The sequence below is a fragment of the Anaerosolibacter carboniphilus genome, assembly GCF_014205875.1.
Classification (GTDB): Bacteria; Bacillota; Clostridia; order Peptostreptococcales; family Thermotaleaceae; genus Anaerosolibacter; species Anaerosolibacter carboniphilus.
The window spans coordinates 1-57,671 of the sequence record NZ_JACHEN010000005.1; the positions used below are offsets into that span (position 1 = coordinate 1).

The following is a 57,671-nucleotide window of genomic DNA, read 5'->3' on the forward strand; positions in this document are numbered from 1 at the left end:
ACCTCACTTTATATATTCTACATTAACTTCGTAATCCCTTTTTGACACATAAAAAATATCCACCCTTTCGGGTGGACTTTGTCAACAGTCTCAAGAAGGTAGACCGAAAGGTCTACCTTCTTTTACTTACATCATACCCATTCCACCACCGCCGCTACCGCCCATCGGCATGCTTCCACCGCCACTGCTTGGCTGCATACTTCCGTTCTGCATTTGCATCTGTTGCTGCATCATGTATAATTGTTGCTGCATTTGATTTAGTTGCTGTTGTAACATCATATAGTTATAATCGGCTGGTGCATTCATTGAATTCATACCACTCTGCATTTGCATGTTGCCATTCATATTTCCTTGCATCTGCATATTTCCCATAGGCAACCCTACGTTCATGCCTCCCTGCATTTGCATATTGCCGTTCATTCCATTCATCCCTGCCATAGCATTTTGATTCTGTTGTAATCCCTGTTGCTGATGTTGTAAGTGAATATTGCTATCTGCCATATTGTTGTTTGTAGAAACAAGTCCTAATACAGCGATACTTACAAGAATTCCTACGAATGAAAATATAGCTAACTTAAACCATCCATTGTTTTGCATTTTGATTCCCCCTATTTTTGTTTTTACTCGATCTTGGCTATCCATGCGGCTTCCTTGTTCTACTTCCTTCTTTTTCTGTGGCGCGCCTAGCTTATCTTTCTTGTTATTCGTTGAAGAATTTATTACTGCCCATACACCCAATCCTGACCCAAGAAACAAAAGAGCCAGTAGAACGAGCATATAAAGTTGCCCTAATGAGCCTAATATATTCAACAATATCACCTCTTTACTTTATCCATACGATTGCTAATATAATTGACCCACCGATTATAAAGGGTAGCAACAGAAATATTAGACTTGTGGTAAGAAAACTAAGATTATATATGACAGGCGCTTGACCTTGATGATGGCTGTGCATCTCTGCCATCTGTTCATTTCCCTCTCCTTCACTGAAAAGATCATATAACGTTATATTGGAAACATGCATGTTCTGCATCATATTCCCCATGCTGGTATTCATCATCTCAGCCTTTTTTGTTTCAGGAGCACTCCAGAGAAAAAACAACGTAATGATAATCATTGCACCAAATATAAATGTCAATCTCCAAAAGTGAAGTTTTTTACTATTTAACATGGTCATTCCTCCACTGCATATATCTTATGGCAAATCCTGCTACCATACTTATGAAAATAAGTGGAATCATTAATTTTGTTGATACTACCATCACTTCTTGAAGTGCACCATTGTGTTCAATATTCATTGCGACACCCATCATGGAGTTGTCCATCGCGGCCATCATACCCATCATAAATTGCATAACTTCACTTTCAGTTGGTCCCGGTTTAAGCATCGAAATAATAACCCCAGATGCAAGGAAGAAGAAAAACGTTGCCATAAACCAAATAAATATTTTAATCCACGGTTTTTGCAACATCAGACTTTCCTCCTTTACCTTTTTCCTCTGCTTTAGAACTCACTTTTTTAGGCCAAATCAAGGCATGACACTTTACATAGATGTGCCAAATCACCCCTGCTAAGGCAATATAGGATACGTATTCATGCATGAATAACGCAAAACCCATGCCTGCCATACCAATTCCATTATGCACCCATATCAAAACACCAGTTATGATCAGAATAAGCGTCGTAATGAACGTGAACAGCTGATAACCGCTTTTCCCGATAATAAACCAGGCTAGATGTTTCGTATCATTCTTGATATTTCGATATACTTCATAAACGATGGAGATAAAGGTTATCAATACAAATACTGCAGCTGATAAGCGATGTACATAGTCAGCCGTTGCATAATCAAAATTAAGCAACCATCCATACTTAGCACCAACCATCGCAAAACCGCTTATACCTAGCAAAGCCCATACGATTGCATAGACCCAATGCATGATGAAGTCGAAACGGATATTCATGGACCTTTACTCCTTTACTCTATTTCTGCTTTTTCTGTTTTTTTTCATCGATTTCTTGATGTTTGCTGTTGCTTTCTGCTAATACGGATGTCTCTGTTTTGTCAGATATATCGCTTGCAACATCTTTTGCCTCTATCATTTCTATCAAAGAACTACTTTCCTCTGTGTTTTCATCAACTTTTTCTATAGTTGCTGCGCTTATTTCACTTTCTGTTGTATTTACTTCTGTTCCACAATTGGGGCAACATTTCCACGCATCTTTCAATACCGTTTTACAGTGAGCACATTCTTGAATTCTCTGTTTTCCGCAGGAAGGACAAAACTTGTATTCCTGATCTGCTGCAAAGTTACATACTTCGCACTTAACTGTTGTATTGCTACTGCTCTTAACCGGAATCAGTTTCTTCACATCTACCGAAATATTTCCCTGTCTCGCGTAAGCAACGAAGCTAACAATCAGTCCAATAACGGATACAGAAAGCAGTAATTTAGCGATAATCAATGCAGTATTTCCCATAGGGGAAATATATCCATTTGTCATCATGCCATAATAATTTCTACCCATGGCACCATAGCCATTATATGGTGAAAAAACAGCGTTAAAGATTATTATCATTAATCCCAGTACAAGTACTGTTCCAACTGCAATCAATCCAGTCTTAAGCACAGGATCTTTTTTTATTTCCTCAAACTTATTGGATTCAAACATTTTGAGTTCATTCCTCTCTATTAGATACCTCTTTACAAGCATGATCAACAGAATGATCGCTGCAATGACAAGTCCTATGAATAGAAGTTTTACGGAAATCGCTAGAATATACGAAAGTGTATTTACTAAAGAATATCCTCCACCCATATCCATGCCACCTTCCATGCCTCCAGTGTTTCGCCCAAACATAATGTTAAAGGCTAATCCGAAGCTCAATACCCCTAACACAAGAATTGTAATACTTTTTAAAACAGGATCATTTTTAATTGCCTCCCACATGAAATTTCCCCTCCTTTATCATTTCTTACGAGACCCTAATTTGCCGAAGCTTCCTTGCGGTCTTTTTGAGTAGAGGGCTTTAGCAAGTTAAAGATTGAACCTAATATTCCTAGAATAAATGCAATTGCAAATAATACTAACGTTGCATTTACAACTGTAGGGATACTGATATTATTGAATATTCCTCCAAACAAGCTTGGTGTTGAAGATGTACCATGATTCATCTGTGATAAATTAGGGTTATTCATATAATTTTGCATCATATTCGCCATATAAACAGCCTGCTTTGTAAAGTCATCCCCTAACTTATTTAACTCACCCACTCCTTGAGCTAACTTAAATACACTTTGATGGATCTGCTGCATCTTATCCTTATCAAACACCAATCCATTGGCTGATACATAAGGATTAATATTCACGAGATTTGCTGCTTCATTTACATAATTTAGTGCCTGATTTAGCTTGTTCTTGTTTTGCAGTGTCATGTTGTATTGATTTGAATAGTATTGTACCAGATTTTGTGTATTTTGATTTGCCTGCTCAGCTTGAGATACGAGTTCATTGTTTAGCTGCTCCAGCAATTGCATACCTACAGATAACTTATATAAACCCGTATGAAGCTGTTCCATTTTATTTGCATCATACGTAATACCCATATCTCCCATCTGCGTAGAAGCGTTCATCTGCGTATTGCTGGAAGTATCCGCTGGCGGATAAACATTAATCGTTGTATTCCCTTGACTATTAGCTTCTGCTGTATTATTAGGCTGAGTATTATCTACAATAGGATTATAATTGGTTTGAGGTTGCATGTTCCCCATATTCATCTCCACTTTTTCTTTCGGAGCATATGGATCTAAGGTCATGAGACGAATTGATTCATTAATAAGATAAGTTGCCTTATTTAGACTGTCTTTGTTCTGAAGCGCTAAGGTCATCTCTCCCGTGGCACCTCGTATGCCCGTAGCGCTTTGTCCATTATTTTGTTGCGTAGTTTGGTTATTCATGGCACCATGTTGCATGTTCTGCTGTCCATTGGCACTGGAACTATTATTTGTACTTGTAGAATCATTTGCCTGCTGATTTTCTGTGCCTGGCAAATTCATAGAACCGTGATTCATATACAAATAGTTATATCCGATATATCCCACTCCACCAACAATAACAACTAACAGAAATACCGTTAGCAGACCATTGAGAAACTTTTTCATTCTTGTTATTCCTCCTTTTTGGCAGGCATCCTATATGAAGAAGGTTCTTTCTTCATATAGGATGCCTTAAAGTAAGTTTTTACATTGCCGTTGGATTAAGCATATGATGAATTCCATAAGCAGCTGCGGCAACCACTACAACGATTGCTACAATAAGTAATATTTTTGTTGTTTTATTCATGAAGTCTCCCCCTTTCTATCTACTGTTCATAATCATCATCTTTAGCTTTTATGAATACATTATAATAAATAGATATGGAGATTTTATGGAGGTTCGGCACATTTTGCTATTTTTTATTTCACAGTGTGTCATCCTTCTCTTTATGCTGCCATTTATCTACAGAATTCTTCAAATTTTTATTGTTCATTTCATTCATCAATCCTTAAATTACGACTTTCTTCAAATACCTCAAAAATAAGCGAAAAGCAGGCAATCTTTTAAGATTGTCTGCTTTTCGGTATTGTTACAATAAATTCAGTACCTCTACCCAATTCACTAGATACACGAATCATTCCTTTATGGGCCTCTACAATTGCTTTGGTTATGGTGAGTCCAATACCTGCACCACCGGTAAGTCTATTTCTCGACTTTTCAACCCGATAAAACCGTTCAAATATATAGGGGAGGTTCTCTTCTGAAATACCTACTCCCGTATCTTTAACCTGTAATTCTATATTTTCCTTATTTCCTAGAATATGGATATATGCTTTCCCACCTGCTGGTGTATATTTTAGTGCATTGGAGAGCAAATTCACGATGACTTGACTTATTTTATCCTTGTCAGCGAAAATCGTTTCCGATTCTCCTTTAAATTTAATTTCTATTCCCTTTTGCATAAAATCGTTCTCAAAGTTGCGTACAATACGCTCTACAAGGGATGTGATATCGAACGCTGTATTGTTTAGAATTAGATTTTCGCTTTCAAATTCAGCCAGTCTCTCGAGATCGCCAACCAAACCATTCAGCCTAATAATTTCATCATGGCAGCTTTTTAATCGCTCTATATCTAACTTCCATATACCATCAATCATAGCCTCCATATGACTCTGCACTGTTGCTAATGGCGTCCGCAATTCATGGGCTACATCTTCTGTTAGCCTCATCCTAAGGTTTTCTTGTCTTTCCAAGGTCGCAGCAAGATCATTAATGGTACTCGTTAATTGAGTTATTTCTGTAGTGCTGGACTTTTCATAACTCCTTCCACCAAAGTTTCCCTTGGATATCATCCTTGCAGTCTCGATTACCCTTGAGATTGGCTTCGTTAGTCTATCTGACATCACAACACCACATACGAATGCAAAAAACATTGAGAATATCCCTATGCTCATGAAAACCTTATTCAAATCATTGATAAACATGATATCATGCTCGCTAAAATAAAAGGGACCATAGTGTCCGATTTCAACATATCCAACTTCTATTTCGTCATGTAAGATCGGGAACTTCTTCTCAATATACTTTCCTTCTAGGTTTGGATAATACTCTGACATCCTTTTGGATATATTTGCAATAATCTGCTCACACTCACCATTGTTGTACGTTCTCGCATCCCATACAACCTGCTCATCAATATTCTCCACGCGAATAATCAGGCCTTGTTCTAGGGCACTCATCCCTATGTTTTTAATACCTTCCTGTCTCCACGATTTGTTCTGTTCTTCATACTGTCGACTTATGGAAGCAATAATTTCCTTATATCTTTGCTCCTGATTCTGAATGACGTACTCTTTAAAATGTTCTTCAAAAGATATATTAGCAAATATACTTATCAGAGATATACACAGTAATACTACAGCAACATAAGATAGAGATAACTTTGTTTTGAGGCTAATTCTCACGCATTTCACCACCGAACTTATATCCAATACCATGCACAGTTACAATGTATACAGGACATTTGGGATTTGTCTCAATCTTTTGCCTCAAGTTCTTGATATGTGAATCAATTGTTCTATCGAACCCGTCAAAGTTCCCCTCTAATGCAACCGTTATAAGCTCTTCTCTCGTAAAGGCCTTATGAGGATATTTGATCATTGTGAAAAGGATCTTATATTCATTTGGCGTTAAGCTAAGGATTGTTCCCTGCTTTTTAACCTCATGTCTAGAATGATTAACTACTAAATCATCATTGTTAAAAGAGAAAATATCAGAATCGAAACTTTTTGTATTCCCTGACCTTCTCAGTAGAGCAATTACTCTGGCCACCAGCTGTCTTGGACTAAATGGCTTTGTAATATAATCGTCGGCACCAATACCTAAGCCCCTTAAAATGTCCTCTTCTTTTACTTTTGCAGTAAGCATAATGATCGGTACCTTTGACTTCTTTCTCAACATTTTGCAAACCTCTTCCCCCATGATATCAGGAAGCATTAAATCCAGAATAATCAGGGATGGGTTTATTTTTATTGCTAGCTGCAGCGCTTCTTGACCAGTGGACGCTTCATACACAGTATACCCTTCATTTTCAAGATAGGATTTTACTACTTCTACTAGCTTTAGCTCATCATCAACTACAAGTATTTTAATGTTGGAATTCTCTTTCAAGAGATCACCTCATTCCCTCATCGAAGCTTTAACTTTTTTACCCACGCTGTTTTCATCTTCAACGCTTCTGTTTACATTATCATAGCATACTTCTTATTCTGCTGATAAGTAATACTTCATATCAGGACTTGTTTTTTTCCACTGCTTTTTTGTGTATAATATCCTATACGCTTTATTCCCGATTTTTCTAGATAGCTCGTCCACGATGTGTGTTACTTCCTCTGCATTCTGTCCGTGAATCATGGTGTAAAGATTATATGGCCAATTCTCTCTTCTCTCTCTCTCATAAACATGGCTTATATTCTCATTGCTTTTCGCCAACTTCTCAATCATCTGTCTCTCGTTGTCTTCAATATCCCAGACGACCATTGCATTTGCAACATATCCCGCATTATAATGCTTAATTACCGGTGAAATCCTTTTGAGAATGCCTTCATTTTGCATTCTAGTCAACCGGTTTAATAGCTCATCCTTAGATATTCCTACCCTCCCACTGATTTCTCCGAATATGTCTTCGTGTATATTTAGATCATCAGAAATCTCTAATAATATCCTTCTGTCAATCATATCTATCATAGCTTAATCCTCTCACTTTATTTAAATCTAAAAAACACATTGGTCTTATGTTTATAGGTAGCAGGAAGCGATAAGATTTCTTCTACTTCCGTTTTTCTCTTTATCTCCCCTATTTTTTCCTCTAATTCTTCCTGAGATCTTTCCATTAAAGTAAACCATAGATTATACGCATCATCTCGCTCATAGTTATGGGTAACGCCCTTATATTCACTGATGATCGAAGCTACTCGATCAAGGTCATTTTCATCTACTTTCATAGCGACAAGTGTACTTTTGATTCCCAATTTGTTTACATCCACAATACCACCAAATCTCCGAATATAATCTTTCGATTTCAATGAATCTATGGTATCTATTACTTCCGCTTCACTTATTCCTAATCTTTCTCCTATCACTAAAAATGGTTGTTCCACCAAAGGAATACCCTTTTGAATTTCATTTAATACTTGTCTTTCTAATGTCGTCATTAAACTCGCTCCCCACTGTTCGTGTAACAATAATCAGCTGCTGGGTCCTCTTCCAGAAAATCCCCTGTTTTCTTATAGGCTCTTGCTCTGCATCCTCCACATATTGAAATGTTTGCGCATGTACCACATTTCCCCTTATATTTATCAAAGTTCCTTAAATCATTAAATATCTCACTGTCTCTCCAAATTTGATCAAAAGAAGATTCTCTAACGTTTCCTACTTTTATAGGTAAATAAGGGCATATGTGAACATCTCCATTCGGAAGAATGCAGCAATATCCAATACCAGCAATACATCCCCGGGTAAATCTCATTTTCATGTCTCTTTGCTTTGCAAAGGACATGAACTGAGGTGCACACGTAGGCTTAAGTTCAAGTTCTGTATCCAGCTGTTTATCTAAAACTTCATGGATCAATTTGATGTATTCTTTATGCTCTAATGACAGGTGTCCTAGATTGTCACCCCGGCCAACTTCTACTAAAAAGAATGGATGATGGGCTGAAGCCCCTACACTTTTGGCTAAATCAGTTATCTGCAATATGCTTTCTTTATTTGCTTTTGTAACTGTAGAATTGATTTGAACGCGAATTCCTGCTTTGATACAATGATCGATTCCCGTGAGAGCCTTCTCAAAACACCCTAGTGTGTTTCTAAAAATGTCATGCTTTTCTCCGCATAGATCATCAATACTGATGGCAACAGCCTCAATTCCAGATTCCTTCATGGTTCTTGCCATCTCTGCAGTTATTAAAGTTCCATTTGTTCCTACTACCGGCCTTAATCCAACTGATTTCGCATAACTTGCAAATTCAAATATATCCTTCCTTATAAGCGGTTCTCCGCCACTCAGTACCAGTATCCTAAATCCTGCTTGGGCAATTTCTTTAATCAGCCTTTTTCCTTCTTCAGTTGTTAGTTCACCTTCATATTGCCTCTGTTCAGAATCACGATAACAATGTTCACAGTATAGATTGCACTGTTTTGTAATATTCCAGGATATAATCATATTTCATCATCCTCCAAGTAACATGCCGGATCAGAAGCCCACATATCGTTATGAATATAATAGGCCCTGGCTCTTAAGTTGCCATTACAAATGCTTAGCCACTTACAGCTTGTACATCTGCCCTTGATTAGGTTTTTTCTATTCCGCAATTCGCCTAAAATGGCTTCACTGTTATTCCATATATCCGAAAAGGATTTTTCCTTTAAGTTTCCAATAGGCAAAAACCTGGTAAACTGATCTGGATAAACATTTCCTTTCCAATCAACATTGGCAATCGCACTCCCGGACCTATTTCCTCTATTTCTTGCTAAAAACTCAAACATTTTATCTGCCAATTCAGGATCTTCTTTTCTAGTTTTTAGATAAATATAGGGTCCATCCGCATGGTTGGCAACCGTTAATATTTCTTTCTTACCTTTTCCCTCGACGATGGCTTTCTTGGCGTATTCATATAAGTAGTCAATAACTTCTTTTGTTTCTTCATTTGATAACATCTGATCCATAATTTCTTTGCCTCTGCCAGAGGGGACTAAATGATAGAAACAAATTCTATCAACTTTCATTTCCTCCATCAGATTTAGTATGGTAGGTACATCTTTATAGTTATTCTTTTGCAGCGTGAACCTGAGCCCTACTTTTTGACCCACACGATGACAATTTTCTATAGCCCGCAATGCGTTATCAAAAGCGCCAGTGGTTCCTCTGAAATCATCATTTTTTTCTCTTGTTCCATCGATGCTTATTCCTACATAGCTGATGCCCATATCTTTTAAGTTATCAGCGGTAGATTGATCTATTAAGCTTCCATTGGTGGAAAGACTTGTTCTGATATTTTTAGTTTTAATATATTTCATAATGTCGAATATATCCTCTCTGATCAGGGGTTCCCCACCAGAAAGAAGGATTACCGGCACATGATTGGCTGCAAATTCATCAACGATTCTATAGATTTCCTTTAAATCTAAAGTATCCGCATCGTCCCCATAAATGGCATTAGAGTAACAATGTTTACAGGAATAGTTACATTTACGCGTGATATTCCAAGCGATAACAGGTCCTGAACCTTTCTTCACACCTGTTTCCGTTTTGCTGCAATCTCGTGAATACCTTATCGAATGACGATCCTCTAAACCCGATAATATTTTAGTAATATCTAACATTCGCATTCTCCCATCTGCTCTTCAACATTATTTATTATTTTTTCTGTGAAGCTTCATTCACCGTTGTTATAAAAAATATTACATTCCAAGGATTCTTTCTCATTATTTCTCATAGAGTATGCCCAAAATACGAATAAATCTATAATAACAAAATTATATGGAGAATTTATGGAGGATCTTCCATATATCAAATTGTTTCTTAGCATTATCCTTTGTTTTGCATAGATAAGCATTCCCTTTATATTCTACATTGAACAGCTCAATTATATTTTTTCTTTTAAAAAAAATAGATAGTCCTAGCAATCCACTGCTAAGTCTATCTATTTTTGCTTATATGATTTACATCATGCCGCCCATCATACCCATACCGCCACCACCACTTGGCTGCATACTGTTCATATTGTTCATCATTGGCATCATGCTCATGCCACCGTTCATGTTCATGCCACCCTGCATATTCATGCCGTTCATATTCATCATCGGCATCATGTTCATACCGCCTTGCATATTCATATTACCTTGCATGTTCATGCCATTCATGTTGTTCATTGGCATCATATTCGTGCCACCCTGCATATTCACATTCCCCTGCATGTACATACCATTCATATTGTTCATGTTATATCCGTTACCCATATTCATGTAATTACCATAACCAGTGTTCATGCTGCTATATCTAGTAAATTCATTGACGCCCCATAATACACCAAAGCTAATCACTATACCTGCTAGAGATATTACTGCTAGTTTAAACCATGGATTTTTCATAAAGTTTCTCCTTCCTACACATTTTTTATTTCTTTTTCCTTACCACAATGAGGGCAAACTTTCCATTCTGCATTTAGTTCTTTTCCACAAATTGTACAACTTTCTTTACTGACAATTGCTTTGTTTCCTGAAAATGTGTTTTTTATTGTTTCCACATCTTCTGTTGTGAATAGATTGTTTTTAATCCATACGATGATCCCTGCTACTAGACCAATCACAAACACAACAAACAGTACTTTAATCATAAGTAACAGTAAATAGGATATTGATCCACCATATCCAAAACCATACCCAGTACCCATATACATATGTTCACCTCCATAATTTCCTCTCATTGTAAATCCTAGACCAAACCCAGAACCAAATACTAAGCTCTGTAGCAGACTCAACCCAATAATACCTAAAAGGGCGACCATCATCATCTTAACAAAAGGATTATTCTTCATGTGCTTCACCTCCTTCATCACTTTTTCGTTGTCGATATTATACAATCGCAATAAGCGTGCCAACTTTTTTCTATATGAAATTTCTTTCTTGAAAATATCAGTGCGCTTTCTGAGTCGGCTCGTACGCTGCTTTATATATTGATTTTATGTGCTCAGCTGTATAGGAACCTTTCATCTAACGCTGTAAATCATAAATTACTTTCCTCATATCCCTAATCTTATCAATATAAAAGGGTGTGTAAAAATACACACCGTACTGTATAAAATTGAACATATTGAAATATGAATCATATATAATAAAAAAAGCAGTCCCTAAAGACCACTTTTATTATGTGTTTGGAGATTGAACTTTTCCATTCTGTAAATAAGGGCATGCCTTGATATCCCTAGCAGCTTTGCTGCTTGTGTCTGATTCCATTCTACCATTTCTAACGCCTGACGAACTAAGCTCTTTTCTACCTCTTCAAGTACGATCCCCGCTTCTGGAAGAACAAATATATCATCATAGTCAGAGTAAGCACCTCTGATTACCTCCTTCGGTAATAAAGAAGCTTTAATATAACCATCATTTGCAAGAATGACAGTTCTTTCAATAATATTCTCAAGCTCCCGTATATTTCCAGGATAATCATAGTTCATCAATATTTCCAATGCGTCATTTTCAACGATTAAGCTGCCCTTATTCAGTTCCTTCCCATATTTTGCTGCAAATGATTCAACCAATAGCGAAATATCTTCTTTTCTTTGTCTTAAAGGGGGGATATGGATAGGGATCACCTTTAATCGATAAAGCAGATCCTCACGAAAATTGCCTTCTTCAACCATTTTTTCAAGACTTCTATTTGTAGCTGCAACAATCCTAACATCAGCCTTAATACTTTCTGTTCCTCCCACTCTTTCAAATTCTTTTTCTTGAAGAACCCTAAGTAATTTGACCTGTAGCGAAAGACCTAACTCTCCAATTTCGTCTAAAAAAAGAGTTCCTCCTTGGGCTCTATCAAATCTTCCTGGTTTTCTATTCTGAGCTCCAGTAAAGGCGCCCTTTTCATAACCAAACAACTCACTCTCTAGTAAATTTTCAGGAATCGCACCACAATTAACCCGGATATAAGGTTTATTTTTTCGGCTGCTTTGGCTATGAATAGCACTCGCAATTAACTCCTTACCTGTACCACTCTCTCCTGTAATGAGTATTGTAGCATTTGTATCTGCAACTTTCTCGATCAGCTCAAATATTTCGCACATTTTTTTGCTTTTGCCAACAATCTTATGATTTTTTGTTTCTGAGATAGCACTCCTGAGATAGTCTACTTCTTTGTTTAGCTCATCAACATGTAAAGCCTTATTTATTTTAAGCATTAATTCATCAATATCAAACGGTTTTGAAAGGTAGTCTAATGCGCCCAACTTCATAGCTTCCACAGCTGCATCCGTATTTCCATGGGCAGTTATCATGATAACAGGTATCTTCTCATGAATGGTACGTATTCTTTTTAATACCTCCATACCGTTAATTTTAGGCATTCTATAATCAAGAACCACTAGATCTGGTTCTTTATCTAGAAAAAGTTCAAAGGTCTCTTGACCATCCTTTGCTTCAATAACACTAAAATTACATTCTTTCAGTTTCTTTTCTAATATCCATCGCATATTTTTTTCGTCATCGGCAATCAATACTTTTTTCATAAATTGATGGATACCTCCTTGTCAATTGGAAGAAGTAATTCAAATCTGGTACCTTCCCCTATTTTACTAAAGACATCAATTACACCGTTATGCTCTTCAACAATCCTATGAACAATGGAAAGACCTAAGCCCGTTCCTTCTTCCTTTGTCGTAAAGAATGGGTTAAATACCTTTTTTATATTACTTTCTTCTATGCCTATACCCGTATCCTGGAAAATGATTTGAATCCATTGGTGATCTAACACTTTCACTGCAATGGTAAGTTCTCCCCCATCAGGCATTGCATCCGTTGCATTAAATATCAAATTAATAAATGCCTGCTTTAACAGTTCTTTGCTTGCAACAATTTCAGGGGTTTTCTCAACACAACAATTTATAGTAACTTCACTTTGTTTAATATATTTACTCGTAATTGCAATTACATCTTGTACGATTGTATCAACAGAACATACCGCCATTTCATTCTTATTTGGCTTTGCAAAATCCATAAGACTCTTTACGATTCGGTTGGCTCTTTCTACTTCCTCATCGATTATTTCTAATTCTCGTATAGCCTCGGTATTTTTCTCTGCTTCCCCTTTCATTGTCTGTGCCACAGCTTTTATAATAGCCAATGGGTTTCTTATCTCGTGGGCTATTCCAGTAGAAAGTTCTCCAAGAGCCACTAGCTTATCATTTCTTTGTACGTGTTTCTGAAGTTTATTTAATTCAGTTATGTCATCAAAGATCATTACTAAACCTTTATTCATATTTTCTAAATTTAGAGGATAAATATTGACTCTAATATTTGTTTCCTTATTGGCTATCTTTACCTCTATTTCGATATTCTCAATGATTTTATTTTGTCTTATAGACTCTATTGCTTTTATTTTCACCTGTTCACAGCACACAATTGTCTCAAGAAAGCTTTGTCCAATACAAGTCTCATCTATTCCAAGAATATCCGTTGCTCCTTGATTGATAATGGTAATAAACATATCATTGTTTACTGCAACAACACCACTTTTGATACTCTCAATGATACCATTCGTATATTTTTCTAGAAGTATATATCTAGCTAAACTGCCTTTTATATCTTCTAACTCCCTATTTTTTCGTTCAAATAAGATCCCTGTTACCATTCCGATAGAAAAGAAGAAGAATACATCTATTAATTCATTTATAGTAGGAGAGCTTAAATTGACAGCTAGTAAGATATGGGGGGAATATACTAATCCTACTATTAAAGCGACTAGAACGCTCCCTCTAAATCCATATTTGTAAGCTCCCATGATGATAGGCACCGTATATAATAGTCTATAGACACTATGATAAGGCACATCTTTATATCCATATAGGTAGTGGATAATACTAATGCCTGCAATAAATAAAAAAATTACAATTTCATATTTATATTTTAAAACGACTCTCTTCATTTGATCACATCTTTATCTATAGGTTTTTCACAGTACGGACAAAAGCGCCAATGAACATCGATTTTTTCTCCGCAATTTGTGCAATACTTTTTTAACGTTTCTTTGCAAATTGGACACACATTGAAATCTTTTTCAACAATGTTATCACAGTTTGGACATCTACTTATTGGAGATGTCACCGATTGACTTGCATTGTTGGCTTTATATATAAAAAGGTAATATACACACAAAGCAATAATTAACAATATAAAAAGTGTCACTTACTATCATCCTTTCCTGTTTATGTGGGCTCCGCACATTGGACAAATCTTCCACCGCTCACTCTCCACATCAAATCCACACCTTCTGCACTTCTTAGCACTATTTTGAGCCTGCAGCATATCCAAAAGTATAAAACCTCCGATGGCAATTGCTACGAATATGATGATCCAAAAGTTCATGCTGTAGTTATAATTATTGTACATGCGCATTTTCGAATGCATACCCATGCCCATCCCCATCTGCCAATTCTGCTGGAAGAACATAGGGGCAAAGATAAAATTATAGATAAAGATAACACCTATGACAATTAAGAGCATGTACAAGATTGTTCTTCGATTCTGCATAACGATTCCTCCCTAAGATGTTTACATTATAAAACAATGCAAGAAAAGTGCCAATTCAATGTAAAACTACTCATAAACAAAGCATGTTATCTAATATTCGTTTCAAATTATCTTGTATATCGCTTTATATATTTTATATGATATCAAAAACTCTGAATATTTTCCAAATTATATATAATCCCCATATCCTTTTAGTAAGTAGCGAAAGAATTTTCATGTAATTGTCAAGTTCTCAATTTACGATATGTTTAGATAATAAGAAACTCTGGTCTTCGCCAGAGTTCCTTATTATCTACCGTAAAGCTTTATTTATTTCAAGCTTTCGCAGCAATTTCAAAGTATCCATCTATCTTTATTAAAGCTTACTCAGGTTTATTGTACGTGTCTTGTGGGTTAGGCGCATAGTTTGGTACAAAATCCTCGTATTCAATACCCTGCATCATACCAGACGCAGCATGATGTAGTTCATGGCAATGCTGCACCCATCGGCCAGGATTATCAGCCTCAAAGGCCACCACATATTTTTCACCAGGTTTCACTAGCAATGTATCCTTCATAATGGCTGCCCCAGAAACTGGAATCCCATTCTTTGATAGTATCTGGAAGAAATGCCCATGCAAGTGCATTGGGTGATCTACTTTACTGTTGTTAAAGTAAGTAAATTTCACCGTATTTCCTGTTCTTAATTTGAATAGCGGCAGCTCATTAAAAATCTTACCATTGATTGTATATCTCAAACCCTTGTCGTCTCCTAAAGCCTCTAATTGAACCATATAATCAATATCATAGGATTGGTTTAATGTAAATTTCCCCGTTCCAGGTGCACCATAGTTCTCGAAGCTAAACAAAGGATACCCCATTATTTCTTCTGTCCTTGTCTTTCCATTTCCATCAGAAACAATTACAGGTATCTGTAATTGATCATTATATGCGTTATCATCATGGGCATCAATGGTAAAGTTTTCGTCTTCTGTTACGGTAAACTCCACATCATATCTCTCTCCTGGTGCTATTTGAATGATCTGATCCTTAATAAAATCTGCGCCATGAATATCCTGTCCATCTGTACTTACGATCTTAATATCTTGACCTGGAATGTGAATTCCATGAGATCTATATCCAGCATTGATAAATCTAAGTCTTACCACATCGCCTTTCTTTACATCTATTGGCTTTATTAGTTCACCAGACTTACCATTCACAGTATAAATATCATAGCCATAAGCCATCATCTCTTCTTCTTCCATAACAGGATCGATCTCTTCAGACGTTGACATATTCATACCACCAACATCACCTTGTGGCTCCATCGCACCGTGGCCTGCTGTATCGCCTTGAGGTTCCATCGCACCATGCCCACCGCTGCCTCCTGCTTCCATATTCATATCACCCATCTCTTCCATGGGCTTCTCCATCCATTCATCCAGAATAAATGTATAATCTTTATCTATCTTCCCTTCATTCTTCGGTTCTACAATCAATGCACCGTATAAACCTTTATCAACTTGCTTTGATCCTTCTTGATGGGAGTGATACCAATAGGTTCCTGGTACATCGGCAGAAAATTCATAAACAAAGGTTTCTCCAGGTCTTACTGCGTCCTGATTAAGGCCTGGTACTCCATCCATAGCAGAATTTAGTGGATATCCATGCCAGTGAATCGTCACAGGTTCGATCAGCGTGTTCTTTAGTTCAACTTGAACATAGTCACCTTCTGTTACCCGAATTTCTTCTCCCGGAACTGTTCCATTATATGTCCAAACAGGAATGATAACGCCCTCTTTTATTTCTAAGTTTGTTTCCTGTGCCACTAGTGTAAATTTTTTCACCGGCTGCCCATCCCTAGGTTTGATAATGCCTTTTGCATAGTCATGATTGTTAAAAGTATTTGATTGTATGGTGCCTCCATGATCTCCGTTACCATTTTGATTCGTATCAACATTTACCTGTGCATTATTTTGCTCCATCCTCATATTCTCCATAAAAGCCTGATTGCGCTGGAAAGTAATGACGGAAAGAACCATAACCACTGATGCTATTACTGCTAATACAGTATTCGATCTACTGCGCATCTCCACTCCCCCAGTTACTTGTTTTTCTTATCATACTAGTCGATTTATTTCTTCATATATCTATTATGCTAGAGTGGGAAAGTACTAACAAATTCTTTGAATCTCTTTTTGGCTAGCTCTTTCCCTCTTTATTTAATAAACCGCCTATCGCTATACATTATAATAAAAATATATGGAGATTATATGGAGATCAGATCTCTATTGAATCTTCTATAGTATTTGCAGTACTTTTTAAAGAAAATATTTTATCAAGTAATCGATCCTTCCTCTTTTTATAAAGTAGATTCCTGAATACTTCATTACTTTTTGGATTTTTTCTCTATATGATTGCTCATAGCATTTTATTCTACATTTTTTACAGGGTGGTTTGTATATAGTCAAAGGACAGTTGATTCGTTTATTTACAGCATATAGCACTAGTGCTGTACAATCTTTGCATAAATTTATCTTCTTTTTTCCGTCTATATAACTATTGGAAATCGGGTGTTTCTCTGTTTGATAATGGTTGTTTTTACAATAAACATGGATGAAATCAATTAATATAGATATATCTTTTTCCACGTTAATATCCTCTTTTCACACGAATAAATCGATTTCGCATATTAAGTCATTCACTTTGTTTTCGTCGTTTTTGGATTATTACTCTTTTGGTTTATATCACAACAATCTAATCGTTGATCACCAAAATTCTTTTTATTGGCTTCCTCAAGTTTCTTTAGAAAGTTTTTAAACCAATTTTTCATAAATACATCCTCCTCCAGCTATATATTTGCGTAAGCTATTCAATCTCTATTGCTCGTCTTCTTTCGTCTTCTGTAAGCACATGATTGGATTTCTTTTTATTATCTTCTATGGAACTGCGCTTTCGGCCATGATGGTGTCCACCACAACAACCTCCGCCTTTCACCATTCGGTAAATCACAAAGCCTACTAATACCAAATAAAGTATCCGTACTATGAATATCATCTCTCTTGCACTCCTTTTGTTTTACATGCTCTTAAGTGGCAGCAGCTATGCTTTATAACAATTTCATATTATAATACTTGACTCAAACTAAAAATTCCAGCAGTAGTACCAAAAACAATAAATAGAATAATCGATGATACAGCTACTTCCTTTAGCTTCTCCATTACTTAACACTCCTTTTCTATTTTCACATGTTGCACAACAAATGTACCAAGGTTTTTTAATTTATTTCTAATCATTTCTCCGTCCTAAAAGTCCTGAAATCAACATTAGTCTAACAAGCTGTAAAATAGCCATAACTGTAGCTGCTACATACGTCAAGGCAGCTGCATCAAGTACCTTCTTTACAGGTTTTTCTTCACTTACTGTGATATAGCCACCATCCGCCAAGATATTCATCGCTCTGCTGCTCGCATTGAACTCTACAGGCAATGTGATTACCTGGAATACTACTGCAAACATAAACACGACCACGCCTAGTTGTGCTAATGACTGAGACCCTAACATTAGCCCTATGAATAGAAGGGGAAATGCTGCTTGGGATCCTATACTGGCAAACGGCACGATCATACTTCTAAGAGATAGCATGCTATATCCTTCATCATGTTGCAGGGCATGCCCAACTTCATGGGCGGCTATTCCTAGTGCCGCAAGGGAGGTTCCATGATAAATCTTATACGATAACCTTAACACCTTATTTCTTGGGTCATAATGGTCTGTCATATGGCCTCCCACCAATTCAACCTTCACATCATTGACCCCTTGTTTTCGCAGGATCTCCGCTGCTAACTGTGCACCAGTCCACCCTATTCCAGCCTTGTGTTGGCTATATCTATGAAAGGCGCTTTGCACCTTGCCCTGGGCATACATGGCAAAAATAACAGCAGGAATAATCAAAATAAATGTCGGATCATAGAAAAATGGAAACACTTGTTCATCTCCTCCTCACTTCAGATTAGCATCGGCTAAATTTTGCCCATCACATTCATTTTATTTTTCAGCAATATCGTCTTTATCGCTTACGCTGCCGTGGCATGAACCACTATGTCCTGATTTCCTCATCATAAACATCATCCCGATGTGCATTAGGGGACATAATAGAAATGCTAAGGAAGATAATCCCCCACCCTTTACACCGAACAAAGGTAGCCCTGCAATAATCAGTATGGGTAACATGCAACATAATATCATTAACAGCCCATGCTTTAAGGTTCCCTTACGCTCTTGTTTTTCTCCTCCATGGCAGTTTCCGTTACTTTTATTAAATTTCTCCATTTGATTTCCTCCTTTAATCTCCTTGATAGTAAACTTTCATCTTAATTTTCACTGAATTATTCTAGTTCATATTGTTATGGGCAACCTATATCATCTTTTATTGCAACTTACGTGCCAAATTTTCATCCAAATCAATTTAATAATTATAGCTAGTGGGGGCCCACTAGCTATAAAAATTTGACAGTTTAAGGGGGGAACCTTAAATGTCTCAATACAATATCAATGCAATTATAATGCCAATTTCAAAACAGTCTTATAAAATAATTTTCTTGTTTAACCAAAATTATCTCAAGGCTTGTATTCTCTCAATTTTATCGAGGGTAACCAGTTCCAGTCCAGTTATATAGATTTATCTAACATTCCTTTCTTTGCTTAAAGCGTCCTATCTTATCTATCATTCTGTATGATATGCCACATGTTTGTTGTGATTTGCTACAAGATATCCGGCAATCTTCCCATTATCCTGCCAAACTATCATCTTCGTGCCCGCTTTTCAAGGAACAGAATCTTTAAAAGAAATTATTGTACTAAATATCTCAGGCTGCTTACTCTCCCCTTTTGCTTAAGTCATACCATGTATAGCAATATTCTGGATTTGTCATCATTCTATTATTCAAAAGTAACCTAGCAAACAAAGTGATATCTTTCAAACCCATAGCGTTAAATTTTCTCGCAGATGTTACCACATAACCATCATAAATATTTTTGAACAGCTTTCCTACTTTTTTCCCTTCTCTTCGAAGATTAAATATAAATTTTAGATCTTCTCCTGCGTAGTATTTTTCATCGAATCCCCCAAGCTTCTCAAAAGTCTCTCGCTTTGTATAAATCAGTACTGCGCTAACCCCAGTAATGTAAGACATTATCAATGATCCAAACGATAATCCTTTATAGAATAGTCCATCTTGGTCCAATTTCATTCTTGCTCCACCGCCAATATACGCATCTGTCTGCATAGCATGATACACCAGATTAAATATATTCTCACTAACCTCACTATCTGCATCTAAAAAGCATAATATATCTCCCTGAGCAGCTTTGGCACCAGTATTTCTAACTGCGGATATAATATGACGTTCTTCCTGAACGATTTTTATCCCAAATATCTGAGCTATTTCTGCTGTTCGATCATTTGAATTGTTATCAACAACAATGATCTCTATTTCTTCATTTGTTTCTATTTCAAAAAGTCTTGCTGCTTTGCTTACCGATAGCAATGTATTATAAATTCTCTTTTCTTCGTTATATGCAGGTATAATCAAAGATATCGCTGGTCTCTTCATTTTCCATCTCTCCTTACACAAAATTCACCAGTAGTCTGTTCTTTATGGCTTAATCCTACGGACTTTTTGTGAAGATTTTGTGAAGAGAAAAAAGAAAATTTTTTGCTTTTTAATACTGCTTAGGTAATATGATGACTGTTTCCGTTCCTTCCCCTAAGCTGCTATGTACTGTAATTGTTCCTCCAAGGGCTTCAATAACTTCTTTCGTGATGGTGAGCCCAATACCAGACCCTCCCGTCGCTTTATTCCTCGATTTATCTACACGGTAAAACCTCTCAAAAATATACGGTAAATCCTCAGGGGGTATTCCAATGCCCTCATCTTTAATCTTTATAACAAAGTGTTTTTCTTGTTCAATTGTTTCTATAACGATACTGCCGTATTCCCTACTGTATTTAACACTATTGGAGAGGATATTTACAATCGCCTGGCTAAGTTTGTCTTCATCCCCAAATATCTCCTCAATCTTACCCTTTACTATGATAGATAAGTTTTTTTTATGAACTTCCGATTCAAAAGTTGTGACAATAGATTCAATGATCTTGTTTAGATTAAATTTTCCAACATTCATTTTCTCAAGACGGCTTTCGTATTTTGCTAATTTTGTTAGTTCACCTACAAGACGATTCACTCTAAGAATTTCTTTATAGATTCCCTCAAGTCTTGTAGGAGTAGGTTGAAGCACACCATCTACCAAGGCTTCCATGTTAATTTGAATCGCAGATAACGGCGTTCTTAACTCATGAGAAACATCTGCTACAATTCTTTTTCTTATGCCTTCTTGTTCTTCTAATGTCCGAGCAAGTAAATTAACCGAATCCGATAATTCCTTTATCTCGACCATGTCAGATTTTACATGGACTCTTTCCTTTAAATTTCCTTTTGCGATCTCTTTTGTGACTTGTATAGATTTGGTGATAGGAATACTAATCTGTCTCGCGATAATCAATCCTAAAATCAAAGCACAAATTAGAGAGACAACTCTAGTAATATTTAATACATCATGCAATGAGTTGATAAAACTTGAATCCCTTTCTGTAAAATAGAACGGCCCATAGTAGGTTATCATTAGTTCCCCTATGATCTCCTCTTCATGTTGTAAAGAAATCCTTTTTGTCACCAATTCACCTGTCCAGTAGCGAAAGTGCTCTCTCATATTACGATGGATAGACTTTAATAATTCTTCCGCCTTCTTTTGAGAAATCGTTTCAGTATCATATACAACCGTTCCCGAATGATCAATGATAGATATGACCAAACCATCTTCTAATGCTCTCAGGCTGGTCTCCTTAATTTTTTTTATATTCCATTCTCCATGATACTGATGGGCAATATCGTGAACAATGCTGTCCATCTTTCTTTGATTATTATCGTTTACAAATTTAATCAGTTGTTTATCCATTAGCAAACTAGATAATAGCACAATGATTCCAATGGTAGCCAACGTGATGATCCCATGGGTAATGGATAATTTCGTTCGTAATTTAAGCTTCATTTTTTCCGCCTCCAAACTTATATCCAAATCCATGTACCGTTTGAATATACGTAGGATTCTTTAAATCATCCTCGATTTTCTGTCTCAACTTCTTAATGTGGGTATCAATAATTCGATCATATCCATCAAATTCTTCGCCTAATGCAATAAAAATCAATTCGTCTCTTGAATACGTTTTATTTGGATATTTTACCAAGGAAAGAAGTATCTTATATTCACTAGGTGTTAGTCGTATCACTTCTCCACTTTTTCTCACTTCATTGTTTTCTAAGTTAATCTCTAGGTCTCCATTATGAAATGTCATGATATTAAAAAGGGGTACTGGATCGCTTTCTGTTCTTCTTAGAACTGCTTTAACTCTTCCTACTAACTGCTTTCCACTAAAAGGTTTTGTCATATAATCGTCAGCTCCGATGTCTAACCCCATCAATATATCTTCTTCTTCGGCCTTGGCAGTTAACATGATGATGGGCGTCCTAGCATTCCTTCTGATTTCTTTGCAAATCTCTTCTCCTGATAAATCTGGAAGCATGAGGTCTAATACAACCAAGTCAGGTTTAACATCATAAAAGGTTTCCAGGCCTTTTTTTCCATTGTGTTCGATATAGGCTTTAAAATCACTGTGTTCCAAATAGCTTTTGACCACATCCGTAATCATATATTCATCATCAATAATCAAAATCTTTTTCTGTCTGTCCATCATAACGCACCCTCATATTCAATGTTTTAGTTTTTATCTAATCGTATGCTCATTATATAATGAACGCCCATCATATTTCTAGGGTACTCTCCTTGTATAATTCTTTCTCTTTAAGGCAATAAATTAGATCAAATTAATATTTTTGATGCAAATAAGATCATGGCATCTCTCTTAAAGTAGATAGGAGTGAAACTTATGAAAGCCTTTGTCAATAAACACTCGTGTATTTTTTGTGGTTTATGCGGAGGAATATGTCCTGATGTTTTTCAGAGCGATCACGACGGAAAATCTATATCTTTGGATATAGAACTCTCTGATGAATTACTTATCATGGCTAGACATGCTGAATCTATTTGTCCAACTTGGTCAATCACTATAGATGATTTCCCTAGAAATGAAACAGATAATGCTTGGGTTTAAATTTTTTATACTTGTAAATCTTATGAAGGGGTGTTGAAAAGAAACAAAGAAGGTCAATTGACCTTCTTTGTTTATGTTTTGAAAATATTCACATGCCTTAAGTATAACAATGATGTTACCATCTTTATATATTATCTTTTTCGACTTCTAAATTGCTAAGTAGTCCTTAACCTTCTCTTACTGAATAGAACATACCATATTTCTTCCTGATCGTTTTGCTAGATATAGCCCTTCATCAGCTTTATGGATAAGTTCAGCTGGATCCATTACAGTTTCAGGATATGTTGATACCCCTATGGATACAGTTATTGATAACACTGTATTATTAGGCAATATGAATTGATGAACTTGTACTTCACTTCTCACTCTTTCAGCAACTTCTAACGCTTGTTTATGAGGGCAATATGGCAAAAGAATAGTAAATTCTTCTCCGCCAATTCTCGATATAATATCATTTTCACGGCAATTATTCAGCAGCACTTTTCCAATCTCTTTCAAAACTATATCACCTGCAAGATGACCATATGTATCGTTAACCTGTTTGAAATGGTCCACATCAATTATCAATACAGATAGCTTCTCATTATTCGTTGTAATTCCATAGATTAGTTCATTCATTGAATACTCGAATTGCCTTAAATTATTAAGCCCTGTCAAGTAATCACGCTTAGCTTCCTCTTTAAACTTTCTATAGTGAATATTTACAGTATCTACATAGTTTAGCAGGTAATATAGAGTTATTCCTATCCCCATTGAAACAGCCGCATAAGAAGTTATGACAACGAAAGTCTTCCCAGAATTTCTTAATAATACATACATACAAGAAGACATAACAACAACGCTATACATATTCATAAAAATCCATTTCCAAAATTGTTTCTCTTTGATTCTCCATATTATATTACATCCAATAACAGTAAGAATCATGCTGATCACTGCGAATATCGAAGCTTTCGTTATACCAAAATAGGTTATTCTAAATGTAATCATTATTACTGCAGCTATAACAGATGGTAACAGCCCCACATATCTTATCAATATTATAATCGCTAGATATCGAAGATCTATGATTGTAGAAAGGATTTCTATCTTTACACCAAAAAGAATCAATGTAATCCCCAGTAAACCTCCACCTATTCCAGTCAAAGCTTTTGTAGTTATTGAGGAATTATTTGATAAATCATCTTCTTTAAAAATATGGCTTCCTATAAATACAAATGAAATCAATATCGTTGAATTGATAAATAAGTCTCTAAACATATATCTCCCTATTTTCTTCCATTCTCGAATATAAGATCTTTAATATTAAATGATAGACAGTTATTAATAAATAGTATTAGAGTGCATTTTGGACGATCATCTATACCATTTGTTATTTACTTTTCGATAGTTTTTTCAAAATGTAGCATTAAATGTTGTATAGCCTTTAATATCTCCAAATATTCGTTGACTGTACTCATTAAAAAAGTATTATCCTCTAGTGAATTTATATTTTTTTTCATGAGTCTAATTTCTTCTACTAAATATTTTTCTAAATTTTTCAAATCTCCATAATTCAAAAGGCTATCCATAATGCACCTCCAAAACTAACATCATCTGAGAAATGACATGTTTAGTATTTTTTATCTATTCATGTATGTAATGAAAATCATTGCTTTAAAATAGGTCTTAGTTCCTATTTTTCTTTTATATTTATAGTACTTTTGTCCTATTATACCATATTCTTACTTTATCCTACAAACATTGTCGATATTTTATATTTTTTCTACTTTGTTCTACGTGAAATCAGAAGATTACTATGTTACCACAGATATATCTTTCTAATAATCTCTCTTCCCTCAGATCCTTGCCACACCTATCTTGCCAAATTACTCCATCCAATAAGAATCAACCAAAAAGGGCTGAAGAAAAATACAGTTTTGCATTTGAGGGCTGTTTCTTGTAATAAAGTCAAAATAAACAAACTCCTCTCTGGTTCGGTAGTATTTCTCTAATCCTTGCCAGAAAGGAGTTGCTTATTTCGCTTTTCAAAAATATGTTACAATCTCTTAGCAGCGGTCAAAATACCACCACCCTACCCTCTTAACTCAAACCAATAGAATTATGCTTGACTTAGTAATACTATCTTATCGTAAATGTTTCAAAAAAGCTTAACAGCTTGTCATAACTGTTCAATACCTTGTTATAGGTATCTATTAGGTTTGTATACATATCTATTTGAACACTTTCTTCAGGGGCGGTTTCGTCTTCTACATCAACAGCGTCCTCTTCAGTGGCAGCTTCATCTTCTACATCAACAGCATCTTTTTCAACAACTCATTTTTTCTCCTCTTTTAAAATAGTTTTACTTTCATCCTCCTCTGAAATATCTTCCGGGACTGATTGCGTTTCTACGGAAAGTTGAAAATCGATTTTTGGTATATCAATTTAACCACCTCCCTTTTTGGTACCGTAGTATACAGCAGAAGCCACTTTCACGCTATTAGTAACTTCTGTAAATAATTATATTTGAATGTTGTTTCATAGCCTTTTCAAAATTTTGAACATTTGTTGCCAAATTGTTACAAATTATTACCATTTTTATACCATAAAAAGATTCTTGCTTATCTTTTACAAACCAAGCTATAAAGATATATGAGCAACTGTTTATATCGGTAGACTAGGTATACATATAGTAAACCAAAACCCTCTTGAGCAATAAATCAGATTTTTATACACAAAACCCGATACTGGTATAATATCAACGCTAATGATATAATTAAGGTGCATTTTCACGCTAGTAGAACTTCTTAGACATAAGAAAACCGTAAAGCTTTTCAACTCTTACAAACTCCTATACTCAATATTCAAAATAGTAATGGAGGTGATCGTATTGCAGTATTTAGGAAAAGTTTTGGTTGTAGATGATGATCCAAACATATTTGAATTAGTAAAGTTATATGGTGAAAAGGAAGGTTTTGAAGTTATAGGCGTAAATAATGGAGATCTTGTATTATCTGTCTTTGATAGAGAGAATCCAGATGTAATTATATTAGATATTATGCTTCCAGGCAAAGACGGCCTTACCCTATGTCGCCATTTAAGGGAAATACGTATGGTTCCCATCATTATGCTTACTGCTAAAGGAGAAGAAGCCGATCGAGTTTTGGGGCTTGAAATGGGTGCTGATGACTATGTGTCCAAGCCTTTTAGTCCTAGGGAGTTGGTCGCTAGAATCAAAGCTGTTTTGCGCCGAACCAAAACTCCTGAGATATCAGCAAATTGGAATTTAAAATACCCAGGAATAGAAATTATGGCTGATATCAGAAAAGTATTCGTGGCTGGTAAAGAAATAGGAGTTACACCGAAAGAATTCGATCTACTCCACTATCTTGCACAAAATCCTCTACGGGTTTTTTCAAGGGAAAATCTTTTATCTGCTGTATGGGGATATGATTACTTCGGTGATCAGCGTACAGTCGATGTTCATATTCGTAGATTAAGAAAAAAGCTGGCGCCTTTGAACCACGAATATTTAACAACCATTTGGGGTGTAGGTTATCAATTTACTGCTTTTTCGAAAGGAAAGGAAGTAGATTATGAATAAGTACGTTCAGCAAGGAAAAAAATTTGGTCAAAAGCTAATCCAAATCCTTGTAAAGTTGTGTCTTTTCCTGAAGTACTTTTTTCTAAAACAGTTCAATAAGAATATTTATACGAGGATATTATTTACCAATGTACTATGTTTTGTTATCTGCCTTACCTCATTAATCACACTTTTCGATTTTGCAGTAAAACAAGTAACCTACAATCAAATCCAACAAGAGCTACTAAGAAAGGCTAAACGAGCAAACTTTACTTTACTTCAACAAAACAATTTGGAATTGATGGTTCCCTCTATAGACAAAGATAACAATTTTATCTACAACCAGCAGGAGTCACTCAAGTTTTTATCTGATATTTTTGATGCAAAGATTACAGTTTTTGATAAAGAAGGCAATATTGTGGCCACCTCTGCAAAAGAAGAAGTAATAGCAGGCAGCCAAGTAGAGAAAAAATTTGCTAAAATCATCTCTAGTGGTGAAACCATCACCACAAAAACTGTTGACAATGAAACAGGTGAACTAGTAGTTATTGCCGCTATTCCCATGGGAGGCAGCAAGGACACTATTGAAAATGGTATCTTGCTGGAGACTAACCCTTCCAAACTTGATCTTAATATAAACAAGATGCGGTTGTATCTGATAATAGGTGGAATACTCATACTCCTTATGGTTATTTTTATTTCGGTCTATCAAGCAATGCATATTGCCAGACCCATTTCCCGATTAGCTACTTTTATGGCTGAATACGATAGTGGAAATTATACTATATCAGAAGATGATCACGCTCTGGATGAAGTCAAAATATTAACAAGTCAACTTAGTAAATTAACGGAAAAAATGCAGAAAATACAGGAAGAAAATCAGAGAGTAGAAGAAGAAAGAACAAGGCTTTTCGCTGAAATATCCCATGAACTCCGCACTCCTTTGACGGCTGTTCAAGGTTTTGTAGAGGCTATTCAAGATGGTGTCGTTCAAGACAAGGCTTTACAGGATAAATACTTAAAAATTATTTACACCCAAACGATCCATATAAATCGGTTGGTAGATGACATATTACAACTAAGCCGTTTAGAAAGTGGTAATATCCGTCTTGAAAAACTTCCTTTGGATTTAGTACCCCTAGTACAAGGAGTCGTTATCTCCATGGAAGCTGTGGCTCAAGCTAAGAACATATCTATTATCTTTGAAAAGGATATAGAGAAAGCAAAGATAATAGGTGATATTGACCGTATTGAACAAGTGATTCGTAATTTATTACAAAACGCCATCAATGCCACAGAAAATGGAGAGATCAAAGTTAGGATAGAAATTTTACAGCGAGAGGTCATCCTCACTATTAAAGATAATGGTATTGGTATATCAAGTGAAGATCTACCCCATATTTGGGATAGATTCTATCGAAGCAAAAATCAGAGAGGTAATGTTAAACTACAGCAAGGGAGTGGTCTAGGTTTAGTTATAGTGAAACAACTGGTACAATTGCATCATGGGAAAATAGATGTAGAAAGCCAATTGGGGAAAGGAACCGTTTTCTATATACGCTTTCCATCATTATAGTTAAAAACCAACAGTCAAAGTATTCATGATATAAAAAGACCGTAAGCATAAAGTATTGCTTCGGTCTTTTTGATTTAAAAGGTCAATACCGATTTTCGATAAAGATCATAGGATCATTCTATCATCTAAACGTATAAAAAAGTATAAACAATATAGGTGAAAATGGTTTACATTGCATTATGAAGTATATCCAATACACACTCCAATTTCTCAACTGGAATTTGGCCAGGTGCCGATACTTGACCAACTGCACCAAATGTCATCGATGATCCGAAGACTTCGCCCGCCATTCTGCTAATAACTCCTTTTGAAGACATGGACATCGTGATGATCGGTCGGTCTGCAAAACAGGATACCATTTCATAGGTAGCACTTAACAGTACTAAAACATCCGCAGGAGTTTGAGGCATAACCGCAATCTTTGGAATATCAGCTCCCATTTCCTGCATCTTTTGAAGCCTTCTTAACAACTCATCTTTTTCTGGTGTTTGGTGAAAATCGTGGTTTGATCCTACAACTAACACGTTGGCACCATGGATATTTTCAATATTCTCTCTGACAATTTCATCACCTGAAAAAATTTCAACATCTATAAGATCAACAAGACCACTATTGGCAACTACTTTATTTAACCGTGTATATTCTTCCATTGAAATTTCTTTTTCTCCGCCCTCGTTCTTCGTTCTGAAAGTAAAGAGAATTGGTTTTTCAAGCAAAACCATTCTAAGTTCATTTAAAGTATCCATAACTTTTGAAATATCAAAAACATCTTCATAAAAATCGACACGCCACTCTACAACGTCAATCGGCAGCCCCTCAAAGCTACGAGCTTTCTCTAGGATCGCTTTTTTGTCTTTTCCAACGATTGGAACAATAATTTTGGGTCTTCCTTCACCAATTCTTACGCCTCTTACTTCATATATCTTTGTCATCCGAATACTCCTTCCTAATCAGTTATGGTCAAGCTTATTTGTTTGCTTTATTTGCAATACAAGTTCAATCCTTCTAAATAAAACGACTGATCAAATTTAAGAAGGCTGTCAAGCACTTAGATTGTATTCTTACGAATCGCTTCAACAAATGCCCTATATGCAAAAACCTTTAATTTTTTCTGTCTTTCCTTTCTTGAAGGTTGGGTTATTCTTCTATGTAACCACTCTAAATTTAACTTTTTCCAAATCTCTGGTGTGCGCTTAACTTTTCCTGTAATTACATCAAGGCTTCCTCCTACACCAAAAACCACTTTAACATTGAGTTCATTTTTATTTCTATAAATCCATTTATCAGCAAGTGGCGACCCTAATGCAACGATAAGAATATCAGGCTTTGAATTTCTTATATCTTCAACAATTTTATTATTATCTTCTTCCTTAAAGTAACCGTGATGTCTACCTGCAATTTTAACATTAGGATAATTTTTTTTAATATATTCTGAAGCGTTTCTATTTACTTCTTCATCTGAGCCCAATAAATAAAATGACCATCCTTTTTGATTCCCAACTTTTAGAGACTCTAAAAACAGGTCATAACCAGTAACACGTTCCGATATTGGATTCCGTTTTAACCTCGATGCTAAAACAATACCTATCCCATCAGGCGTTATTAGATCTGATTCAAGTGATATCTTTTTTAATTCTGGATCTTCCTGAATCTGTACTGCAATTTCTGGGTTTACAGTAATAAGGTGAAACATTTTATTGCTACATTGAGATATTTTGCTATCTATTAAGTCGACTGTTTCCTTTAAATTTAGTTTTGAAAATGCTATCCCTAAAATATTTACGTAATTATCCATACACAAATCACTTCCTATTAATCTTAAATTTCTAATACCCACACCCGATCACACGAGGACAGTCCTTGTTTGCTAAATTCTCCCTTTTCCCTTGCCTGTCCGATCATCCTTCTCACTCCTTAGACCGAGTTTATTCCATTTTTATTCTACTGTCAACTAGCAAGCAAGGACTGTCCTCGCTTGCCTAATAAATCAAAAATGGCGTTGATATTTTGAATAATTTCTTATTTCCCTCCCATAATATTCAAGCGTTCCATCATTTCCATCAAAAACTGCTGCATATAAAGTATTATTATAGTTTAGATGAATCTCGTAAACTATCTTGCCCTTCAGGTTTCTTACCATGAATATATCTTCTATTTTAGCTTCTTTATTAATGCGCTCTTGTATTTCTTCTTTCGTAAGAATAGGTAGAGTGATTTCTTCGTCATAGGGATATACTATCTTAAAACTGCTTATTAACCCATGGGCTTGTATAACTACGTCTATTTTCTTCATTTCATCGTAAACATCATTGCTCTTTTCAATGTATAAATATCTTATATACTCTATATTTTTTTCATCATCATATTTGACCTCTTTATCGTAATTTAAAGCTTTAGTATTAAATTTGTTAACCACATTATTTACCATTTCATCTAGTTCGTTTTCTTTATATTTTTGCGTTTGGGAAGTTACAGAATAACTAACAGCCATCACAGCTACTTCCTTAGTTTTTTTATCATATTCTACTGTATAATCTACTGCATCAATAAGTGATTTCCCAAAAACTTGCGGTTCAGCTTCTGTAAAATCCCTTTCTTTATAGGTTCTAAAAATATACTTATCTGCGTTCAGTTCCTCTCTATTATCATATTTTAGTAATTGATCCTTCACTAGAACTGAAAATACTCCTTTGCAATAGGATTCAACCTTTTCAAAATCTACATCTTGAAAGTTACCTTTATATCCTTTAACAAGGTTATATTTTGAAGAATTTAGTAAGCTTTCCGCCCTTGATGAATACTGATTATATATATCTACAATATTATCTTGTAGTTCTCTAGTCTTTTCATAGTTCCATTCTGTATAATATAAGATCCCCATAACATTCTTATATTCGTCGATTAATTCTTGATTATATTTATATAGCATATCTAAATATTCTTTTTCGTTTTGCTCTAGTCTTCCATCTTTCAAAACATTATTAATTACATCATTTGCATCTAAATAAGTGAATAAATACTGAGGGTAGGAATTAGTCTTTCCCAAGCTAGCTGCATCGAAGCTAGAACTCCAAAAACTTACTACCCTATTTCTATTAATAAATTCCTTTTGACCGCTAAACTCATAATTATCTAAAACTAATAGTCTAGACAAATTGCTGTCAAACTCTTCCAATGATTTTCCAAAGCCTTCGAAATCGCTATACATTCTATTTTTAATTTTGTCGTATGAGTTAATATACTCCTTAATATAAGGAGAAACAACAAAAAACAATATCCATATTACAGCATATACGACAATGAAGTAAGCTCTCTTTTTACTAATCTTTGGCATACTGGATCCCCCCTTATTAGATACGTTCATCTTATTAATTACACCACAACCCTCTGCAATCTTCTTTTATAAAATCTCTTAGAGAATTCTCCCTTTTCATTTTCCTGTCTTGCCATTCCTCAGACCCAGTTTATTCCATTTTTATTCTACTGTCAACTAGCTAGCAAGAAGCGTCTCCGCCTGCCTAATATATATCGTTCTATCGATACTTTATATAAATGAGAAAAAACAGCCAGTAGCAGCTGTTTTTCTTTATTCATAACATATTTATCCCATTGTGATATCCACACCAATGATCTTAAATTACTTTTTTGATCTCATCCTCCATGTCGAGTAGATCTACCGTAGGTTCAAATCTTTTCACGACCGTTCCGTCTCTGCTTATCAAAAATTTAGTGAAATTCCACTTAATTGAGTTTCCGACTAAGTCCGCAGGGAATTTTTCGCTCAACATCGCATAAAGTATCTTTCCAATCGGATGTTGCTTGTCAAAGCCTTCAAAAGGCGCTTTGGATGTAAGATATTTAAACAATGGGTGAGCATCCACACCTTTGACCTCTATCTTATCAAATATAGGGAAAGTCACTCCATAATTGAACTCACAAAATTTCTTTATCTCACTATTGTCTCCTGGTTCCTGTTCAGCAAACTGATTGCATGGGAAACCTAATATTTCTAAACCCTGCGCCTTATACTTATCATAAAGTTTTTGAAGATCGCTATATTGCGGTGTAAAACCACATTTACTAGCAGTATTTACGATGATTAAAACCTTGTCTTTAAAACTATTAAGTACAACTTCCTCACCATCTATTCTTCCTGAAAAATCATAAATACTCATCTTATAAATCCTCCTCATTTAATAATTAGCATCTCTTTTTCAATAGAACAGAAATTGCACACTGCCTATTTAAAAAAAGAATTGCTGTATATATACGATTATAACATAAATTCAATTGTGCACAATATAATTTTACAAAATTTTTTTTGAAATATATTAACGTAATTGCTTATTTCATTTATAATTAAGCTATAAGAGTAAATAATTGAGATAGGAGATGATGCATGATGATAGACAACAATGTTCTAAAGCTAGAGAATCAACTATGTTTTTCTATATATGCTGCTTCTAGGGCTATCACAAAGATATATCGACCTTTTCTTGACAACCTAGGCATAACATATCCTCAATATCTAGTAATGCTCGTTCTTTGGGAAAATAACACAATATCTCTAAAGGAAATGGGGAATATTTTATATCTGGATTCTGGAACTTTAACGCCTCTTCTGAAAAGATTAGAAGGGATGGAACTCATCAAGCGAGAGCGTTCTAAAGAGGATGAAAGAATTCTTTGCATATCCATTACTGAAAAGGGCCAGGAAATGAAACAACAAGCTATTCATATTCCGGAGTGTATTTTAGACTCGATAAATGTTGATCTTCCTTTGCTAGTAAACTTAAAAAAAGAAGTAGATGAACTTTTGATGGGCTTAAAAAAATAATCTAGTAACGCTAAAGATGAGAAAAAGAAGTAAGGATATATTTTTATTGCAATACAATTAAAAAACTATATAGTCTTTCGAAATGTATCATATATCCACTTGTTATTTGAGGTAGTATCAGCAAAGTTGTATTTAACTTTACTAGCTGAAATGATAGACTTCATAGTATTCTATGATGCTCTATCGTTTCTTTTTTTCTCTTTATTGACTTCTTAACTTTATTGAACAAACATAGCCAATATAGTAAATGATAGGTATATACGGTCTCCTTGATCCTTATAGATTTCTTCTGCAAAATCCATAGGGGCATCGGCAATGGTGTTGATCTTTTCTTCTTCAAAATCAGCATCTAGGACATTTAAATACAATCCTTCTTTTTCTCTCAGCGCATTTTCCCTTTGCTTTAGGTCCCTGGCTGCATAAAAAATGGTTTTTTTTATGTAGCTGTAGAGATTGATTCGAAACAGGTAATCATTAAACTTCTGATTGAGGACATCTAAAAAGCTGTCATTCTTGAAGATAATTCCCTGGACATATAGATCCTTATTTGCCGCATCTTCCTCTAAAAACTTCTTTGCTAAACTATCCACCTTATCCCCTCCTTGCATAACGTCCTGTAACCTGTTAACTAATAAGATACATTTTAGAGATTGTTAAAAATTAATCTCTTTAGTATATAAGACGACCTAAAAGTAAATTTAGTCAACCAAATCATATACATTTTTTAAAAATATTGAAAATTAGGTCAAATATTATAATTAAATTACAATGCATATCCAAATTATACCACAAAATTACAAACATACGTTCGATGTGGTTTAGAAAAAAAATATCAAATTTCTCTGAGGGAGAAAATTTGATCTCTATATATAAAAGGGGGTTTTTTGAAAAAAATCAACCACTTTTGAAAATTTTTTTTAGAAATTATTTTTTAAAAGTGGTTGATTTTTGATCCCTTTCTCCCCTTTTATTTAGTGTAGGGCAAAACGAACTGGCCAGAGAGTGAAAGCCTAACAAAAAAACAAATAAAAAATATAAAAAATTAAAAATTTGAGAGGAGAATAAATATGGCAGGAATTCATACTGTATATCGAAAAACAAATTTGAAGAATGTGGTAGCAGCATTTAGCCGACTGGTATTACCCGCTTCAGGAGATTATGGTTGTCAAGAAAATGATAGCAATTACAAAAATGGAGCATTTCCAGAATTTTTTCATGGGTTTTATGACAACGGAAATGGCTTTGATGCAGGGGTTCTATACTCAGGCGGAAAATGGAGAGCTTTCGTAAGTTTCACTGGTTCTACTCCATGGGCTGATAGTCCCACTGGCTTTACAGTACCGGCAAATCGAGAAATCGCAATCAGAACCTATCTTTCAGGAGATTATCTCATCTTGCAAATCCAAAATAGTACTGGAGAAGAAATTGATAAAGTACACTACTACCTACCAGCTCAATTTAAAACGTTGATGCAAAACGGAGCCGAATTTAATCGAGAAATGACAATAGGGGTAAATAAAAATGCTCAGGGTATTGTGACCGCTCCGAAAGATGCATATTATAAAGATGCAACTTTTAAAAATACTTCCATTACAGTTTTGGATGGAACTACACAGAAGCTGTCTACATCAAATTCCAATGTGACGAATAGCGGAAAGGTAGACCCAGGTACACCAACCAATACCTATGCAGATAGAAAAAGCTCTACAACAGTGGATGGATTTGTCCATGATAATTCCAGCGCAACTTTTAACAAAACGGTATATCCAGTATAAACCTAAATTACAATGGAAAAAACACTATTTGAAAGATCTTTTCAGATAGTGTTTTCTCCATTGTAAACTAATTTTTGTTTTCACTCAGATATTTTTCGTTCTCATATATCATTTCCAACAAAGGTAATTTAAATCTCTCAATTAACTTTTTTGCAATGAGAACAGTATCTGGATTTTGGACTGGTCCGTTTATCGTCAATTCAAATTCTTCGGTTGCAAACCACACGGTATATTGATCATTGGAATCTTTATTTAAATTTCTAACCGGATTTTTCCCGGATATCTTTTGGAAATCTGCGGAAACGACATAGGGCAAGTTTGGATTTTGATATTTTTTCAAAATTTTTGTGAGGTTGAGACGATCCGGCTGCCAATAAAATATTCCCAATCCGCTTTCTTCATCAATTGTTACATTTTCTGGATATCCTGTATAGAATTTCACAGATAGATTATTCATTCCATCGGCAAGTTTTTTTAACGGAACATACAATCGGTCTTGATAAATAAAGGTATCTTCCGATTTTAAAGGATTTGGATTGGATGGCCCATTCAACTGAATGGGAAACCAAGTTTCTGTTACTTCAATAGTTCTTGTTAAAGGTTTTTGGGTTTGTGCAAAAGCGATGTTCGTTGGATTCCAAGGAAGAATTTGCAAGACCATTACGATGACCAAGCAACTCACAAAGCCAAATATAAATTCTTTTGGATTTCTTTTCACGGGTATCTCCTTCTTTCATTTCAAATTTTAGGTATAAGTCGATTGCAGTTATTTCTTTGTTATCAGTAAATTTCTAATGAGTCAGCATTAAATGTCTTTTTATGTATGTTGGAAATAGACCCCTCGATAAGGCTATTATACAACACAATGGTATTTTCTTACATATATTTTCTATCTGTGGTCTAACTTCAAAAAAATATGCTAGGATATCATTAGAAATTCTAAACTATTTAAGAAATCTAATTATTTATATCTTCATTCCTCCATTCGTATTCTCCTAATAGTAAGACAATTTTTTTACTGATTTGTTCCATCCTTTTTTTATTTTTGTAAAAAATGTTTTTGGAAACATAGTGTTCTTTAAAGAACAATTTAAGGCATAATTAAAAGTCCTTAGTATTCAGGAGCTTTTCTAATGTTACTCAACTAGGAATAGACCAGCGAACTGTTACCAGGGACAAAGTACCTTCCAGTTAATGGTGCCGCTCTTCTGTTTCTAATTTGCACTAGAAAAATATTGCGTCACAACCGTAGGGATCGGCGCATCGTTCCCTACAGAAAACATGATAAATTGATCTATCGTAGGGTTGGACGACCCTGTCCAACCGATGTTATTATGTCACATTTTTCTACAAATGCGAATTACTCTATTTAATTATATCATCTACTTTGCCTACTATGTAAAATATACTATCCTGCGACTACCAAAAACGACCGTTAACGGGCCATTAAAATAGAAGAAGAAAAGTATTTATAATCTATCTTTTTCAAGTCCTAATTATTTTCCCAAAATATTACTTCTATTTTTATATTGAAAGTAATTATCTACAAAAAGAATAAGCATCCATGTTGTTTATATATAAACAATGTGGGTGCTGTTGGAAATACTGTAAATATTCTCTTAGAGTATAGATAAGTGCATCCAGGAGTAAAGTATATTTTATTTAATGGGAATAAAGATGCGGAATCCCCTGATGATGAGAATTCTCCATCTCCTATTGTGTTATACCAATGGGTGTGGTTCCTACTCTAAAGCTTTCAATATCAGCGTTGCGTTATGGCCTCCAAAGCCGAAGGAATTCGTCATCCCATAAGTTATATCTGACTTTATTCCTTGGTTCGGAATATAGTACAGGTCACATTCTGGATCTGGATTGGTATAATTGATTGTTGGTGGTAAGAATTTATCTTTGAGTGCCATGGCGGTTATAATGGCCTCAATAGCCCCAGCTGCTCCAAGTAGGTGGCCTGTCATAGACTTTGTAGAGCTAATAGGCATCTTATAGGCATATTCACCAAACACTGACTTGATTGCTGCTGTCTCGGTTTTGTCGTTGAGCTCTGTAGAGGTGCCATGAGCGTTTATATAACCTATGTCTTTTGGTCTGACGCCAGCGTCTTCAATAGCAAGTTTCATGCATCTTGCACCGCCTTCTCCACCTTCTGCAACAGCTGTGATATGGTAAGCATCGTTGGTGCAGCCATAGCCAACCACCTCTGCAATGATGTTTGCACCCCTTTTGACAGCATGGTCATGCTCTTCAAGTACCAGTACTCCTGAGCCTTCACCCATAACAAAGCCGTTTCTCTCCCTATCAAAAGGTTTGCTGGCAGTGGCAGGGTTTTCATTTTTGCTCAATGTTTTATTAGCGCAAAAACCAGCTAATGCAAGCTTGATGATGGGAGCTTCTGTGCCGCCTGCAATCATAATGTCCGCGTCATTTCGCTGGATTACCTTGTAAGCATCTCCTATGGCATTTGTAGATGAAGCACAGGCAGTGACCACACATTCTGTGAAGCCTTTTAAGCCATATTTAATGGCAATCAAGCTGGAAGCTATATTGGATATCATCATAGGGACAAAAAATGGACTAATCCTTCCTGCACCTTTTTCAGATAGGACATTGTATTGATTTTCAAGGGTTTCTAAACCACCGATGCCCGATCCAATTATTACACCAGTTCTTTCCTTGTTCATTGTTTCAAAATTTAATCCGGATTTTTCAATAGCCAATTGAGCTGCAGCTAAAGCATACTGAGAAAACCTATCCATTCTTTTAGCTTCTTTTTTCTCTATGAACTCATTGGGATCAAAATCTTTAATTTCACCTGCCACTTTTACTGGAAGATCGGACACATCGATTCTTTCTATCAAGCTGATACCAGATCTACCGTTTCTTATGGAGTGCCAAAGCTTGTCGGCACCATTGCCAAAGGGTGTTACTGCTCCCATTCCAGTTATAACTACACGTCTTTTCATATTGATAACCTCCTGTTTTAGCACAAATTAATATTTACTATGCTAAGAATAACACTTATAATTTATATAAAATGAACCAATGTTGCTTTTTTAGGGGTATTATTATGATTAATTCAAAAGAAATGATAGAGGATTGTGTCAACTATATTGAGAGAAATATAAACAGAAAGCTAACTCTTGATGACATTTCACAAGAAGTAGGACTGTCCAAATACTACATGCATAGGATGTTCAAAGCGCTTACCGGGGAGTCAATAATTGAATATGTCCAGGCCCGTAAGCTGTCGGCAAGTATAAACGAGCTTGTAAACAGTAAGATGAGGATGATCGACATAGCTATGGATTATGGATTTGATCATGAACAATCATATATTAGGGCTTTTAGAAAAAAATTCGGATATACTCCTCTTAAAGTCAGGTCTGATCAGATATCTATTGAGATAACTGAAAAGATTAATACAAATGATATACTGGCGGTCAATAACTCTATTACCTACAAACCCTTTTATGTTTTCAAGCAGAAATTTTATATAGCTGGTAGTAAATATAAGATATTGAGCCGATCCGGAGATAATATGGCAAATCTTTACGGACGTGAATTCTTCTATAATGACAGACACAAAATAGCGAATTCGGTGAATTCAAAGGTATATTTTGGCTATACCGACTGGAGTGGATATGAAGATGGGTACATTCATTATATACCTTCGGTACAAGTGTCCGATTTGAAGGATTTACCTAATGGGATTACAGGAATATCAATCCCTGCTCACAAATATGTGGTGTTTCGATTTGTAGGATTTTTCCGGCCAGATGATATAAAAGGAAGACAGGTAGGTCGCTTGTTGGTACACTTATACCGTAAGTGGATTATCAATTCAGATTTCAGGTCTGCAGATACCTTTAGGTTTGAATATATAGACACGAGTTTGGCAGGCGATAATTACTGTGAACTTGACATTTACCAACCGATTAGAGAAGTAGATAAAAGAGATACGTGCTAAATACCAGGGTATTCTAGTTAGGACTGCTCCTGTAATTACTACGGAATTTGGAATCGAGTTTATGGTATATACGCCTAATTATATGCTATATAAAACGAAAAGCCATGAGTAATACAAAAGTTACTTATGGCTTTTCGTTACACACTAACAATAGGTACATTCATGAATGCACCTATTGTCTGATAATTTATATTTCCATTTCCAGTAAAGCAGAACTAAGACTTTTTCCATGTTTATCTAATGCCAACGAACGGGTTACACCGCCTCCCAGGGCCTTATCCAATACAAAGTTCAATGCACCTAATTTAGGCAACTCATATCGCTCAACCTCTCCCTGTATAATATCTTTAAACCACTCTTTTACACGTTCAGGGGTAACTTTTTCTTTAATAAGATTGTAGTCAGCTTCATTAAATACGATTAAAGATATATTAGAGATATTTCCTTTATCACCAGTTCTAGAATGGGCAATTTCCCTCAGTTTCATTATCTAAACCTCCTCGTAGCTTACGACTATTTTGATATCATCTCTAGGTATGAAAATTGAGGCGATAGAAACAATTTCTTTCACAGCTTGGGTTGCCCCACCGCCTCCAGCAGGCCCATTGGTGTATAGAGTCTCTACTTCGTTGCCTATCTTTATAGCATCGCTTCGCTCCTTTGTTCTTCCTGATACCCTTAATCGCACTTCCCCACATAAACCTCTATCCTTCAGCATGACATCGCTGATTTGATCTTTATATAGGGAGTTCACGCCAATATAGTCAATCCTAAATTCATCGATGTTTACACCCGTCATCTCTAGTCTCTTTTTAACGATTTCTCCAGCCAGCTTCGCCCTTTCATATGCACCGCTGCCGCCATAGCTCATCTCACCTTCTCCGATGAAACAATCCTTATATCCTAGGCTTACTTTTAGAGTATATGGTTTTGGGCGGCCAGATGCCCCCTGAACCAATACCTGATCTTTACCTATTTGTTTCATGGTCACATTGGAATAATCTGCAATACCATCTGGTGTTAGATATGTGGATGGATCATGGATTTCGTAAAGCAGCTGTTCTTTACAAGTGGCAGTTGTCACCTTTCCCCCAGTTCCTTCTGCCTTTGTAATAACTACATCACCATTTTCACTGACTTCAGCGATGGGGAATCCTAGGTTCCATAAATCCTCCACATCCTTATGACCTGGGTCTGCAAAATATCCTCCGGTTATCTGACCTGCACATTCCAACAAGTGCCCAATCATAATCCCTTTTCCAACCTTAGCATATTCCTCATAGTCCCAGCCAAATTCGTACATGATCGGTCCAAGAGCTAAAGCTGGATCTGCAATACGTCCTGTTACTATGATATCTGCACCATTCTTTAATGCCTCAATTATGCCTTCTGCACCAATATAGGCATTGGCTGAAACGATTTGGTCTCTCATATCTTTTAGCTTTGTATTCTCCAACTCAAGAATATCATACTCCATATATCTGTCGATCTGATCTAAAACATCATCCCCATCTACCGCTGCAATCTTTATTCCTTTGATTCCTTTTTCCTCTGCCATTTTTTTGATGACCTTGGCTGCAGCTTTAGGATTCGCTGCTCCCATATTGGTAATTACTTTTACACCTTTTTCAACACATAGGGGAAGCACCTTGTCCATGCGGTATTCTAATAATCCATTGTATCCTTTATCTGGATTTTTCAACTTTTGCTCTTGAGCGATGGCAATCGTTCTTTCAGCCAAACACTCAAACATGATATAATCCAGGTTTCCTTTCTCCATAAGCTCCAATGCTGGCTCTAGCCTGTCACCTGCATAGCCGGCACCTGAACCAATACGAATTGTTTTCATTGAATTGACCTCCTAAGATTGTTTATATCTTCTACAAAATTGCATATCACTTATAACTTGATGGCTCCAACAACAATTGCTACCACTAACATGACCACGGTAGTTGCAAAAGCATAAGGAATGGTTTTCTTCTGATGCTCTCCTAAATCGACACCGGTCAGTCCTATAAGCAGGAACGTTGCACCCGTTAGAGGGCTTACTGGGAATCCTGTTGTCATCTGTCCTAAAATAGCGGCTTTACCCACCTCTATTCCTGCTACACCAAATCCTTTAGCAGCCTCAGCCAATACTGGTAGTACGCCAAAATAGAACGAATCTGGATCAAACAATAAACTTGCAGGCATAGCAATGATACCAGTTACCAAAGGAATAAATCTTCCTAGTGATGCAGGAATTATTGATACAGTCATACCAGCCATTTCCTTGATAATTCCAGATCCTTGCATGATTCCAATAAATGCGCCAGCAGCGAATAATATACTTGCCATCATGAGCGCCGCCTTGGCATGGGCATCAATTCTCTCTCTCTGATCCTTCACATTCGGATAGTTGATGGTTAGTGAAATGGCACAAGCTAACATGAATATGACTGTCGGCGGAAGCTTATCCATAATCAATACAACAATAGCTAAGATGATGGTAGCGATATTCACCCAGAAAAGCTGCGGCCTGCTTAGCTTCGCTTTTTCCTCATCTACTTTTCTATCGATGTTGATATTGTCTGTTTGAATGTTTCCAAGTCTAGCTTTTTCTTTTGATCCTAAACGATAAGCAATGAATAATACAAACAGTAAACCTGCAAAGAATGGTATCAATATGGGGTTAAACAACTCTGTAACTGGTACTTCCAAAGCAGTACCTGCCCTAATTGTAGGACCTCCCCATGGCAAAATGTTCATTGTACCTGCAGACAATGCCACAATAGTTGCCAAAGTAGTTCTCTGCATACCAAGGGCATCGAATAACGGAAGCATTGCTGGTATCGTTACTAAAAATGTAACCGCTCCTGACCCGTCTAGATGAACCAGCATGGCTAATACAGCGGTGCCCAGTGCAATCTTAACAGGATCTTTTCCAACAATGTTAAGAATTTTGTTAATAATCGGTTCAAAGGTTCCGGCATCGGTTAATATACCAAAGAATAGAATTGCAAATATGAACATGGTTCCTGTTGGTGCAATGGATTTGACCCCATCTGTGATGAATTTCCCAAGATCTGCACCAAAGCCGCCTACAAAGGCAGTAATCGTTGGAACAATTACAAGGGCTACTACTGGTGATGCTTTTTTAGTCATAATGAGTGCTAATAAAACAATGATCGTTAGAAAGCCTAAAATTCCTAACATAAAATACTCCTCCTTATTTGGTTTATTATTTTCACTGAATGTATTTGCAAGCACCGTGCCACTTGTATTTGCTTGTTATGAAAGTCAAGCTTTCGAATGGACTCCTATCCGTCTATTTTTTATCAATCTTTGCAATTGCAAACCTTTTCACAAATGTACTCATATTTTAATCTTTATGTATAACCCTATATAAAAGATAATTTCAACGCTAAGGAGCATGCTGTCGTTTCTAATATTTTAGAAATTCATTCAATAAATTTCTCCTCAAAAGAAAAGAGAAAGGGGTTTACCCACTCCCCTTTCTCTTTTCTTTTATTCCAATAAAATGTGTAAAATTCATATTCTCTAAGCGTTTACTATCCGTACAACTTTTTATCGTTTCTAAAATATTAGAAGTTTTGGCTGCAATTTCTAAATTTTTAGAAATGCTATGTAGGATCCTAATAACTATTTAGCTTATTATAAAGAGTGGCCAACGATATTCCTAGGGTCTTAGCAGCTTTTTTCTTTCCATCCACAGTATCTCCATACAGAAGAAGCGCTTTCTTAATCTCTGCCACTTCTGTTTCTTTGATAATTTGGTCAAGTGTTTTTAGTTTCACAATTTCTTTCTTAATCCCTTCGGCTTGAATAATTTTTGGAAGGTGCTCCGGCTTTATTCTATCTTCGTCCGTCATGTTTAACGCAAACTCTATGGTATTTTTAAGCTCTCTTATATTTCCTGGCCAATCATAATTATAGAGAATCTTGTTTACATTCTCAGATATTTTTAAATATCTATTGGTTCTACTGGCCAATTTTTTTACAAAATACTCTACAAGATACGGTATATCTTCTCTCCTGTTTCTTAAGGGAAGTACATTGATAGGAAACACTGCAATCCTGTAATATAAGTCTTTTCTGAACATATTTTCCTCTACCATTTTCTCTAAACTCTTATTGGTAGCACAGACAATCCGAATATCTATGGGAATTTCACTTAATCCGCCTATACGACGTATTGTGTTTTCCTGCAAGACTCTCAGGAGCTTTGCTTGAAGTCCGTAGTTCATTTCAGAAATCTCATCCAAAAACAATGTACCACCATTCGCCACTTCAAATAATCCTATCTTTCCACCCTTTTTAGCACCTGTAAAAGCGCCTTCTTCATAGCCGAAGAGCTCGCTTTCTAATAAACTCCCATCAAAAGTGGCACAATTTACTGCTATGAATGGCCCTTGTTGGCGGTCACTGGCACTGTGTATTGCATTGGCATAGAGCTCCTTGCCTGTTCCACTTTCACCTGTAATAAGTACATGGGAACCCTTTTCAGCAATTCTCTTTGCTAAATTTTTCGTCTCTAGTGAATTCTTATCTATACTGATGATATCATCAAAGCTATATTTGGCCTTCCCCATGCTTTTCATGTGTTTCTCCAGCTTCTTGATCATCATATTTGATGCATTTAATTCTTCCGTTAATTTATAAATATCATTTATTTCATTCAATATGGATATGCCTCCAATAATCTCATTGTCTTGTATAATCGGAGCCATATTTACAATGTATTCAACCTTCCCAACCTTTCGCTGAATCCGCAGAAGCTTCTTGCCGCTTGCTATGACAGAGGGAAGTTGTGCACCTGGCCTAACCTCAAGAAGTAATCTCCCAATAATATCCTCAGCTTCTACCTTTGTTATTCTTGTATAGGACGGATTTACATACCTTACGATACAATCTTTATCTGCAATAAGGACACCATCATAAAGGGCATCAAATATTTTCTTTTCTAAATTGTTGATTTGCATAAAAGTCACTCCCTATCATAGCAGTTCCTGTACCGAAATATATAGCAGCCTCAGTTTCATTAGCAAGAATTGCTGTCTTCACGCTGATATTCTGCTTATAAAGCAATTTGAACAAAAATACTCTCATAAAAGCACCATGTTTATCTAATATTATACTCGATTGAAAGAAATAAAAAAGTCTCTTTACACTTTTTAATTCCAAACCAAGTGTGAAGAGGACTTAATTTATAATTTCCTATTTAGGATGCAGGAATACTAATTATCCGTTCTTTTTAGTTCTTTTTCTTTCGGAGCTATTGTTTGTTCATATCTTTCTATTTTATAATCTAGCCGTTCTATCGTTTTTTTCATTTCTTCCATTTTTTCTATTAACAGCTTGCGCTGTTCAATCAAGAGTTCTTTTCGAGTCTCAATCGTTTCATCACCCTGTTGAAACAGAGAAACATACTCAATCAATATTTCAATCGGAAGACCTGCACTTCTCATACATTTGATAAATTCAATCCACCTGCAGTCTTCTTCTGTATAGTCCCTAATTCCACTTTTATTGCGATTTACACTGGGAATCAGCCCGATGCGCTCATAATATCGCAGTGTATCCTGTGAAAGATCATATTTTCTACTTACTTCTGTAATCGTCATTTGATTTCGCCTCCTAATATCAGATATCTTAACACTTGGGCTGACTTTAAAAATAGGTAATTTATAGGAGAATCAGGTCCGTTGCTCCCAAGCTTTCATCCAGACGCTTCAATAATACTTTCATATTGTATTTCTCCTTCATTAATCCTTTTCACAATCAGGAAATACCCATTTTATCTAACCAATTCGATATATTTGTTTTCGCAGAACCTGCAGCAGTTCCATGGATAGCAAGCCCTTTTAGAACGTTAGCTTTCGGGCATAATTTTGCAATATCTCTTTCGCTGTGACCTAACCCGCTCCCTTCATGGGTACAAAACGGAACAATTATTTTTCCTGAAAAATCATATTCTTCTAAGAACGTAAACACTGGCATCGGCATCGTTCCCCACCAATTTGGATATCCTATGATTATTACATCATAAGAATCCATGTTTTCCACATGATTCATGAGTTCAGGTCTGGCATTGACACGTAGTTCATCTTGTGCCACCTCCGTAGTTTCTGTATAATCCTTAGGATAAGATTTAACTGCTTCTATATGAAACATATCCCCTTTTGTCAGCTCCTGAATCATTTTTGCTACTACTTCTGTATTACCAATTGGTAAATCTACAATCCTTCCACTGACGTAATTATTTCCCTTACGTGAAAAATAGGCTATCAAACATTTTCTATCTTTCAAATTCATAATGTTATGGTCCTCTCTTTCTTTTTGTTATCTATTGCCAATCATTATTCATTCAAGCAGGCCTCGGTATACTTGCTGCGAGGCGAGCATTGTAATAGTTCCTCTCTTGGCACTCCACTCCTTTTGATTGCCTTGCCAACTGCCTCTTCCTTTAGATAAGCGGCTGCAATATCAATCAAACGATAACCTTCCATGTAACAGCGCTACGATTACGGCATAATTAAACCATTTTGGATGCTTGCTTAGCTTAAAACTCATTATACCCTTCTCCTTTTTATAACTTATTTATTATACTAGCATTATAAGCTGCTCCGAAGCCGTTATCGATATTTACAACGCTTACTCCGCTGGCACAGCTATTCAGCATGCATAGTAGAGCAGAGATGCCTCCAAAGCTTGCTCCATATCCAACACTTGTTGGTACTGCAATCAAAGGTTTATCAATAAGTCCTCCAATAACACTTGCAAGTGCCCCTTCCATTCCAGCGACAACTATAACAACTTTTGCTTCTCTAATTATATTTAACTTATCAAATAACCTATGAATACCCGCCACTCCTACATCAGTAATTTTTACTACCTTGTTTCCAAATATCATTGCGGTTTCCGCAGCTTCTTCTACTACTGGCAAATCAGAGGTTCCTGCTGAAACTATGGCTATATAGCTATCTGTAACTTTATCATCTCTTTTTCTGATGGTTATTGTTCTGGCTAGTTCATTATAATTTGCTTCTGGACAGATCTTCTTTACCTCTTCATACATCTCTTTCGTTGCCCTTGTCACCAGGATATTATTATCTTTTGAAAGCATAAACTCAATTATTTTTACTACTTGCTCTGTAGTCTTTCCTTCACCATATATAACTTCCGGGTATCCAACCCTAAGTTCCCTATGGGTATCAATCTTTGCAAAATCTAATTCCTTATATGGCAAGTCTTCAATAACCTTCATTGCCTCATCAACTTCGATCTCATTATTTTTTATGGATTCAAGTAAATTTTTTAGTTTTTCTTTATTCATAACTACCTCAAATTTGCCTTTTCTTCCGATGAAAGCACTTCGTTCATACTGCCGGTTCTATATCCCAGCACATCCAAAGTAGCATAAGCAAATCCGATCTTCTTAAACCTCTCGCCTATCTTATCCATCACTTCCACTTCAAAGAATTTAACTCTTTCCTCAGGGGAGACTTCAATTCTTGCTATCTCTTCATGATGTCTTACTCTTACTTGCTTTATGCCCATATCAAGTAAAAACTGTTCCGCTTCCTCTACCATTTTTAGCTTTGGAATCGTAATTTTCTTTCCATAAGGAAATCTAGAAGACAAACATGCAAAGGCGGGCTTATTCCAAGTTGGAAGTCTTAAGTTTTTTGAGAGTTCTCTTATATCCACCTTAGTTAGCTGCGCTTCCTTAAGCGGGCTTACTACTTCTAATTCTCTGGCTGCATGCATTCCTGGTCTGTAATCACCAGTATCATCAAAGTTTGATCCGTCAAAGATATATTCGATTCCATTTTCTTTAGCCACTTCTTTTATCTTTGTAAAAAGTTCCTTTTTACAGTAGTAGCATCTATTTTTAGGATTGCTGGCAAAGCCCTCAATATCTAGTTCCTCAGAAGATATGATTATATGTTTTACCCTCATATCCGCAGCGTACTTAATCGCTTCATTTAGTTCTCTCTCGGGATAAGTTGATGAAGTAGCTGTAACTGCTATGAGTTTGTCTCCTAATACTTCATGGGCAACCCGAACTAAGAAGGTGCTATCTACTCCACCTGAAAAAGCGATTGCTGCACTGCCTCTTTTTTGGATGTTATCTTTTAATAATTGGAATTTCTCTTGCAATTTTTCATTATTTATCAAAATCGTTAACCTCCATCATTTTGTAAACTTCTTTGTATACCCTGTCGATTGGTATGTTTTTTTCATTTGCTATCCTTTTGCAGTCCTCATACTCTGGTTTATACTTCACTTTTTCACCTTGATAGTATGCATTTTTGACAGTTACATTTCCGTACTTTGTTTTGATTTCTACGAAATCTCTTTTCAGCATCATTTTTTCAACTTTGTATTTTCTAATCCCTATAGAAGTGGTTTCTTTAAAGATTACTTCTAGTACATTTTTCTCTTGCTTTCCATTAACCAATACACTGAGCTTTGTTGCTGTCCTTCCTTTTTTCATGGAAATCGCCGTTCTGAATACATCCAAGGCGCCTTGTGCAAAAAGTTTTTCTTCAATATGACCATAGAGTTCTGGGTTCATGTCATCAATATTGGTCTCTAAAATATATTGCTCTTCTCTCTCATTATTTCTGTCTTCACTGCCAAGATATATTCTTAAAACATTTGGGATCTCAAGATCTCTATGCCCTATACCATACCCAATCTTTTCTACTGAAAAGTTCATATTCTCGGTAAATACGCCCACATTTACTGCCAATATTGCAGCCCCAGTAGGCGTAGTCGTTTCAAATGGCACTATACCGAATTTCACAGGAATGTTCTTTAAAATTTCAATGGTGGCAGGAGCTGGTACAGGCATAAGACCATGAGCACATTTAACAAATCCTCCTCCAACCTGAACCGGGGAAGCCATGATTTTATCTGCTTTTAAGAAATCCAAACATATGGCTGCCCCCACCATATCCACAATTGAATCAATAGCTCCTACCTCATGGAAATGTACTTCATATAAAGTTTTTCCATGGACCTTTGCTTCTGCTTCAGCAACCTTCATAAACATGTCTAAACTAAGTTTTTTAACCCCATCATTTAAGCCACTTGAATTTATTATTTTCTCTATATCTTTCAAGCTTCTATGATGATGCTCGTGATTGTGAACATGCCCTTCTTTACTATCATTATTCTCATCTTGATGTTGCTCCTCATCATTATTATGATTGGAGTGTTCATGGCTATGTTCATGAGCATGTTTATGATTATCACCATGTGAAGCTTGCTCAGAAACATGTATCTTATGATATGACTTATCGTTTAAAATAACGTCAACCCTTGTTCCTGTTATTCCAAGTTTAGCAGACCTTTCAATTTTTATTTCATATTCAGTATTCAAGTTAATCTTTGAAAGTTCTTCCATCAAATATTCTTTCGGGACTCCTAAATCTATCAGTGCTGCTAAATTCATATCGCCACTTATTCCACAAAAACAATCGTAATATAAAATCTTCATATTCATAACTCCTTCTAACCGTTTGAATTTTATTTTACTTCTTCATCTGATAGTTCCATTTATATTCCTGCTTTAAGCAAGGTTAACTATCCTTTTACTTTCCCTAGGTCAGAATATTATAATGGCTACTAGAGGCAGTATGGCTTCCTTTTATGTCTTAATTTTTTATCTGCCTCCAATAAAACACTGTTATTTCCTGTATTCGGCTATATGAAAAAACCAACAACATCGATTTTTCGAGCATTGCTGGCTTTAATCTATACTCTATCCGGCTGATACTCTAATCTTACTTATGTCTTCTATCTGCGTAAAGGAAGCTCTACTTCAAACGTATCAGCTACATCCTTTAAACATTTTGTAATCTCAATATGCTGCGGACAATGTCCTTCACATTTTTTACATCCGATACAGTCTGATGCCTTGCCATGTATTTTTGTATAATTATCATAATATACTCTTTGTAAAGAAAATGCGGTCTTTAAGGATTGTTTCTCCGTATTGTATAATGCAAAATACTTGGGAATGGCTATATTTTTTGGACATTCATCTACACAATATTGGCAGGCTGTACATGGAATCGCAATTGCTTCATTAATAATCTCCACAGCCTTTTTTACAACATCATGCTCTTCCTTTACAAAAGGCTTAAAGTCCTGCATATAGCCTATATTATCTAGCAACTGCTCCATATCAGACATTCCACTTAATACCATCATAACACCATCATAACTTGCTGCAAAACGGATCGCCCATGATGGTATGGACATGTCAGGATGATAATCTTTAAATAATTTCTCTGCTTTTTCAGGTACTTTCGCAAGGTTACCACCTTTTACAGGTTCCATAACAATAACTGGTTTATTATGTCTTCTTGCTACTTCGTAGCATTTCCTTGACTGAATGCTTTCATTGTCCCAATCCAGATAATTAATCTGTAATTGAACAAAATCTACTTCCGGATGGGCTGTCAGGATTTCCTCTAATAAATCCGCATTATCATGATAAGAAAATCCAACCTGTCTAATTTTTCCTTCTTTTTTCTTTTCCAGAACGAATGTAAAACTATCAAGTTCTTGAGCTATCTCATAATGCGCTACACCCAGGTTATGAAGAAGATAGTAATCAAAATAATCCACACCACATCTTTCTAACTGTTCGTTAAAAATTCTTTCCTGGTCTTCCTTAGTTTTCAAAAACACCACTGGCAATTTTGTGGCTACAGTGAAACTGTCTCTTTTATGACGTTTTACTAACGCCTCTCTAATAGCTATTTCACTCTTACCCATATGATACATGTACGCTGTATCAAAATAGGTAAATCCTTTTTCTAAAAAAATATCTACCATTTTCTTGACTGTATCCAAATCGATACTTTCGGTCTCATCTACCGGTAAACGCATAAACCCAAATCCTAATTTGTTTATTTCCATACCTGTATTTCCTCCTTTATTTACTTTCCGGAATAATTTCATTTATGCAGGCAAGTGCGTTCAAACAGATAATTCTAATTACGATGGATAACGAATTTACCAAAGCAAGAACTACAGTTTATCCGTTAAATTGCATAAAACTTAGTCCATTTTCCACTTATTACCTGTATACTTCTGCAATCGTCATTCGCTTTTGCCCCCTTGAAATTCAGTCTACCACTTGGAGTTAACTCCAAGTCAACTACTTTTTAATAGGAGCACAATTAAAATTAACTGGGCTCCTATTAGGGAAAGATTCTCTGTATTCACACGATAAATTACTGTTATATGGGAGCTATATAAAATCTATCAAGATTAACATTTAATATGGATTAGTTTTTAGAGAGCAGGTCAATATGACTCATTTCTATATGTCGATACATGAATAATTTTCAATAATTAAATATATCAATAGATAATCTTATGGATCTCATGCTTTTTAATTTCCAAATTTCTTGATAATCCACTTTACCAGCAGGGTAAAATAATTTAAATAATTGAAAAACCTATTGCAACTGACGTAACGTCAGGTTGTATAATTTACTTGTCGACAAACAAATCGTACGAAACGAGGTGAAAAGATGCCAAAAACCTCTTGGAAAATTGGTGAGCTTGCAAGCCAGTGTGGAATAACCGTAAGAACACTGCACCATTACCACCAAATAGGTCTATTAGTGCCCTCTGAATTTACCGAAGCTGGTCATAGGCTTTACACAAAGGCTGATGTATCAAAGCTTCAGCAGATATTGTCCCTAAAACAACTAGGACTTTCATTAGAGGAAATCCATAACTTTATTGAAAATCCTAATTATAATCCGATGCTCGTAGTTCAAACTCAACTCGAAATCATAAATGAACAGATAAAGTTAAAGGAAAAGCTGCGCTATGAGCTTGAACAACTACAAACATTACTGTCATTTAACCAAAATATAAGTGCAGACCAATTATTAAAAATAATGGAGTTGATCCGAATGAATGAAAATAATTATTTAACACCAGAGCTTGTCAAAAAGATGAGAGCTTTCCTTAATAGCCTTACCGAAGAAAAAAAGTTAAAGATGAAAAAGATGCTGCCGCTCGTTGATGAGACACAAAAACAGGCTTTGCAGAAAATGATCTTAAAATAGCATGATATGCAAGCGATATCAATCTGTAGACCCAATCAGTACAACAACAGGAGTAAAACATAAGCACAAAGTTAACTAAGCGGGCTTCTCGGCTGTCAGCTTTTTGCGCTCCGACTTCCACGCTTTGAGCGGGATAGGAGCGCGCCCATTCAAGTAACGACATAGGGACGGTTTGAAACCACTGAAAAAGTTTCAATAAGAGGAAACTCTTCGATTCTGTCATTCTGAGCACAGCGAAGAATCTAGTATTTAAAGGCTTTAGAGATTCTTCATTTCACTACGTTTCATTCAGAATGACAAAATTCTAGCTTTTTTCAGTGGCCTCGAATCGTCCCCCTGTCGCAAAATAAATTTAGAGACTTTATTTTGAAACTAACCGGACTTTTATTGTTATTATTTATCTACATGTTTCTCACTCTATTCGAATAATATAACTATAGATAATGCTGTTCGAAGGCACTGAAAAAAGTCAAACAATATAGTAGATAGCAAGGCTGTCATTCTGGACTTTTTCAGTAACCTCATACTGTTTAAATATCTGTGGGGTGAAACTATGGAATATGGGAATAACAAAATAAGAATAATGTCCTATAATATTCACAGCGGAAAAGATCTTTTTATGCTCCCAAGTTTGGATAAAATCATTCACTTCATAAAAGAAGAAGATTGCCAAATTATTGGAATTCAAGAAATCAATGAAAACAATCGGCGTGGTTACCAGGTAAGTAGAATGAAGCAGCGTCTGCGGATGAACAGCGCCTTTGCTCCCAATGTGAAGATTGGAGACGGTTATTACGGAATAGGTATTTTTACACCCTATAAGATCCTCCAAACAAATCATATTCCACTGCCCAGTACAAAAGAACAAAGAGGATTATTGGATGTAACGTTGTTGATAAATCATCAGAGACTCCATGTCATGAATACCCATTTGGGATTAAGCAGAGAGGAAAGGGAAAAGCAGATCGAAAAAATCCAAAAATACATATCCTCCATAAAAGAACCATTTCTTTTCATGGGTGATCTCAATACCGCGGTGACAGGGTGGAGCAGCCATCAAATGGTTGATACCGGCAAGGCTTGTCAACAAGAACATCTATCCACCCTCTTATGCTATAACAAAAGAATCGATTATATCTTTGTATCCAAGTCTATAAAGGTACTCAATTATCAGGTAGTCCCTGTAAAGCTGTCTGATCACTATCCCATCATGGCAGAGATTATTATTTAAATGGTTAGCCGTATTCGGGTTATGCTTTCGGGTAAAAAAGAAAACAGATACAAGACTTGGGGACTGGTCCAGTGTGTTTTCTACTGCACTGGAGCCCAGTCCTCATGTGTTACCTAAGCGAAGAGCTACTTTATTTGACTTTTTCAGTGTCTTCGAACCATCCCCATGTCGCAGATCCCCACTATAGGAGTAGCAGGAGCATTCAGGGGCAAAGCAGACTCCATTTTATGTAAGCCTGCTTTGTTTCGTATTTATTTTGCATTGAAATCCGCCGCTATAAGCAATGCCTTGGTTTCGTTAACACTGCTACATTACCATTCTAAGGGAGCATTTTAAATATAAGGTGGGTTTATATTTTCTTTAGGCTATTTCAGTGTGCTATAATAGATAGTAATCAAGTAGTTTATACTATAATGGTTGTTTAAATACTGATAAGGAAACCTGTACTAGATGATATTGCTTATTCTATAGAAAAACTCTCTTCATTCTAGAGGAAAGGAATATATGCCTATGATTTTCCTAAATAGAAAATTTACAAATAGATTGCTTATCTTTGAAATGGTTATATTGCTTGTCTTTCTTTGTCTTGGACAATCTTGTGTTACGCCTATGGGATCTTTTAATGTACCTACACAATCTCTCAGTGATAAAATAAATTTTTCCGGAACCTATCTAACATCATATGATTCTTATTTCTCTTTGCAGGTGCTAAAACCTGAAGAGAGGAGTAGAAATCTAAAGAGTCTAAATCTTCTCTATAACGCATTTGTTTTCTGGGCTTTTTCTACCTATATTCTACATTTACTCAAAGTCAAGAAGAGTCTTACTCCTCAACAGGATGTTCATTTAGTTTTATTTAAAAAATTAAGAAGGTTACTTAATCCTAAAGACAATGGGAGTAAATATAAAACGTTTTTACTGTGGACTTGAAAATAACTATTCCACAGTAAGGAGGTTTAAGTATATGCCTATAGATGTAATTGCCGTAATTATTGTTTTTCTTATATTCTCAATTGGCGGATTCATTTTAATAAAAAAGGCTGAAAGAGAAATTAACAACAAAGATGACAATCATTAATAATCAATAAGAGTAACGCACCCCTATAGCATATAAGAGATAGATTGGCGGATTAGATATTTAATCTGTTCTTAATCAATGGGGGGAGTTAGCCAACTATTCTGATTGAAATTATTACCCTAGCTTCCAGAATAGCATCGTGGATAGTTGTATGCTCATTAATATATGTTCGGATAATTTTTTGATAGAACGCTTGATAAAAGGCTCTAGCATATGTTACCGGCTTCCCTAATTTCTTAGTGTTATTAGGATAGGTTAACATAATTTTCTAGAGCTTTTCCTTTATTAGCCTTACCAACATTGTAGATAAATTTGATAAAAGGAAGTGAAAATAATTGAATGTGCTTACTGAAAAACTGAAAGAAGTCTTATTTTCAGTTCTACCCATTACAATCATTGTATTGATATTAAGTTTCACGATTACACCTATTGAGACACCCATGATTATTCGATTTATTCTGGGTGCATTGCTCATTATTTTGGGTCTATCAATCTTTTTAATAGGCGTAGATATTGGGATTACTCCTCTTAGTAGTCTAACGGGAGCCAGTCTTGCTAAAACCAATAAAGTGTGGATACTAATTGCTGCTGGGTTAATCCTTGGTTTTTTTATTTCAATTGCTGAGCCGGGACTAATTGTTCTCGCCAATCAGGTTGACTCGGTGACATCAGGGGGAATATCTAGTATAAATATTCTTGTGGTAGTATCTATCGGTATGGCAATAATGCTTTCTCTAGGCTTTCTTAGAATAGTTTCGAATGTACCGCTATATAAAATGTTAACTGTATTGTATGGCCTTACTTTTATTTTAGCATGGTTTACTTCATCGGAATTTTTAGCAATATCCTTCGATGCTTCAGGTGCAACTACCGGGATATTGGCGGTGCCATTTATTCTTGCCCTTGCCGTAGGGGTTTCTAAGCTGAAAAAGGATAGTAAGGCATCGGAAAAAGACAGCTTCGGTTTGGTTGCCATCACATCAGTCGGTGCCATCATGTCGGTTATGATCATGAGTATTCTGGCGAAAATCAACGACTTTTCTAGCACTCTTGAATTCAATATGTCTACATCAGCCAGTATTATAGAGCCTTTTATACAGATACTGCCAGATATATTGAGAGAAAGCTTCGTTTCCCTGTTGCCCCTTGTGATTATTCTTTTGGTTTTACAAAAAGTAGCCTTTCAATTGAGCAAGGCAGCTTTCAGAAAAATATTAAAGGGTTTTGTCTATACATTCGTAGGACTATTACTATTTCTAGTTGGTGTCAATGCTGGCTTCATGGATGTAGGCAGCATTGTAGGATATAGTCTTGCATCATTAGATAATAAGCTATATGTTATAATTATAGGATTTGTTGTTGGTGTAGTAACGATATTAGCTGAACCTGCAGTTTATGTGTTAACACATCAAATAGAAGATGTTACAAGTGGATATGTTAAGAGAAAAGCCGTATTAGTTGCCCTTTCCATCGGAGTAGGTTTTGCAGTGGCTTTATCAATGATAAGAATCATCGTACCAGAAGTTCAACTACGGCATTACCTGTTGCCTGGATATATAATTTCCATTGCCATGACTTATTTTGTTCCTAAACTGTTTGTAGGGATTGCATTTGATGCAGGAGGAGTTGCTACAGGGCCTATGACTGCAACCTTTATATTGGCTTTTACACAAGGCGCTGCTGAAGCGATTGAAGGAGCCAACGTTTTAATAGATGGATTTGGAATGATTTCTATGGTAGCATTAACTCCAATCATCACATTGCAAATATTAGGTTTGATTTTTAATGCAAAATCTAAAAAGGGAGGTCTACTAACGGATGAGGAATAATCCTGACAAAATAGAGTTTGAATTACTCTGTGTAATTGTGCCCTTTGGGCTGGGAAGTAAAATTATAACGTACGGAAAGCAATGTGGAATAACGGGCGGTACAATTTTTTTAGGAAAAGGAACAATTAAAAATCCTATCTTAGAATTTCTGGAGTTAAATGAAGTTAGAAAAGAGGTAGTTTTAATTGCGGCAGAGAAAAATGCAGCCTACGCAGCTTTAGAAAAACTTAACAAGAAATTCAGTTTTAATAAACCAAACCACGGTATAGCGTTTAGTACTTCTATTACGAGTATATCGGGAATTACCAATCTTACATGCAATGAAACTAATGAAAGTAGAGGTGTGGAAAATTCTATGTTTAATGCTATTACTGTAATTGTTGATAGAGGGAAGGCTGAATCTGTAATAGAAGCTGCGACAGAAGCTGGCGCTAAAGGAGGAACGATTATCAATGGAAGAGGCTCTGGGCTCCATGAAACGACTAAGCTGTTTTCTATGGAAATAGAACCAGAAAAAGAAATTGTCCTGATAATTGCTGAAAATCACCTAACTGAATCAATCGCTTCTTCAATTAGTAAACACCTTCAAATTGAAGAGCCAGGCAATGGCATCATGTTTGTTCAAGACGTCAATAAGACCTATGGTTTATACTAAAAAGCCTAGACGTATAGAAGATTGTAAATATCATTGCACATGAAGAATATAAATGTACTGTGAAGACCATCTGTGCTCTTTTGAACAATAAGTTAGGAAAACTACATTATCGTTAAACATAGAGGGTGCCTTAGGTAAAGTACAAGTACCCTCTATGTTATTTTGAAGATACAAATCATATCAATTCTTTGGCAGAGAGAATGCAGTTATATGAATTTAAACTAATGGGTTTGTGATTACACAGAATATTTTAATGATTTTCCTGTATATATAGAAAGTGTAAAATAAATGGTGTAAACTTCGAGGTTGATATAAAATTAAAATATCACTAAGGAGGGTACACCATTTATTTTACACTCTCTCTTTTTATTTAACTTAATCTAAATCCAAAGATTCTTGTATTATCTTATCCAATTGCTCAATCGGAAATATACCTTCTCCAAGCCCTGCTACATAGTATAGTTTCAGCCAATATGCATTATTTTCAGTATATGTTTCAATTGCCATTCTTATATTATCCTCTGTTAAAGACTTAACTATAATATCTACAGAACCCGCTTCAATATATTCTCTATTCTCTTTATTCATATACCATAATAAATTTTTTGGAGTCGTGACAACCAAAGTCATGCTAAATCCATTTTCTAATTCGACGCAAACATCAATATTATCATTTTCAATATCAGTTACTATATCTAAAGGAGTAGGATATGAAATATTTTTTATATTCAAATGTATTCCTCCTTATTTATAAAGTTTTTTAATTACTGTAACTTTCATCGTTCATCCACCTTTCAAGTTTTTATTTATAAAATTAATTTGGGGACAGCTTTCATGGCATTACAGCAATTGCTTCTATCTCACAAAGAACGCCCTTTGGAAGCTCCTTAACCGCTACGCAGCTTCTAGCTGGTTTAGACACAAAATACTTTGAATATACCTCATTAAAGATCGTAAAATCTGCCATATCTGCTAGGAAACATGTAGTCTTAATTACATATTCAAATCCGCTTCCTGCTTCTTCAAGAATTGCTCCCACATTGCGACAACTCTGTTCCGCCTGGTCTTTAATAGTATTTCCTATCATTCCATCTTCTGGATTTACTGGAATCTGACCGGACGTATATACCAATCCATTCACTATAAAGCCCTGTGAATATGGTCCAATTGCTCCTGGTGCATGTACTGTTTCTATTATTTTCATAATCATTTTCCTCCTGTATTTTATATATCTGGGTCCTGCAATAATTTTAATCTCAGCAAATTACTTCACCTTATAACCCCAATTAAACGGATCACTTAACGTGTAATACCGTCTAATATACTACCCTTTGAACTTATCCTTCATTTTCACCGTAAGCATCGGATTCTGCAGCTTCTTCTTACTTTGTATTGATTGCATCACATATTCTTTTCAGGCCTTCAGCCAAGACAGATTTCGGGCATGCAAGATTTAACCTGATGAAGCAGTCTGAATTCTGTACAAACATACCTCCCCCTTCTAATAGAACGCCTGCCTTATAAGCAAAGAACATGGAAAGATCCTCATCCTTGCTGAAATAAGCGCTTAGATTTACCCATGCAAGGTACGTTGCTTCCGAAATTTCAAAAACGGCTTTTGGCAAATTCTCTGCTAAATAATCTCTGGTAAAATGAAAATTGTCATCCAGATAAACTCTAAGTTCTTCTAACCAAAGTTCTCCCTCTTCATAAGCAGCTTGGGCACCGGCAACACTTAAAGGATTGTCAAAATTGTAATGCCTTGAAAGCCAAATTTCTCTTAATTTTGCATTCGGAATAATAATATTTGAAAGCATCAGTCCGGCCATATTAAATGTCTTACTCGGAGCCATACAGGTAACTATTTTCTCATACTCAGGAAATAGGTTAGCTAACGGAATATGTTTTTTATCCACCCTCAGAAGATCACAATGAATCTCATCTGAAATAATCCACATATCGTTTTTGACGCATATATCGCCCAATCT

General features: G+C 35.7%; 60 protein-coding genes (1 of these 60 running past the window's edge). 10 read left to right on the forward strand and 50 right to left on the reverse strand.

Translation table 11 applies throughout. From position 1 onward, the window contains the following. Window positions 1-126: 126 nt before the first annotated feature. The 27 genes from HNQ80_RS05210 to HNQ80_RS05335 all read right to left on the reverse strand — a co-directional run bounded on the left by HNQ80_RS05210 (window position 127) and on the right by HNQ80_RS05335 (window position 22,631). On the reverse strand, window positions 127-810 hold the full coding sequence (locus HNQ80_RS05210; RefSeq protein WP_184308865.1) for a hypothetical protein: 684 nt from the start codon (window positions 808-810) through the stop codon (window positions 127-129). A gap of 13 nt (window positions 811-823) precedes the next feature. Beyond that, complete coding sequence (locus tag HNQ80_RS05215; RefSeq protein ID WP_184308867.1) at window positions 824-1,171, reverse strand: hypothetical protein; 348 nt, start codon at window positions 1,169-1,171, stop codon at window positions 824-826. Next, complete coding sequence (locus HNQ80_RS05220) at window positions 1,161-1,472, reverse strand: hypothetical protein (RefSeq protein WP_184308869.1); 312 nt, start codon at window positions 1,470-1,472, stop codon at window positions 1,161-1,163. Before HNQ80_RS05220 ends, HNQ80_RS05215 begins: the two co-directional genes overlap by 11 nt. Next, the gene (locus tag HNQ80_RS05225; RefSeq protein ID WP_184308871.1) at window positions 1,450-1,965 is read right to left on the reverse strand and encodes a cytochrome b/b6 domain-containing protein; all 516 of its coding nucleotides are present in this window, start codon (window positions 1,963-1,965) and stop codon (window positions 1,450-1,452) included. Before HNQ80_RS05225 ends, HNQ80_RS05220 begins: the two co-directional genes overlap by 23 nt. 19 nt (window positions 1,966-1,984) lie before the next feature. Beyond that, window positions 1,985-2,953 (reverse strand): double zinc ribbon domain-containing protein, encoded by a 969-nt coding sequence (locus HNQ80_RS05230; protein ID WP_184308873.1) that lies wholly within the window; start codon window positions 2,951-2,953, stop codon window positions 1,985-1,987. A gap of 35 nt (window positions 2,954-2,988) precedes the next feature. Beyond that, window positions 2,989-4,164: a hypothetical protein gene (locus tag HNQ80_RS05235; protein WP_184308875.1), complete on the reverse strand. Its 1,176-nt coding sequence runs from the start codon at window positions 4,162-4,164 to the stop codon at window positions 2,989-2,991. Between the two features lie 438 nt (window positions 4,165-4,602). Beyond that, window positions 4,603-6,012, reverse strand: coding sequence for a sensor histidine kinase (locus HNQ80_RS05240; protein WP_330602764.1), 1,410 nt, complete (start codon window positions 6,010-6,012; stop codon window positions 4,603-4,605). Then, window positions 5,993-6,709, reverse strand: coding sequence for a response regulator transcription factor (locus HNQ80_RS05245; RefSeq protein ID WP_184308879.1), 717 nt, complete (start codon window positions 6,707-6,709; stop codon window positions 5,993-5,995). The genes HNQ80_RS05240 and HNQ80_RS05245 overlap by 20 nt, the downstream gene beginning before the upstream one ends. A gap of 93 nt (window positions 6,710-6,802) precedes the next feature. Then, entirely contained in the window at window positions 6,803-7,285 is a 483-nt protein-coding gene (ahbB, locus tag HNQ80_RS05250) for a siroheme decarboxylase subunit beta (RefSeq protein ID WP_184308881.1), read from the reverse strand. A gap of 17 nt (window positions 7,286-7,302) precedes the next feature. Further along, window positions 7,303-7,752, reverse strand: coding sequence for a siroheme decarboxylase subunit alpha (ahbA, locus tag HNQ80_RS05255; RefSeq protein ID WP_184308883.1), 450 nt, complete (start codon window positions 7,750-7,752; stop codon window positions 7,303-7,305). After that, window positions 7,752-8,759, reverse strand: coding sequence for a radical SAM/SPASM domain-containing protein (locus tag HNQ80_RS05260; protein ID WP_184308885.1), 1,008 nt, complete (start codon window positions 8,757-8,759; stop codon window positions 7,752-7,754). Before HNQ80_RS05260 ends, ahbA begins: the two co-directional genes overlap by 1 nt. After that, complete coding sequence (locus tag HNQ80_RS05265; RefSeq protein WP_184308887.1) at window positions 8,756-9,919, reverse strand: radical SAM/SPASM domain-containing protein; 1,164 nt, start codon at window positions 9,917-9,919, stop codon at window positions 8,756-8,758. Before HNQ80_RS05265 ends, HNQ80_RS05260 begins: the two co-directional genes overlap by 4 nt. A 339-nt stretch (window positions 9,920-10,258) precedes the next feature. Next, window positions 10,259-10,687, reverse strand: a complete 429-nt coding sequence (locus HNQ80_RS05270; protein WP_184308889.1) for a hypothetical protein — start codon at window positions 10,685-10,687, stop codon at window positions 10,259-10,261. A gap of 14 nt (window positions 10,688-10,701) precedes the next feature. Next, on the reverse strand, window positions 10,702-11,133 hold the full coding sequence (locus tag HNQ80_RS05275) for a zinc ribbon domain-containing protein (RefSeq protein WP_184308891.1): 432 nt from the start codon (window positions 11,131-11,133) through the stop codon (window positions 10,702-10,704). Window positions 11,134-11,445: 312 nt separating this feature from the next. Beyond that, window positions 11,446-12,819 (reverse strand): sigma-54-dependent transcriptional regulator, encoded by a 1,374-nt coding sequence (locus tag HNQ80_RS05280; RefSeq protein ID WP_184308893.1) that lies wholly within the window; start codon window positions 12,817-12,819, stop codon window positions 11,446-11,448. After that, window positions 12,816-14,234, reverse strand: a complete 1,419-nt coding sequence (locus HNQ80_RS05285) for a two-component system sensor histidine kinase NtrB (RefSeq protein WP_184308894.1) — start codon at window positions 14,232-14,234, stop codon at window positions 12,816-12,818. Before HNQ80_RS05285 ends, HNQ80_RS05280 begins: the two co-directional genes overlap by 4 nt. After that, on the reverse strand, window positions 14,231-14,494 hold the full coding sequence (locus HNQ80_RS26620) for a zinc ribbon domain-containing protein (RefSeq protein WP_184308896.1): 264 nt from the start codon (window positions 14,492-14,494) through the stop codon (window positions 14,231-14,233). The genes HNQ80_RS05285 and HNQ80_RS26620 overlap by 4 nt, the downstream gene beginning before the upstream one ends. A 6-nt stretch (window positions 14,495-14,500) precedes the next feature. Then, on the reverse strand, window positions 14,501-14,839 hold the full coding sequence (locus HNQ80_RS05295) for a hypothetical protein (RefSeq protein WP_184308898.1): 339 nt from the start codon (window positions 14,837-14,839) through the stop codon (window positions 14,501-14,503). A gap of 362 nt (window positions 14,840-15,201) precedes the next feature. Further along, window positions 15,202-16,911 carry a multicopper oxidase family protein gene (locus HNQ80_RS05300; protein WP_184308901.1) on the reverse strand — a complete coding sequence of 570 codons (1,710 nt, stop codon included), beginning with the start codon at window positions 16,909-16,911 and terminating at the stop codon, window positions 15,202-15,204. Between the two features lie 231 nt (window positions 16,912-17,142). Next, window positions 17,143-17,472, reverse strand: coding sequence for a nitrous oxide-stimulated promoter family protein (locus tag HNQ80_RS26625; RefSeq protein ID WP_408626302.1), 330 nt, complete (start codon window positions 17,470-17,472; stop codon window positions 17,143-17,145). Window positions 17,473-17,522: 50 nt separating this feature from the next. Next, entirely contained in the window at window positions 17,523-17,654 is a 132-nt protein-coding gene (locus tag HNQ80_RS26225) for an LDCC motif putative metal-binding protein (RefSeq protein ID WP_279288959.1), read from the reverse strand. 35 nt (window positions 17,655-17,689) lie between these two features. Continuing rightward, window positions 17,690-17,878, reverse strand: coding sequence for a hypothetical protein (locus HNQ80_RS05310; RefSeq protein ID WP_184308903.1), 189 nt, complete (start codon window positions 17,876-17,878; stop codon window positions 17,690-17,692). Window positions 17,879-18,109: 231 nt separating this feature from the next. Beyond that, the gene (locus tag HNQ80_RS05315) at window positions 18,110-18,808 is read right to left on the reverse strand and encodes a zinc metallopeptidase (protein ID WP_184308905.1); all 699 of its coding nucleotides are present in this window, start codon (window positions 18,806-18,808) and stop codon (window positions 18,110-18,112) included. A 60-nt stretch (window positions 18,809-18,868) separates the two neighbouring features. Beyond that, window positions 18,869-19,153: a hypothetical protein gene (locus HNQ80_RS05320; RefSeq protein ID WP_184308907.1), complete on the reverse strand. Its 285-nt coding sequence runs from the start codon at window positions 19,151-19,153 to the stop codon at window positions 18,869-18,871. A gap of 545 nt (window positions 19,154-19,698) precedes the next feature. Next, window positions 19,699-20,436, reverse strand: coding sequence for a glycosyltransferase (locus HNQ80_RS05325; protein ID WP_184308909.1), 738 nt, complete (start codon window positions 20,434-20,436; stop codon window positions 19,699-19,701). Between the two features lie 109 nt (window positions 20,437-20,545). Continuing rightward, window positions 20,546-21,931 (reverse strand): sensor histidine kinase, encoded by a 1,386-nt coding sequence (locus tag HNQ80_RS05330; RefSeq protein ID WP_184308911.1) that lies wholly within the window; start codon window positions 21,929-21,931, stop codon window positions 20,546-20,548. Further along, the gene (locus tag HNQ80_RS05335; RefSeq protein ID WP_330602765.1) at window positions 21,921-22,631 is read right to left on the reverse strand and encodes a response regulator transcription factor; all 711 of its coding nucleotides are present in this window, start codon (window positions 22,629-22,631) and stop codon (window positions 21,921-21,923) included. The genes HNQ80_RS05330 and HNQ80_RS05335 overlap by 11 nt, the downstream gene beginning before the upstream one ends. Before the next feature lie 195 nt (window positions 22,632-22,826). Here HNQ80_RS05335 and HNQ80_RS05340 point away from each other — a divergent pair, with 195 nt between their 5' ends. Beyond that, window positions 22,827-23,051 carry a ferredoxin gene (locus HNQ80_RS05340; RefSeq protein WP_184308915.1) on the forward strand — a complete coding sequence of 75 codons (225 nt, stop codon included), beginning with the start codon at window positions 22,827-22,829 and terminating at the stop codon, window positions 23,049-23,051. A gap of 177 nt (window positions 23,052-23,228) precedes the next feature. Here HNQ80_RS05340 and HNQ80_RS05345 read toward each other — a convergent pair whose 3' ends face one another. Continuing rightward, window positions 23,229-24,311: a GGDEF domain-containing protein gene (locus HNQ80_RS05345; protein WP_184308917.1), complete on the reverse strand. Its 1,083-nt coding sequence runs from the start codon at window positions 24,309-24,311 to the stop codon at window positions 23,229-23,231. A gap of 116 nt (window positions 24,312-24,427) precedes the next feature. Further along, a complete protein-coding gene (locus HNQ80_RS05350; RefSeq protein WP_184308919.1) occupies window positions 24,428-24,622 on the reverse strand; it encodes a hypothetical protein in 195 nt (64 codons plus the stop codon). Window positions 24,623-25,923: 1,301 nt separating this feature from the next. Here HNQ80_RS05350 and HNQ80_RS05355 point away from each other — a divergent pair. After that, window positions 25,924-26,637 carry a response regulator gene (locus HNQ80_RS05355; RefSeq protein WP_243183004.1) on the forward strand — a complete coding sequence of 238 codons (714 nt, stop codon included), beginning with the start codon at window positions 25,924-25,926 and terminating at the stop codon, window positions 26,635-26,637. Next, window positions 26,630-28,192, forward strand: coding sequence for a sensor histidine kinase (locus HNQ80_RS05360; protein ID WP_184308923.1), 1,563 nt, complete (start codon window positions 26,630-26,632; stop codon window positions 28,190-28,192). Before HNQ80_RS05355 ends, HNQ80_RS05360 begins: the two co-directional genes overlap by 8 nt. A 167-nt stretch (window positions 28,193-28,359) precedes the next feature. Here the strand turns inward: HNQ80_RS05360 and aroD are convergent, their stop codons facing one another. The 4 genes from aroD to HNQ80_RS05380 form a co-directional block, all read right to left on the reverse strand. Then, window positions 28,360-29,124: a type I 3-dehydroquinate dehydratase gene (aroD, locus tag HNQ80_RS05365; protein WP_184308924.1), complete on the reverse strand. Its 765-nt coding sequence runs from the start codon at window positions 29,122-29,124 to the stop codon at window positions 28,360-28,362. A 116-nt stretch (window positions 29,125-29,240) separates the two neighbouring features. Then, window positions 29,241-29,987, reverse strand: a complete 747-nt coding sequence (locus HNQ80_RS05370) for a WecB/TagA/CpsF family glycosyltransferase (RefSeq protein ID WP_184308926.1) — start codon at window positions 29,985-29,987, stop codon at window positions 29,241-29,243. A 192-nt stretch (window positions 29,988-30,179) separates the two neighbouring features. Next, window positions 30,180-31,526 (reverse strand): hypothetical protein, encoded by a 1,347-nt coding sequence (locus HNQ80_RS05375; RefSeq protein ID WP_184308928.1) that lies wholly within the window; start codon window positions 31,524-31,526, stop codon window positions 30,180-30,182. A gap of 298 nt (window positions 31,527-31,824) precedes the next feature. Continuing rightward, window positions 31,825-32,367 (reverse strand): glutathione peroxidase, encoded by a 543-nt coding sequence (locus HNQ80_RS05380; RefSeq protein ID WP_184308930.1) that lies wholly within the window; start codon window positions 32,365-32,367, stop codon window positions 31,825-31,827. Between the two features lie 224 nt (window positions 32,368-32,591). On the opposite strand from HNQ80_RS05380, the gene HNQ80_RS05385 reads away from it, so the two are divergent. After that, a complete protein-coding gene (locus HNQ80_RS05385) occupies window positions 32,592-33,029 on the forward strand; it encodes a MarR family winged helix-turn-helix transcriptional regulator (protein ID WP_279288960.1) in 438 nt (145 codons plus the stop codon). Window positions 33,030-33,247: 218 nt separating this feature from the next. Here the strand turns inward: HNQ80_RS05385 and HNQ80_RS05390 are convergent, their stop codons facing one another. Continuing rightward, window positions 33,248-33,619, reverse strand: coding sequence for a hypothetical protein (locus tag HNQ80_RS05390; RefSeq protein ID WP_184308932.1), 372 nt, complete (start codon window positions 33,617-33,619; stop codon window positions 33,248-33,250). Between the two features lie 477 nt (window positions 33,620-34,096). On the opposite strand from HNQ80_RS05390, the gene HNQ80_RS05395 reads away from it, so the two are divergent. Continuing rightward, window positions 34,097-34,804: a hypothetical protein gene (locus HNQ80_RS05395; protein ID WP_184308934.1), complete on the forward strand. Its 708-nt coding sequence runs from the start codon at window positions 34,097-34,099 to the stop codon at window positions 34,802-34,804. Window positions 34,805-34,871: 67 nt separating this feature from the next. Here HNQ80_RS05395 and HNQ80_RS05400 read toward each other — a convergent pair whose 3' ends face one another. Together HNQ80_RS05400 and fabF are read right to left on the reverse strand one after the other, a co-directional pair. Then, window positions 34,872-35,522: a hypothetical protein gene (locus HNQ80_RS05400; RefSeq protein ID WP_184308936.1), complete on the reverse strand. Its 651-nt coding sequence runs from the start codon at window positions 35,520-35,522 to the stop codon at window positions 34,872-34,874. A 1,024-nt stretch (window positions 35,523-36,546) separates the two neighbouring features. After that, complete coding sequence (fabF, locus tag HNQ80_RS05405; RefSeq protein WP_184308938.1) at window positions 36,547-37,782, reverse strand: beta-ketoacyl-ACP synthase II; 1,236 nt, start codon at window positions 37,780-37,782, stop codon at window positions 36,547-36,549. A 104-nt stretch (window positions 37,783-37,886) separates the two neighbouring features. On the opposite strand from fabF, the gene HNQ80_RS05410 reads away from it, so the two are divergent. After that, window positions 37,887-38,786, forward strand: a complete 900-nt coding sequence (locus HNQ80_RS05410; protein WP_184308941.1) for an AraC family transcriptional regulator — start codon at window positions 37,887-37,889, stop codon at window positions 38,784-38,786. A 187-nt stretch (window positions 38,787-38,973) separates the two neighbouring features. On the opposite strand, the gene HNQ80_RS05415 is transcribed toward HNQ80_RS05410, so the two are convergent. The 11 genes from HNQ80_RS05415 to HNQ80_RS05465 all read right to left on the reverse strand — a co-directional run bounded on the left by HNQ80_RS05415 (window position 38,974) and on the right by HNQ80_RS05465 (window position 49,724). Next, entirely contained in the window at window positions 38,974-39,273 is a 300-nt protein-coding gene (locus HNQ80_RS05415; RefSeq protein WP_184308943.1) for an AtuA-related protein, read from the reverse strand. A 3-nt stretch (window positions 39,274-39,276) separates the two neighbouring features. Further along, complete coding sequence (locus HNQ80_RS05420; protein ID WP_184308945.1) at window positions 39,277-40,635, reverse strand: acyclic terpene utilization AtuA family protein; 1,359 nt, start codon at window positions 40,633-40,635, stop codon at window positions 39,277-39,279. A 50-nt stretch (window positions 40,636-40,685) separates the two neighbouring features. Beyond that, complete coding sequence (locus HNQ80_RS05425) at window positions 40,686-41,981, reverse strand: CitMHS family transporter (RefSeq protein ID WP_184308947.1); 1,296 nt, start codon at window positions 41,979-41,981, stop codon at window positions 40,686-40,688. Between the two features lie 440 nt (window positions 41,982-42,421). After that, a complete protein-coding gene (locus tag HNQ80_RS05430; RefSeq protein WP_184308949.1) occupies window positions 42,422-43,768 on the reverse strand; it encodes a sigma-54 interaction domain-containing protein in 1,347 nt (448 codons plus the stop codon). 255 nt (window positions 43,769-44,023) lie between these two features. Next, on the reverse strand, window positions 44,024-44,410 hold the full coding sequence (locus tag HNQ80_RS05435; RefSeq protein ID WP_184308951.1) for a MerR family transcriptional regulator: 387 nt from the start codon (window positions 44,408-44,410) through the stop codon (window positions 44,024-44,026). 157 nt (window positions 44,411-44,567) lie between these two features. After that, a complete protein-coding gene (locus HNQ80_RS05440; RefSeq protein ID WP_330602766.1) occupies window positions 44,568-45,095 on the reverse strand; it encodes a flavodoxin in 528 nt (175 codons plus the stop codon). 50 nt (window positions 45,096-45,145) lie between these two features. After that, window positions 45,146-45,295 carry a hypothetical protein gene (locus HNQ80_RS26405; protein ID WP_330602767.1) on the reverse strand — a complete coding sequence of 50 codons (150 nt, stop codon included), beginning with the start codon at window positions 45,293-45,295 and terminating at the stop codon, window positions 45,146-45,148. Between the two features lie 80 nt (window positions 45,296-45,375). After that, window positions 45,376-46,122 (reverse strand): nickel pincer cofactor biosynthesis protein LarB, encoded by a 747-nt coding sequence (gene larB / locus HNQ80_RS05450; RefSeq protein ID WP_184308955.1) that lies wholly within the window; start codon window positions 46,120-46,122, stop codon window positions 45,376-45,378. A gap of 2 nt (window positions 46,123-46,124) precedes the next feature. Continuing rightward, window positions 46,125-46,967 carry an ATP-dependent sacrificial sulfur transferase LarE gene (larE, locus tag HNQ80_RS05455; protein WP_243183006.1) on the reverse strand — a complete coding sequence of 281 codons (843 nt, stop codon included), beginning with the start codon at window positions 46,965-46,967 and terminating at the stop codon, window positions 46,125-46,127. After that, complete coding sequence (larC, locus tag HNQ80_RS05460; RefSeq protein ID WP_184308957.1) at window positions 46,957-48,294, reverse strand: nickel pincer cofactor biosynthesis protein LarC; 1,338 nt, start codon at window positions 48,292-48,294, stop codon at window positions 46,957-46,959. The genes larE and larC overlap by 11 nt, the downstream gene beginning before the upstream one ends. A gap of 299 nt (window positions 48,295-48,593) precedes the next feature. Next, window positions 48,594-49,724 carry an aldo/keto reductase gene (locus tag HNQ80_RS05465; RefSeq protein ID WP_184308959.1) on the reverse strand — a complete coding sequence of 377 codons (1,131 nt, stop codon included), beginning with the start codon at window positions 49,722-49,724 and terminating at the stop codon, window positions 48,594-48,596. 620 nt (window positions 49,725-50,344) lie between these two features. Between HNQ80_RS05465 and HNQ80_RS05470 the strand changes: the two genes are divergently transcribed. The 4 genes from HNQ80_RS05470 (at window position 50,345) to HNQ80_RS05485 (ending at window position 55,683) form a co-directional block, all read left to right on the forward strand. Then, window positions 50,345-50,890, forward strand: coding sequence for a MerR family transcriptional regulator (locus HNQ80_RS05470; protein ID WP_184308961.1), 546 nt, complete (start codon window positions 50,345-50,347; stop codon window positions 50,888-50,890). Window positions 50,891-51,473: 583 nt separating this feature from the next. Continuing rightward, complete coding sequence (locus tag HNQ80_RS05475) at window positions 51,474-52,121, forward strand: endonuclease/exonuclease/phosphatase family protein (protein WP_207726870.1); 648 nt, start codon at window positions 51,474-51,476, stop codon at window positions 52,119-52,121. Window positions 52,122-53,540: 1,419 nt separating this feature from the next. Next, window positions 53,541-55,028 (forward strand): DUF1538 domain-containing protein, encoded by a 1,488-nt coding sequence (locus HNQ80_RS05480; protein WP_330602769.1) that lies wholly within the window; start codon window positions 53,541-53,543, stop codon window positions 55,026-55,028. After that, window positions 55,018-55,683, forward strand: coding sequence for a P-II family nitrogen regulator (locus HNQ80_RS05485; protein ID WP_184308967.1), 666 nt, complete (start codon window positions 55,018-55,020; stop codon window positions 55,681-55,683). Before HNQ80_RS05480 ends, HNQ80_RS05485 begins: the two co-directional genes overlap by 11 nt. Window positions 55,684-56,058: 375 nt before the next feature. On the opposite strand, the gene HNQ80_RS05490 is transcribed toward HNQ80_RS05485, so the two are convergent. From HNQ80_RS05490 to HNQ80_RS05500, 3 genes are all read right to left on the reverse strand, one after another. After that, entirely contained in the window at window positions 56,059-56,415 is a 357-nt protein-coding gene (locus HNQ80_RS05490; RefSeq protein ID WP_184308969.1) for a hypothetical protein, read from the reverse strand. A gap of 100 nt (window positions 56,416-56,515) precedes the next feature. Next, entirely contained in the window at window positions 56,516-56,887 is a 372-nt protein-coding gene (locus HNQ80_RS05495) for a RidA family protein (RefSeq protein WP_184308971.1), read from the reverse strand. A 178-nt stretch (window positions 56,888-57,065) separates the two neighbouring features. Continuing rightward, window positions 57,066-57,671, reverse strand: partial view of a MalY/PatB family protein gene (locus HNQ80_RS05500; protein WP_184308973.1) — the 3' portion only. 588 nt of this gene lie beyond the right edge of the window; the window shows 606 of its 1,194 coding nt (coding positions 589-1,194); its start codon lies off the right edge, out of view — the gene reads right to left on this strand; the stop codon is at window positions 57,066-57,068.

Coding starts and splice junctions, on each gene's coding strand:
- HNQ80_RS05275 (WP_184308891.1), bottom strand. CDS start 11,133: ATGAAGAATAATCCTTTTGTTAAGATGATGATGGTCGCCCTTTTAGGT.
- HNQ80_RS05225 (WP_184308871.1), bottom strand. CDS start 1,965: ATGAATATCCGTTTCGACTTCATCATGCATTGGGTCTATGCAATCGTA.
- HNQ80_RS05235 (WP_184308875.1), bottom strand. CDS start 4,164: ATGAAAAAGTTTCTCAATGGTCTGCTAACGGTATTTCTGTTAGTTGTT.
- HNQ80_RS05330 (WP_184308911.1), bottom strand. CDS start 21,931: ATGAAGCTTAAATTACGAACGAAATTATCCATTACCCATGGGATCATC.
- HNQ80_RS05485 (WP_184308967.1), top strand. CDS start 55,018: ATGAGGAATAATCCTGACAAAATAGAGTTTGAATTACTCTGTGTAATT.
- HNQ80_RS05475 (WP_207726870.1), top strand. CDS start 51,474: ATGTCCTATAATATTCACAGCGGAAAAGATCTTTTTATGCTCCCAAGT.
- HNQ80_RS05430 (WP_184308949.1), bottom strand. CDS start 43,768: ATGCAAATCAACAATTTAGAAAAGAAAATATTTGATGCCCTTTATGAT.
- HNQ80_RS05360 (WP_184308923.1), top strand. CDS start 26,630: ATGAATAAGTACGTTCAGCAAGGAAAAAAATTTGGTCAAAAGCTAATC.
- HNQ80_RS05320 (WP_184308907.1), bottom strand. CDS start 19,153: ATGGAGAAATTTAATAAAAGTAACGGAAACTGCCATGGAGGAGAAAAA.
- HNQ80_RS05410 (WP_184308941.1), top strand. CDS start 37,887: ATGATTAATTCAAAAGAAATGATAGAGGATTGTGTCAACTATATTGAG.
- HNQ80_RS05215 (WP_184308867.1), bottom strand. CDS start 1,171: ATGTTAAATAGTAAAAAACTTCACTTTTGGAGATTGACATTTATATTT.
- HNQ80_RS05285 (WP_184308894.1), bottom strand. CDS start 14,234: ATGAAGAGAGTCGTTTTAAAATATAAATATGAAATTGTAATTTTTTTA.
- HNQ80_RS05425 (WP_184308947.1), bottom strand. CDS start 41,981: ATGTTAGGAATTTTAGGCTTTCTAACGATCATTGTTTTATTAGCACTC.
- HNQ80_RS05340 (WP_184308915.1), top strand. CDS start 22,827: ATGAAAGCCTTTGTCAATAAACACTCGTGTATTTTTTGTGGTTTATGC.
- HNQ80_RS05350 (WP_184308919.1), bottom strand. CDS start 24,622: ATGGATAGCCTTTTGAATTATGGAGATTTGAAAAATTTAGAAAAATAT.
- larC (WP_184308957.1), bottom strand. CDS start 48,294: ATGAAGATTTTATATTACGATTGTTTTTGTGGAATAAGTGGCGATATG.
- HNQ80_RS05295 (WP_184308898.1), bottom strand. CDS start 14,839: ATGCAGAATCGAAGAACAATCTTGTACATGCTCTTAATTGTCATAGGT.
- HNQ80_RS05335 (WP_330602765.1), bottom strand. CDS start 22,631: ATGGACAGACAGAAAAAGATTTTGATTATTGATGATGAATATATGATT.
- larB (WP_184308955.1), bottom strand. CDS start 46,122: ATGAATAAAGAAAAACTAAAAAATTTACTTGAATCCATAAAAAATAAT.
- HNQ80_RS05280 (WP_184308893.1), bottom strand. CDS start 12,819: ATGAAAAAAGTATTGATTGCCGATGACGAAAAAAATATGCGATGGATA.
- HNQ80_RS05230 (WP_184308873.1), bottom strand. CDS start 2,953: ATGTGGGAGGCAATTAAAAATGATCCTGTTTTAAAAAGTATTACAATT.
- HNQ80_RS05260 (WP_184308885.1), bottom strand. CDS start 8,759: ATGATTATATCCTGGAATATTACAAAACAGTGCAATCTATACTGTGAA.
- HNQ80_RS05415 (WP_184308943.1), bottom strand. CDS start 39,273: ATGAAACTGAGGGAAATTGCCCATTCTAGAACTGGTGATAAAGGAAAT.
- HNQ80_RS05420 (WP_184308945.1), bottom strand. CDS start 40,635: ATGAAAACAATTCGTATTGGTTCAGGTGCCGGCTATGCAGGTGACAGG.
- HNQ80_RS05220 (WP_184308869.1), bottom strand. CDS start 1,472: ATGTTGCAAAAACCGTGGATTAAAATATTTATTTGGTTTATGGCAACG.
- HNQ80_RS05270 (WP_184308889.1), bottom strand. CDS start 10,687: ATGAAAAATCCATGGTTTAAACTAGCAGTAATATCTCTAGCAGGTATA.
- HNQ80_RS05395 (WP_184308934.1), top strand. CDS start 34,097: ATGGCAGGAATTCATACTGTATATCGAAAAACAAATTTGAAGAATGTG.
- HNQ80_RS26405 (WP_330602767.1), bottom strand. CDS start 45,295: ATGGAAGGTTATCGTTTGATTGATATTGCAGCCGCTTATCTAAAGGAA.
- HNQ80_RS05495 (WP_184308971.1), bottom strand. CDS start 56,887: ATGAAAATAATAGAAACAGTACATGCACCAGGAGCAATTGGACCATAT.
- HNQ80_RS05465 (WP_184308959.1), bottom strand. CDS start 49,724: ATGGAAATAAACAAATTAGGATTTGGGTTTATGCGTTTACCGGTAGAT.
- ahbB (WP_184308881.1), bottom strand. CDS start 7,285: ATGATAGATATGATTGACAGAAGGATATTATTAGAGATTTCTGATGAT.
- aroD (WP_184308924.1), bottom strand. CDS start 29,124: ATGACAAAGATATATGAAGTAAGAGGCGTAAGAATTGGTGAAGGAAGA.
- HNQ80_RS05300 (WP_184308901.1), bottom strand. CDS start 16,911: ATGCGCAGTAGATCGAATACTGTATTAGCAGTAATAGCATCAGTGGTT.
- HNQ80_RS05470 (WP_184308961.1), top strand. CDS start 50,345: ATGCCAAAAACCTCTTGGAAAATTGGTGAGCTTGCAAGCCAGTGTGGA.
- HNQ80_RS05345 (WP_184308917.1), bottom strand. CDS start 24,311: ATGTTTAGAGACTTATTTATCAATTCAACGATATTGATTTCATTTGTA.
- HNQ80_RS05265 (WP_184308887.1), bottom strand. CDS start 9,919: ATGTTAGATATTACTAAAATATTATCGGGTTTAGAGGATCGTCATTCG.
- fabF (WP_184308938.1), bottom strand. CDS start 37,782: ATGAAAAGACGTGTAGTTATAACTGGAATGGGAGCAGTAACACCCTTT.
- HNQ80_RS26225 (WP_279288959.1), bottom strand. CDS start 17,654: ATGAAAAATTGGTTTAAAAACTTTCTAAAGAAACTTGAGGAAGCCAAT.
- HNQ80_RS05310 (WP_184308903.1), bottom strand. CDS start 17,878: ATGATATTCATAGTACGGATACTTTATTTGGTATTAGTAGGCTTTGTG.
- HNQ80_RS05375 (WP_184308928.1), bottom strand. CDS start 31,526: ATGCCAAAGATTAGTAAAAAGAGAGCTTACTTCATTGTCGTATATGCT.
- HNQ80_RS05385 (WP_279288960.1), top strand. CDS start 32,592: ATGATGATAGACAACAATGTTCTAAAGCTAGAGAATCAACTATGTTTT.
- HNQ80_RS05380 (WP_184308930.1), bottom strand. CDS start 32,367: ATGAGTATTTATGATTTTTCAGGAAGAATAGATGGTGAGGAAGTTGTA.
- HNQ80_RS05435 (WP_184308951.1), bottom strand. CDS start 44,410: ATGACGATTACAGAAGTAAGTAGAAAATATGATCTTTCACAGGATACA.
- HNQ80_RS05370 (WP_184308926.1), bottom strand. CDS start 29,987: ATGGATAATTACGTAAATATTTTAGGGATAGCATTTTCAAAACTAAAT.
- HNQ80_RS05325 (WP_184308909.1), bottom strand. CDS start 20,436: ATGAAGAGACCAGCGATATCTTTGATTATACCTGCATATAACGAAGAA.
- ahbA (WP_184308883.1), bottom strand. CDS start 7,752: ATGACGACATTAGAAAGACAAGTATTAAATGAAATTCAAAAGGGTATT.